We start from the raw sequence: 55,218 nt of genomic DNA, 5'->3' as shown, positions 1-55,218 counted from the left end.
GGTGAACGGGCCTATCCAAGACGGCTCCGACGCCGTGATCACACCAGACACAGCAAGATCATCTCACCCGTGACCAGCAGTTACGGGACAACCCTTAGGAAGGACAGTCTCATGTCCACCACGCGATAGGGGGACAATTCATGTCGCCAGAAGGACAACCCCTGGGCCGGCAGGGCGGGGGACGGCAGTCCGGGGGCGAACGGCCCGCGGCCGAGGTGGTCGCCGCGGTGGGGGTCGGCGAGTCCGCCGTGGTCGTCGGGAGCTTCGCGATGGGCGACGGGCAGTGGTACTCCTGGCATCGGCACGATCACCACCAACTCGCCTGGGCGGAAAGGGGAGTTCTGGCCGTACGGACCGCGGGGAACACCTGGGTGCTGCCGCCGTCGATGGCCCTGTGGATCCCGGCCGGTACCGAGCACACCATGGGGGCCGTGGCCCCGTCCCTCTCCAGGAGCCTGTACTACCTTCCGGAGCGCTGCCCGGTCGGCTGGCCGGTCCCCACCGTCGTCGGCGTCTCGCCCCTGCTGCGCGAGCTGATCTCGTACCTGGCGGACGCCGGCCTGGACGCGGCGGCCCGCGAACGGGCCGAGGCCGTGGTGCTGGATCAGCTGCGCCCGGTATCGGTCGCCACCGTGCTGGCCCCCATGCCGCGGGACCCCCGGGCGCGGCGGGTCGCGGCGGCGCTACGGGCCGATCCGGCGGACGGGCGGACGCTGGCGGAGTGGGGGGCGCGGGTGGGGGCGAGCGGCCGGACGCTGGCCCGCGCGTTCCTCGCGGACACCGGGATGCCGTACGGGCGGTGGCGCACCCGGCTCCGGCTCCAGGCCGCGATGCCGCTGCTGGCGGGTGGTGCGACGGTCGCGGCGGTGGCCGCCCGGGTCGGGTACGCCTCGCCCAGCGCCTTCGTCGCCGCGTTCCGGCGCGCGGTCGGGGTACCGCCCGGAACGTACTTCGCCCCGTTGGAGAAGCCACAGGGGAAGGAGTGGCGGGAGGTCCCCTAGCCTTCGGCCTCGGGCCCCGTCCCGCAGGCCATCGGCCCAGGCCCCGCTCCCCGTACCGCCCGGCCCGTTCCCTCACATAGCCGAATGCCTCAACCGTGCCCGGTCGGCGGCGGCCGTGCCCTGGTGCCAGCCGTCCGCGTCGTGGATGCCGCGCAGCCGGACGGGGGCGGTGTCCGGGAAGAGGGCGCCGGTGGTTTCCTCGACGGCCAGTTCGCGGGCGGCCAGCACCGGCAGCAGATCGGGGGCGGTGGCGGCGGCCTCGGCGGTGGCGGCGGCCGTGGCGGTCTCGGTGGCGGCGGCGAGGCGGTCGCGGATGCGGTCGGCGTACGCGACGAGGAAGGTCTGGCGGAAGTCCCGGGTGCGGCGGGAGCGGCCGCGGGCGTGGTGGTCGTCACCCGCGCGGTTCATCGCGGTGGTGGCCTGGAGCAGCAGTGAGGTGTAGAGCAACTCGGCCGCCTCCAGGTCGGGTGCGAAGCCGACGACGGTGGAGAAGCCGACGTCCGCCGCCCAGACGGCCTGGCAGCGGTTCGCGGCCGCGACGGCGTCGAGGAGCAGCGCCTTGGCCTGTTCGTACGGTCCCTCGATGCCGATGCGGACCGCCGTCGGGCCGCCGGCCGTGCCGCCCGGGGAGCCGTCCGCGCCGGCCGCGCTGTCCAGAAGAGCCTCGTCGATGCTGTGGCGGGCCATCAGCTCCTGCGCCTTGGCGGACAGCGCCTCCGCCTCCTGGGCGAAGTCGGTCGCCTCGGCCTTGGCCAGCAGGCCGCGGATGCGTCCCAGGGCGCGGGCCGCCCCCGCGCCGCCGGACGGGCGGGCGGGTGCCGGGGCGGCGGCCGGGAGCGGGGTGATGCGCGGCAGCCTGGCGAGGGTGCGCAGCGCCGCCAGCACGGCGTACGCGGTCTCGAAGCGGGAGGTGCGGCGGCGCCGGGCCAGCGCGTCGAGATAGCCGCTGTCGGACTCCCACCAGACCTCGGCGCCGAGCCCGCGCAGCTGATCGGCCCAGCGGGTGTCGCGCGCGGACTTGGCCGCCGGCGGGCGGGCCGCCTCGGCAGCGATGGCGTCGACGGTCAGCGCGACGATCGTCGGGTCGGCCGCCTCGCGCCGTACGATCCGCGCCAGGTCGGCGGGGTGCCAGCCGCCCGACCAGCACTGCCGGACGGCCTCCGCGGCGGCCGCGACGACGGCCGCGCTGACCGCCTCCCAGCCCGCCGGGGCCGCGGCCAGCCGGGACGCGCCCGCCTCGATGGCGTCCTCGGCCGGTGTGCCGTCCGGTGCGTAGCGGACGGCGCCGAGCACGTCGGCGATCAGTTCGTCCAGTTCACGCGACTCATGTGCGTCATGCGGTTCGTCGGCGGCCGATGGCGGGCGTCCGCCCCGGCCGCGCCGACTGGTCTTTCCGTGCTCGCTCACCCGTTCACTGTACGGAGAGCCGCCGCGGGGCCGTGTCCGGAGGCTCCGGCCACGCCCTGCGGCACGCACTTCCGGTGGTCCGTTCCTCGCGGCGTCTGCCCAGTGGCTCGCGCCGCCGTTACCGGGCCGTCCGCGGCGCCTGCGCCGGGGTGGCCGAACGCCACCGCCGGGCCGTGCCCGCTCGGCGCCGCACCCCACCTGTGCTCAGATCCGCACCTGATAGATGCCGAGGCCGCTCTCGGCGCGGTAGCCGAGCGCCGCGTTGACCGCCAGCATCGGCGCGTTCCCCTCCGCGACCGTGGTCATGATCTCCCGGACGCCCGGCCGCCGCGCGCGCAGATACGCCAGCATCCGCAGTTTGACCGCCCGGCCCAGGCCACGGCCGCGGTGCTCGGGGATGACGGCGGTGTCGTACTGCAGGGCCCGTACGGAATCCGGTGTGGGCAGCACGAGTTCGGTGTACCCGGCGACCGTGCCGCCCGCCTCGGCGATCGCCGCCACGGTGAGCATCATCCCGCCGCGGTCGAGGATGACGCGGGTCGTGGCGCGCACCCGGTCGGCGTCCCAGGGATCGTGCTGCTCGTCCAGATCGCCGATCGGGGCGTCCTGCATGGCGTTGTGGGCGCGGGCGTGCGTGGCGGCGTGTTCATCGGGGACGAGCCCGCTCCAGGCGGCGAAGCGGTAGCCGTCGGGCAGGAGGCGCGAACCCTCCGCATCCTCCGTACCCTCCGAGCCCTTCGGCTCCCCCGGCTCCCCCGTCACATCCGAACCCGGCGTACCCGAGATACCCGCCGCACCCGCCACACCCGGCATGTCCACCGCACCCGCCACCGTCTGCACATATGCCACCAACGGCAGCGCGCACTCCGCGCCGCACCCGGTGGCGAACCGTTCGCCCGCGCCGCCCCGATGGACGAGGCTGGTGAGCGACGTACGGCCCTCCGCGACGAGCAGGGCGCGCACCTGGGACCAGAGCGCGCCGCCCACCCCTCGGCCGCGCCGCCCGGGGTGGACGGTCAGGGTGTCGAGGAAGGCGGTCGCGGCGTTCTCCTCGGAGTCGAAGAGGCGGACCAGGGCTATCCCGGCGTAGCCGACGGCGGTCCCGGCGACGGCCCCGGGGTCCGGCAGCGCGAAGGCAACCGAGCGGCTGCGCAGCGCGGGGACGTACAGCCGGCCGGCCTCGGCGTCCCGCTCGGGGGCGGGGGTGTTCGGCCGGTCGTGGCGGTGGGCGGCGGCCAGGACGTCGTACCAGGCGTCGGCGTCGATCTCCGTCACGGACAGCGGGCCCACATGTCCGTACCGGCCCGCCCTGACCGGTTCTTTTCCGGGAAGTCCGGGAAGTTTCTCCATCCGCGCACCGTACGCAGCACCGACGCCCGGCGCGCCGCAAATATCGGCACCACCGGGCGTCGGTCACCTCGGGTCACAGCGGGTCGCGGTGGGTCACCGCGCGGCCGGGACGGGGCGGGTCACTTCAGGGCGCTGCCCGCGACCCACTCGGACCAGTTCATGTTCCAGCCGTTGAGGCCGTTGTCCGGCTTGATGGTCCGGTCCGGGGAGTTGATCATCTGGACGACATCGCCGAGCTGCGAGTTGGCGAAGAACCACGCGCCGTCCGTACCGGGGTCACCGGCCCCCTTGGCGTCCGCCAGGCCGATGCAGCCATGGCTGGTGTTGGAGTTGCCGAAGATGCCCTTGCCCCAGTAGTTGCCGTGGATGAAGGTGCCGGAGTTCGACAGGCGCATGGCGTGCGGCACATCGGGGATGTCGTACTCGCCGCCGAAGCCGACCGTCGAGCCGTTCATCCTGGTCTGCTGGTACTTCTCGGAGATGACCATCTTGCCGTTGTAGGTCGGGTGCTCCGCGCTGCCGGCCGAGATCGGGATGGTCTTGATCGTCTTGCCGTCGCGGACCACGGTCATCTGGTGCGTCTTGGCGTCGACGGTGCTGATCTGCGAGTGGCCGACGGTGAAGGTGACGGTCTTGTGCTGCACGCCCTGGACACCGGGCGACGCCTGGACGCCGTCGAGGCCGAGCTCCATGGTGACCTTGGAGTTCGCCTTCCAGTACTCCTCGGGGCGGAAGTCCAGCCGCTGGTCGCCGAACCAGTGGCCGACGACCTTCTGGTTGCTGCTCGACGCGACCTTGATCGCGGACTCGACGGCCTTCTTGTCCTGCACCGGCTTGTCGAAGTTGACCGACACCGGCATGCCGACGCCGACGGTCGAACCGTCCTCCGGCGTGAAGGTGCCTATGAAGCTGTGCGCCGGGGAGACGGTGGTGAAGGTGGCGTTCTCCACCGCCTTGCGGCCCTGGGCGTCCGTCGCATGGGCGCTGACCGTGTACTTCGTCGAGCGGTCCAGGGACTTCTTGGGCTGCCAGGAGGTGCCGTCGGCGGAGAGCGTGCCCTCGACGGCCTTCTTGGACTCGACGGCCGTCATGGTGACCTCGGTGAGCTTGCCACCGCTGACGGTCACCTTGGCGTCGCTGTTGATGCCCGCGTCGGCGGTGCCGTCCTTGGGCGTGATCTTTATCTTCGCGTCGGACGTGGCCTTCGCCGCCGCCGCGTCGACCTGCTTGGTCTTTGCCTGTGCGGCCTCGCTGCTGCCGCCGCCGCACGCCGAGAGCGTGAGTACGCCCCCGAGCAGCGCGGCGGTGGCTATCAGCCCGTTGCGGCGCTTGCTGTCCCTCATCACGCTCTTCTCCATCACTACCGATCCCCACGGTCGCCGGGTCCACGACCGAACACAGACGGTCCGGACCGACGCCTTATCAACGTCTGTTCCGTTTCGTCCGTTCCACACCTGCACAGAGTGTGGGGAAGGACACTTATCGGGCGTTCACCCCCATCACCGGGCATGCACATGCAATCGCCCCCCGTACGGCGGGACAGCCGCGCGGGGGGCATGGGGGTGGGGATGGAGGGACGTACGGGGCGTGGGGGTGTGCTGCGGGTGCCGGTGCGGTCAGCGCGTACGGTGCGGGCCGACCACCCCCGCGCCCGCCGCGTCCCCGGCGGCCGCCGTCTCGTCGGCGTCGTCGGCCTTGTCGGCCTCGTCCGCATCCACCGCCTCGTCCGCGAGGCCCCACTCCGCGGCGTCCCACTCGGTGTCCGGGTCGTAGTCGGTCATCTCCTCGCTGCTCCAGGAAGCCTGTGCGAGTTCGGTGCCCGGCACGGTGGTGACGAGATGGACCGGGTCGAGGAGGTGGGCCAGCGCCTCCGCCGGGTCCTCCCGGACCGTCACCCGCGACTGCGCGCGTTCCTCCTCGGGCAGGGTCGGGTCGCCGTCGAGGTGGTCGAGGGCGGCGCCGGTCAGCCGGCCGGTGTCGGTGATCTCCACGACCAGATCGATGTGAAGCCGCACAAAACGTGATGTCTCACCATTGCTCATGGCCAGGAGCGTAGGCATGTACGGTCCCGACTTCCGCGCGACCCGCGGCGGTCACTAACATCTGCGGTCAACGGCCAAATCGCCGAACCCACAAGGGAGATCGCTCTGTGACCGCACGACGACCATTGCTGACCGCCGCTGCCGCGGGATCGGTACTGCTCGCCTTGTGGTTCGTACCGTCCGCGAATGCGAACGTGGACGCCCCCGAATCGGGCGTTTCCGGGCCCCGCGCGAGCGCGGCGGCGGAGCAGGGCCGGGCGACCACCGGCCTGGAGCGCTCCGCCACCGGGTCCGCCGAGACGCGGTCCGCACCCGCGGGACCGGCCGCCGCGGCGACCGACGACGGCACCGCGGACACCCGCGAACAACTCCTCGCCGACACGGGCGGCCCCGACACCACGCCCTATGTGGTCGGCGGCGCCGTCTGCCTCGCCGTCGGCGCCGGACTGGTCGGCTACTCGGTCCGCCGCACCCGCGACGGCTGCGCCTGAGACAGCGGCGCCCGAGCCCGCCGGCGTACGGTTACGGGCCGGGCGCAGCGCACCCGGCCCGTAAAGCGACGCCCCGTCAGGCCAGGTGCCCCGTGACGGACTCCGCCGCCTCGACGAGCTTCCCGTCCCGTACGAACGCGTACGCGGCCTCCAGGTCCGGCGCCAGGAAGCGGTCCGCGCCGGGGCCCTCGATGCCCGCGGCGCGCACCGCGGCCAGTACCGCGCGGGTGGCGGGCGCCGGTGTCAGACCGTCGCGCAGCTCCACCGCGCGGGTCGCGGCGTAGAGCTCGACGGCCAGGACGCGGGTCAGGTTGTCGACCGCGGTACGCAGCTTGCGCGCCGCCGACCAGCCCATCGAGACATGGTCCTCCTGCATCGCGGAGGACGGGATGGAGTCCACCGACGCGGGCGCGGCCAGCCGCTTCAGCTCGCTGACCAGCGCGGCCTGGGTGTACTGGGCGATCATCAGGCCCGAGTCGACGCCCGGGTCGCCGGCCAGGAAGGCGGGCAGGCCGTGCGAGCGGTTCTTGTCCAGGAGGCGGTCCGTACGGCGCTCCGCGATGGAGCCGAGGTCGGCCGCGGCGACGGCGAGGAAGTCCAGGACGTAGGCGACCGGCGCGCCGTGGAAGTTGCCGTTGGACTCGACCCGGCCGTCCGGCAGCACCACCGGGTTGTCGACGGCGGCGGCCAGTTCGCGGTCGGCGACCAGGCGGGCGTGGTCGAGGGTGTCCCGGCCGGCGCCCGCGACCTGGGGGGCGCAGCGGATGGAGTAGGCGTCCTGTACGCGCGGCGCGTCGTCCTGGTGGTGGCCGGTGAAGCCCGAACCGGCCAGCACCTTCAGCATGTTGGCGGCCGCGGTGGCCTGGCCGGGGTGCGGGCGGATGGCGTGCAGCTCGGGCGCGAGGACGCTGTCGGTGCCGAGCAGCGCCTCCAGGGAGAGGGCCGCGGTGATGTCCGCGGAGGTGAACAGCCGGGCGAGGTCGGCGCAGGCCATCACGAGCATGCCGAGCATGCCGTCGGTGCCGTTGAGGAGGGCCAGCCCCTCCTTCTCGCGCAGTTCGACGGGGGCGATGCCGTGCGCGGCGAGGAGTTCACCGGCGGGCCGTACGACGCCGTCGGGGCCCTCCGCGTCGCCCTCGCCGAGCAGGGTCAGGGCGCAGTGCGAGAGCGGGGCGAGATCGCCGGAGCAGCCCAGCGAACCGTATTCGTGCACGACCGGGGTGATGCCGGCGTTGAGCAGGGCGGCCATCGTCTCGACGACCAGCGGGCGGACGCCGGTGCGCCCCGACGCCAGGGTCTTCAGGCGCAGGAACATCAGGGCGCGGACGACCTCGCGCTCGACCCGCGGTCCCATACCGGCGGCGTGCGAGCGCACGATGTTGCGCTGCAACTGCGCCCGCAGTTCGGGGCTGATGTGGCGTACGGCCAGCGCCCCGAAGCCCGTCGAGACGCCGTAGACGGGGTCCGGCTTGGCGGCGAGGTCGTCGATGAAGGCGCGGGAGGCGGCGACGGCCGCGAGGGCCTCCTGGGACAGCTCGATCCGGGCCGCGCCGCGGGCCACCGCGATGACGTCCTGTGCGGTCGTGCCGGACGTCCCCAGCACCACAGTGTGCATATCCATATTCAGGACCCTAGAGACTGAATCGTCAGATGTCACCACCGAGTTTCGGGACCACCCCTTACTCGGACCGTGACCTGCGCGGACGGGCCCGCCCGCCCGGTCCACCATCGCCTCACCTCCGGAACTTCCGCCGCTCCGTCGCGGGCTGCCGCTCCGGCGCGTCCGCGAGCCGTACGACCGGGTCCTCGGGGCCGCCCTCCCGGCCGGCGACGACCGGCTGCCCGGCCCGCGCCGCCTTGGCCCGGTACTGCGCGGCGTCCGCGAGCCGGAAGAGCCGGCGGGCGGTGTACACCGGGCCGATCGGGTCACCGGTCGAGGCGACGCCCACCGCGACCCCCTCGCCGAGGCCCAACTCCGCGGCGCGGTCGCAGAGTTCACCGGCCACCTTGACCACCTCGTCGGCCGCCGGGCCGACCGCGAGCAGACAGAACTCGTCGCCGCCGAGCCGGGCGGCGAGGGTGCCGGGCAGTATCGCGCCGCAGAGCGAGAGCACCGAGCCGAATCGTTCCAGCAGCCGGTCGCCGACCGCATGGCCGCGCGAGTCGTTGACCCGCTTCAGCCCGTTGAGATCGCACACCACCAGGCTGACCACCGCACCGTCCCGGCGGTGCAGCTCCAGCGCCTCGTCCAGCCGCATGTCCACGGCGCGGCGGTTGGCGAGCCCGGTCAGCGCGTCGGTGAAGGCGAGCCGGCGGGCCTCCGCGAGCCGCTCGGTCTGCGCGATCCCGGCGGCCGTCACGGCGGCGAGCACGGTGGCGAAATCCGCGTCCGCCCGGCCGAAGACCGGCTCCCCGGCGCGGCGCGCGACATACAGCTCGCCCCACGCCCGGCCGTGCAGCACGATCGGCGCGACCACACAGCAGCCACGGCCCCGGCGGCGCAGCACGGCCACCCGCCGGTGGTTGCCGGGGCCGTCCGCGCGCTCCCCGTCCGCGGTCTCCACCCAGGCGTCGGGCCCGCCGCCGCCCGCCCACCGCTCGTGCAGAAAGCCGACGATCTCCGGGAACTCGTGCACCGGGTACGACTCGTCGTCCGGGAACTCCCGCTCCCCTTCGGCGAGTTCGCCGACATTGACCAGCACCCGCAGCTTCCCCAGCTCGCGCTCCCATTTCGAGATCGCCGCGAAGGAACCTCCCAGCGCCTGCCGCACCCCCTGCGCCGCGGCATGCGCCGACTCGCGCGGGGTGTGCGCGGCCGCCATCGCCTGCGCCAGCTCCACCACGGCCCGCAGCCTCGCGTCGCCCGCACCCGCACCCTCGTCCGTCACCGGACCCTCACATTCCGTCACCGTGAGCACATCCTGCTACTACAGCGTAGGAATGTTTAACCCCATTCGCCCCTTTCCGCGCGCCTTCGACACCAGGCGTCTTCGCGGGGGCGGCTTCCTCGGGACGTCTTCCCTGCGGCGGCTGGCCATGGGGCGGTTACGTGATCCTTCTGAGCTCGGTGCGGTCGATCCGTGGGGGGCTTGCTTTGGGGGGTGATTGTTGCTTCGCGCGGTCGCATCCCGGGGCATCCGGAGCCCTTGGCGCCCCCTCCCGGCGCGGTCACTCCTTCGCCGTGCGCGGCCCGGGGCGCCCGCCATCGGGCGCCCCGGCCGGGACCGCCGTCCGGGTCACTCCCCCGGCCACTCCGGGTCCCGCTTCTCGTTGAAGGCCGCCACGCCCTCCGCCCGGTCCCCGGAGAAGGCCACACTGCGCCAGGCGCCGTCCTCCAACTCCAGACCGGCACGGAGATCCAGTCCGTGGCCGAGCCGCATGGCGCGCTTGGCGGCGCGCAGCCCCACGGGCGAGTTGCGGGCGATCCGGGCGGCCAGCGCGAGGGCCTCCGTGCGGTCCTCCCCGTCCGCCACCAGCTCGTCGACCAGGCCCAGCCGCGCGGCCTCGGCCGCCGGCACCCGGCGCGCGGTGAAGACCAGCTCGGCCGCCCTGGCCGCGCCCACCCGGCGCGGCAGCAGCTGCGTACCGCCGCCGCCGGGGATGACGCCCACCGACACCTCCGGCAGCCCGACCACCGCCGTACCGTCCGCCACGATCAGATCGCAGGCCAGCGCCAGCTCGAACCCGCCGCCGAGCGCGAAGCCGTGCACCGCCGCGATGGTCGGCATCGGCAGGTCCAGGACGCCCGTGTAGGCGGCGCGGGTGCGCGGGCGCTGCCGCCGCAGGTCCGCGTCCGAGAAGGAGTTGCGCTCCTTGAGGTCGGCGCCGACGCAGAACGCGCGCGCATGGGTGGAGCTGACGACCACCGCCCGTACGGAGCCGTCGGCGGCCAGCGCGGCGCACGCCTGCGCCAGGCCGTCGGCCATCGCCGTCGACACCGCGTTCATGGCCTTCGGGCGGTCCATGACGAGTTCCGCCACAAAACCGTGCCGGTCCACGCCGACCCATTCACCGAACCGTTCCATACAGCCCTCCCGGTTAACGACCGTTGCCCCTTGCGTTGCCCGGGATCATGCCAGGTGGCCCGCGCGGTACGGCAGGTGGCCCACGCGGCGGGATGCGGGCGCCGCGCAAGCCCCCCAGATGTCAGCCGCGGCGGCTCAGCAGCCACGGTTCGACGACGCCGAGGCCGCGCACCGGGCGCTGCCACATCGGCTGCAACGCGAACCGGTAGGAGGGCGGCGGCGTTCCGTCGGCCCCCTCCTTCGCCGCCTTCTCCGCCGCCGCGGCGTCCGCCTCGGAGACCGGCGCGTCGCCGGTACGGCCCAGTTCCTCCGCGAACGCCTCGTCCACCAGCACCGTGTCCTTCGGCGCTATCGACGTGAGGCGGCTGGCGAGATTGACGGTGGTGCCGAAGACATCGCCCATCCGGGTCGTGACCGTGCCGAAGGCGATGCCGACGCGCAGCTCCGGCATCGTCTCGTCGTGCGTCATCGTCTCGATCAGGCGCAGTCCGATCTCGGCGGCGGTGCCGGCGTCATCGGCGGAGAAGAGGACCTCGTCGCCGAGCGTCTTGATGAGCCGGCCGCCGTGCGCGGCCACCAGGTCGGCGGCCGTGGTCTCGAACGCCTCGACCAGCTCGCCCAGTTCCTCTTCCTCCAGACGACGGGTCAGCCGGGTGAAGCCCACCAGGTCGGCGAAGCCGACGGCGAGCCGGCGGTCGATCATCTCCGCGTCGTCCTGGGCCTGGACGACCCGGCCGGTGGCCGCGGCGAGCTGCCGCCGCCAGACGTAGACCAGGAACTCCTCCAGTTCGGGCAGGAGCAGTTCGACGAGCGGGTAGGTGATCTCGGTGCGCGTCAGGCCGGTGTCCTGAGGCTCGGTCAGGCCCTCCAGGAAGGAGTCGATCTGCCAGTCGGCGAGGCGGGCGGTGGTCTGGCCGGTGGAGCGGGCGACCTGTACGGCCATCGCCTCGCTCAGCAGGCCCGCCTCGACCAGGCCGGCGAGGCGGCGCAGGGCCAGTACGTCGGCCTCGGTGAGCGCCTTGACCTGCCCGATGTCGGCGAAGCCCATGGCGCGCCAGAAGCGGGCGGCCAGGTCCATGGAGACGCCGGCGCTGCGGGCGGCCTGGAAGGGGGTGTAGCGGCGGTCGGCGCCCAGGATGAGCTGTTCCAGGCGGATGGCGATGGTGTCGTCGTCGGGGTTGTCCGTGGTGGCGGGGGCGTCGTGGGCCGCGGCGTGGGTGCCCGTGCCGCCGCTCTTGACGTGGTCGCCGCTGGTGTCGCCCGCGGCGGTGTCCGTGGTGTCCGTATCGCGTGGGGCGGCGCCCGAGTCGTCGGTGGTCACCGCCCGCTCCCTGTCCGATCCCTGCGCACTGCCCTTCCGATCACTGCTCGCCCGTCGTCCGCTCCCCGGCGGACGCCCCAACGATACGGCAGGTGTGCTCTGGCTCACTCTCCTGTGCCGCCGCTGTCGCTCGTCGGGTCGGTTGGTTACGCCTGGTAAGAGGGGTGGAGGGCGGCTCGCGTTGCGTGGGACGGCGGTCCCGGGGCGCACGGAAGGGGCCGGAGGGGCGCACCGGCGCCGCCCCTCCGGCCGCTCCGTCCGCTCCGTCCGCCGGGTCAGTCCGCCGGGCGGAGATGGACGATGTCGCCGGCCGCGACCGGCTGCTGGACGCCGTCGGGGGTCGCCAGGATGAGGCGGCCGTCGCCGTCCAGGGCCACGGCCTCGCCGACGATCGCGGTGTCGCCGGGGAGTTCGGCGCGCACGGTGCGGCCCAGGGTGGCGCAGTCCGCCGCGTACGCCTCCTGGAGGCCGCTGGCCACCGGGTCGCCGTCGGCCGTCTGCCACCGGGTGTACCAGTCCTCCAGGGAGCGCAGGACGGCGCGTAGGAGTGTGTCGCGGTCGGTGGTGTGGGCGCCGGCCAGGGCCAGCGAGCCCGCGGTGGGTACGGGCAGTTCGGCGGTGTCCAGGGTGACGTTGAGGCCGATGCCGATGACGACGCCGTCGCCGGCGCGTTCGGCGAGGATGCCGCCGGTCTTGCGTTCGGCGCCGTCCACCGTGACGAGGAGGTCGTTGGGCCACTTGAGGGCGGTGTCGACGCCGGCGGTGCGGGTCAGCGCGGTGGCGGTGGCGACGCCGGCCAGCAGCGGCAGCCAGCCCCAGCGGGTCAGCGGTACCCGGGGGGCGAGGTAGACGGAGCAGAACAGGCCCGAGCGGGGCGGCGCCGACCAGCGGCGGTCCAGCCGGCCGCGGGCCGCCGACTGGGCCTCGGCGACCAGTACGGTGCCCTCGGCCAGGCCCTCGGCGGCCCGTGCGGTGAGGTCGGTGTTGGTGGAGCCGGTCGAGGCGACGACGTCGAGTCCGGTCCACAGGCTGCCGGGGCGCAGCAGGGCGCGGCGGAGCGCCCGGGTGTTCAGGGGCGGGCGGGCCAGGTCGGTCCAGCGGGAGTCCCGGTCGTCGGCGGATGCGCCGTCACGGTCGTCTTTGTCCCGGTTTTCCGGTGGTGGGGGCGTCATGGGGCCAGCGTAGGTGTGGTCAACGACGCACTGCCGCGGGGCAGTCCCGCCGATACGCTACGAGGCGGTAGCCCACCCCACGTACCACTCTCCGTACGAGCACCAGTCCAGGACGAGCAGGAGCCGCATCCCGATGTCCGAACCGCAAGCACACCTCCACACGACCGCGGACAAACTGGCAGATCTGCGGCGGCGGACCGACGAAGCCACGCATGCCGGTTCCGCCCGCGCCGTGGAAAAGCAGCATGCGAAGGGCAAGTTGACGGCACGGGAGCGCATCGGGCTGCTGCTCGACGAGGGCTCCTTCGTCGAGTTGGACGAGTTCGCGCGACACCGTTCCACGAGCTTCGGGATCGAGCGGAACCGTCCGTACGGCGACGGTGTCGTGACCGGTTACGGCACGGTCGACGGACGCACGGTCTGTGTCTATTCGCAGGACTTCACGGTCTTCGGCGGGTCGCTGGGCGAGGTCTACGGCGAGAAGATCGTCAAGGTCATGGACTTCGCGCTGAAGAACGGCTGTCCGGTCGTCGGGATCAACGACGGGGGCGGCGCGCGCATCCAGGAGGGGGTGGCCGCGCTCGGGCTGTTCGCGGAGATCTTCCGGCGGAATGTGCACGCGTCGGGGGTGGTACCGCAGATCTCGCTGATCGTGGGGCCCTGCGCGGGCGGCGCGGTGTACTCGCCGGCGATCACGGACTTCACGGTGATGGTCGACCAGACCTCGCACATGTTCATCACGGGCCCGGATGTGATCAAGACCGTCACGGGCGAGGACGTGGGCTTCGAGGAGCTGGGCGGGGCCCGGACGCACAACACCACGTCGGGTGTGGCGCACCACATGGCGGGTGACGAGAAGGACGCCATCGAGTACGTCAAGGCGCTGCTGTCGTATCTGCCGTCCAACAACCTGTCCGAGCCGCCGGCCTTCCCGGAGGAGGCCGATCTGGCGGTCTCGGACACCGACCGCGAGCTGGACACGCTGATCCCGGACTCGGCGAACCAGCCCTACGACATGCACTCCGTCGTCGAGCACGTTCTGGACGACAACGAGTTCCTGGAGACCCAGGCGCTCTTCGCGCCGAACATCCTGACCGGCTTCGGGCGCGTCGAGGGCCATCCGGTGGGCATCGTCGCCAACCAGCCCATGCAGTGCGCGGGCTGTCTGGACATCAACGCGAGCGAGAAGGCCGCGCGGTTCGTGCGCACCTGCGACGCGTTCAACATCCCGGTGCTGACGTTCGTGGACGTGCCTGGTTTCCTGCCCGGTACGGACCAGGAGTGGGACGGCATCATCCGGCGCGGCGCCAAGCTGATCTACGCGTACGCCGAGGCGACGGTGCCGCTGATCACGGTCATCACCCGCAAGGCGTTCGGCGGCGCGTACGACGTCATGGGCTCCAAGCACCTGGGCGCGGACCTCAACCTGGCCTGGCCGACCGCGCAGATCGCGGTGATGGGCGCGCAGGGCGCGGTGAACATCCTGCACCGCCGTGCGCTCGCCGCGATCGAGGACCCGGCGGCGCAGGACCGCAGGCGCCAGGAGCTGATCCAGGAGTACGAGTACGCCCTGCTCAATCCGTATGTGGCGGCCGAGCGCGGTTACGTCGACGCGGTGATCATGCCGTCCGAGACCCGTCGGCACATCGTCCGCGGGCTGCGCACCCTGCGCAACAAGCGGGAGGCGCTGCCGCCGAAGAAGCACGGCAACATCCCGCTCTGAGCCCGCGTCCGGCTGCGGTCCGGCGACAACCATCCAAGGAGGCGTTCCCGATGATCAAGGTCGTACGGGGCAATCCGACCCCTGAGGAACTGGCCGCCGCTCTCGCGGTGGTCCGGGCCCGCGCGTCGGCGGCGGCGGCCGCGGCCGCCGTGGTGCCGGGACCGGACCCCGGCGACGAGTGGTCCGATCCGGCGGCCAGGATTCCGGCGCGCCGGCTGCCGCACCCGGGCCCGCGGGCCTGGCGTACGAGCTACTGGCCGCGCTGAGGTCCGGGGGCTGAGCGCCGGGGGCCACCTACGGAAATCCGGAGGTGCCCCGGCGGGCGGAGCGCGGGGGCGGACCGGTCGGTGCATAGTGCACCGACTAGTCCTTCGCGCCCTTCCGTCTGAGTACGCGTACTCAGGCGCGGCCGCCGGAGACGGGCGCAGGATCGATGGCATGCTGTGGTCCGATCCGCCCGATGAACCCCCCGAGGAGCTGCGTGACGCGCAGATCAAGCTCCGCCGGCTGGGGATCGTGCTGGCGGTGGCGGCGGTGCTGCTGATGGTCCTGCTCGTCTGGTAGCGGCCCGGTATTCCGGCGGAAGCGGCCGGGCGTTTCGGCGGGAGTGGCCCGGTGTTCCCGCCGGGCGGGAGGCAACCCTCACATTCCGCCACCGCAACCATGTGCCGCTGAAACTCATCTTTCTCTCTCGAAGAACGCAAATCCGGCCATGTGTCCTCGCTGACCGCATGTCCGCGTGTGGAGTGGGAGAGCGATGAACCGGCCGCTGAGGCGTATTGCCGTTTTCTGCGGGGTCCTGGTGCTGGCCCTGCTGGTGCGCGTGACCTGGGTCCAGTTCGTCCAGAGCGATTCCCTCGCGAACGACACGAACAACCGCCGGGTCAAGATCGAGGCGTACTCCTACCCGCGCGGCAACATCATCGTCGGCGGCAATCCGATCACCGGCTCCGTGGCGACCAAGGGCGACTACAAGTACAAGCGGACGTTCAAGGACGGTCCGATGTACGCCCCCATCACCGGCTACGCCTCGCAGAGCCAGGGCCCCAACTTCCTGGAGGGCGTCTACGAGAAGGTCCTCAACGGCAAGGACAGCCGGCTCTTCTTCAACCGGGCCCAGGACATCCTCACCGGTAAGAAGCCGCGCGGCGGCGATGTGATCACCACCATCGACGAGAAGGCGCAGAAGGCCGCCTACCAGGGGCTGACCAGCCTCAAGGGCGCCAAGGGCGCGGTGGTCGCCATCGACCCGCGCAGCGGCAAGATCCTCGCGATGGCCAGTTCGCCCTCGTACGACCCGTCCGTCTTCGCCGGGAACACGACCGCGGAGAGCGAGAAGTTCCTGGCGCTGGACAAGGACAAGAGCAAGCCGATGAGCAACCGCGCGCTGCGCGAGACCTACGCCCCCGGCTCGACCTTCAAGATCCTCACGGCGGCGGCGGCCCTGGAGAGCGGTGCGGTCACCGACATCAACGCCCCCTCCGGCGCGCCCGCCCCGTACACCCTCCCGCAGACCCATACCCAGGTCGGCAACGACGTCGACAACTCGCTGTGCGACAAGGTCTCCATGAAGACCGGTATGCAGTGGTCCTGCAACAACGTCTTCCTGGACGCCGCGCACAAGGTCGGCACGGACAAGATGCGCGAGACGGCGGAGAAGTTCGGCTTCAACAAGGAGCAGTTCACGCCCGTCCGCTCGGCGGAGAGCCTGTACCCCGCCAAGCTCGACCAGCCGCAGACCGCGCTGACCGGTATGGGCCAGGGCAGCCTGACCAGCACCCCGCTCCAGATGGCCATGGTCACCGCCGGGCTCGCCAACAACGGCAAGCTGATGAAGCCGTACATGGTCGAGGAGCTGCGCGGCCCCGACCTGTCCGCGATCGAGAAGTTCGAGCCGACCCCGCTGAACCCGAAGGACCCGCAGGCCGTCTCCGAGGGCACCGCGAAGAAGGTGCAGGAGATGATGGAGTACACCGTCTCGGACGGCACCGCGAAGAAGGCGAAGATCGACGGCGTCACGGTCGGCGGCAAGACCGGCACCGCCCAGCACGGCGCCGACGTCAAGGACGAGCGCCCCTACGCCTGGTTCGTCTCCTACGCCAAGGACAAGGACGGCGGCTCCCCGGTCGCGGTCGCCGTCTTCGTGGACCCCAAGGACATGGACATCCCGCGCTCGGAGATCATGGGCGGCGCCCTCGGCGGCCCGATCGCCAAGTCGGTCATGGAAGCCGTGCTGAAGAAGTAGCGGGAGAGGAAGTGGGGGGTGCGGCCGGCCGGGCGGCGCGGGCGGCTCCGTACGATGGCGGCATGACCGAAGAGCCCCGCCCCCGCCGTCTCGTTCTCGCCTCCCAGTCCCCCGCCCGGCTGGGTCTGCTGCGGCAGGCCGGGCTGGCGCCGGAGGTCGTCGTCAGCGGCGTGGACGAGGACGCGCTCACCGCTCCGACGCCGGGCGAGCTGGCCCGCGTCCTGGCCGAGGCCAAGGCGGTCGCGGTCGCCGCCCGCCCGGAGGCCGGCGGCGCCCTCGTCGTCGGCTGCGACTCGGTGCTGGAGCTGGACGGCCAGGCGCTCGGCAAGCCCGTGGACGCCGAGGACGCGACCGCCCGCTGGAAGTCGATGCGCGGCCGCTCGGGGGTGCTGCAGACCGGCCACTGCGTCATCGACACCGCGACCGGCCGCCGGGTCTCCGCCACCGCCTCGACCACCGTCCGCTTCGGCGAGCCCACCGACGCCGAGATCACCGCCTATGTCGCCAGCGGTGAACCCCTCTCCGTGGCGGGCGCCTTCACCCTCGACGGCCGCTCCGCCCCCTTCATCGACGGTATCGACGGCGACCCGGGCAATGTCATCGGCCTGTCCCTGCCGCTGCTGCGCCGGCTGCTCGCCGATCTGGACATCGCGATCACCGATCTGTGGAGCTGAGCGGCGGGGCCGACGGCCTGCCCGGTCTCCTGCCGGTACGCGCCGACGACCGGCGGCGTACCGCGCGCCTCGTGGCCCGACGTGCGGCGGTCGCCCGGCGGCAGCCGGGTCCGGGCGAGCGGCCGGGCCGGCTCGGCGAGCCCGTCGGGCAGTTCCCCGGGCCGAGCGGGGCGGGACGCCCGGTGCGGTCGTAGCGGCGGCTCGCCGGCCCGGTGCTCGCCGCCAGGCCGGGGCGGCCCGTCGACCGGTACGGGGACCGGTAGCGCCATGGCCCCGTCCAAGAACTCCCGTACCGCCGACAGAAGTTCCTCCGCCGAGACCGGTCGGAAGACGCCCGGGGGGACCGGGGCGCGTCAGCCCGCCGTGGCCGGGATCGGTGCGAGCATCCCCTTGGCGAACAGGCCGCGGCAGGCGAATGCCCCGAGGGCGGTGACCAGTGACGCACCGACGGCGGCCGCGAACACACCGTGCGGACCCAGCGGCTCGACCAGCAGGCCGCCCAGTTGCTGCCCCACCGCCTGGCCCGCGACGGTCGCCAGCGACGCCCAGGTGAACGCCTCGGTCAGCAGCCGGCTGTCGTTCAGGGTGCTGACCAGGACCATTTCGCTCACCGAGATCAGCGCGACGGGCGCGCCGCCGACCGCGAGCGCGAGGCCCAGGGTGCATTCCGAGGTGGCCAGCAGCGGCAGCGCGGTGCCGGCCGCGTACGTCAGCAGCAGCCAGGGGAACCGCCGGTGCACCGGCCACTCCGCCTGGGAGCGCCCCAGCCACACGGCGCCCAGTGCGCTGCCGATGCCCCAGCAGGCGCACACGACACCGGTATGTCCGGGGGTGCCGTGCCGGTCGACGAAGGCCGGGATGGCCAGCGTCATCAGGCCGATCGGCACGGCCGCGACCACCATCACCCCGGTCAGCGCGCGTATGGGGGGTTCGCGCAGCGGCCCCAGCACGCTGGGCGGGGCACCGGGCTCCGTACGCGCCGGGTGGCCCTTCTCCCCCGCCTCCCCGGGGAGCGGGGTGAGCGCGAGACCGAGCGCCCCGGTGCCGCCCAGCGCGGCGATGGTGGTGAGGGCCGTGCCCGCCGAGTCGGTGGCCATGAGCACGGCGAGGATCAACGGGGCGCCGATGGCCAGCAGTTCGGTGATCAGCGCCTCCCACAGGTAGGCGGTCTCCCGCTCCTCCTCGTGGAGCGGGAGGCGCGCCCACAGGGAGCGCATGCACGGGTTGGCGGGCGGCAGCGCGGCACCCGCGACGACCGCCAGCACGAGCTGGCCGGGGGTGCCGGGACCGGTCCCCCAGACGAGGACGGCGAGCGCCGGCGGGTAGACCAGACCGGTGGCGAGCAGGACGCCGCGCCGCCCGTCCCGGTCGGCGCGGCGGGCCAGGAACGGACTGCCCAGGGCCATGCCCACGGTGTAGAGCGCGGACACCAGCCCGGCCTGGGCATAGCTGCCGCCCTGCTCCCGTACCACCAGCACCGTGGCCAGCGACATGAGGTAGACGGGCAGTCGGGAGACCACGCTCCACCAGGCGGGCCCCGCCACATGCCGACGGGTCAGCAATCGCCGGAACCGCCGGAACATCCCGATCATCGCTGTTCAGCGCTCCGTTCCTGGTTCGGTACTCGTTGTCCGTCACTCGCCGCCCGCCACGGACGGGGCCGGCCGTCGCGTCTTCACCTCCCGCGTTCAGGGGGACAGCGCCACCGCACCCTCCGCATCCGCCACTACCTCGATACGGAACCGCGCCAGCACCCCGCGCATACGCGTCTCCACCTCGGCCGCCGTATCGCCCTCGATATGGACGTATCCGGACGAGCTGTGCGAGGCGCGGCGGGCGGTGACCCGGTCGCCCGGGGCGATCCGCAGTACGGCGTCGAGGACCCCCGGCAGCCGCAGCAGCTCCTCCCGCGAGGTGATCCCCTTGACGGTTCCGGTGGCCGGCAGCGGCAGCAGCAGATCGCCCACGCACCGCCGCTCGCCGTACTCCAGCGCGGGCCGCCGGCCGGTGTAGACGTCGAGGATGGCGCCGAAGATGTCGAATCCGTAGGCGTGACCGTGGTTGGCGGCGATCTCGCACCCGGCCGGCCGGAGTCCGACCTCGCCCGCGTACGCCTGGCCGTCGATCTCGAAGAACTCCATGTGCAGATAGCCGTGATCGATCCGCATCCCGCCGACGACACGTTGGACCAGCGTCGCCACATCCGTCACCGGCCCCGGCCCGCTGCCGACGCTGATGTGGGCGTTCATCGCGCCGTCGACGGTGTCCAGCGGCCGGCACGGCAGCGCGCTCGGCCAGACGTCCGGCACCGCGCCGTTGTGGACCAGCGCGCACACCTCCCACTCCGTACCGCACAGGTACTGCTCCACCATCCAGCGGCGGGCGGCCAGGTCCACCTCCCGCAGGTCCTCGGGGCCGTGCAGCAGGAAGGTGTCGATACAGGCGAAGGAGTCGACGGGCTTGAGCACCAGGGGCCATCCGTGGGCGGCCGCGAAGCGCCGCACCTGGGTGTCCGTGCGGACCCGTTGGTACGCGGCGGTGCGCAGGCCCAGGGCCCGGAACCGGTCCTTCATCGCGGCCTTGTCCCGCACCCAGAGAACTTGACGTTCCGTCAAGTGCGGGAGCCCGACGAACCGCGCGAAGCGCTGGGCGATGTCCTGGCGGGGCTCGGAGGGGTTGCAGAACCGCGTCGGCCGGGCGGACCGCCCCTCGATCCACGACAGATAGCGCGCCGCCTCCGTTTCGAGCGGTACGTCCTGCCGGATCCAGAAAGCGGGCAGATGGGCGGTCTCGCGCAGGTAGTCGGTCGGCAGCTCGCCGGACGCGTCCTCGAACCGCAGCAGCACCAGCTCTTCGGGGCCGCGCCGGGCCGCGTAGCGGCCGAAGGCGCAGGGGCGGTCGTCCGCCAGCAGCAGGACGGGGCCCGGCGCCGCGTCCACAGCCTCTCCGGCGCCGACCGGACATACAGGCGGGGGCTCGTCGGTGATATCCGGCCGGGTGGTGCGGGCGGCCGGAATCCGGCCGGTCTCGGCATTCGTGTGGGGCATCAGTTCTCCGGTCCAAGCGAACTCGACGGCAGACTCGATGACGGGATCGATGACGGGATCGATGACGGGATCGACGGCGGACGTGATGGCACAGGCGTGATGGCGGAATCGGCGGCGAACTCGGCGACAGGCTCAACGGCGGTGGATTCGGCAACGGATTCGGCAGCGGACAGTCGTGACGAACGAACTTCGTGAAGGTTCCGGGTGACCGAGAGGTCCGGGAAATCCGGCGGAATCGGCGGACCGGCGAATCAGGGGATCGACGGAATCAGGGGCCCGCTCAGAACGTCGTCGGCGCCAGGGCGAGTTGACGTACGCGCCTGGCGACCCGTTGCGCGCCCCGCAGATCGTCCGCGGCCGCGTCCACCGCGCTCCACGGCGACCGCGTCCCCTGCCCGTACGGCGGCCACAGGCCCGGTTCCGCGGGGTCCCCGACCGTGCCGACCGGCACCACCTGACCCGTACGGCGGGCCAGGTCCTCCTGACCGGGCCCCAGCGCCGGCAGGAAGGTCAGCGGGGCGCGGCGCGCCTGCGCCAGCGAGACGGCGGTGAGCGTCGGCGACGCGAGGAACACCTCGGCCGCGGCGTGCAGCGCGTCGGCGTCCACCTCCCGGGCCAGGTGCACCCGCACCCCCTCGACCGGGGCGAGCGCCTCCCGCACCCCCTCGGCCCCGGTGTCGTACACCACATCGCACCGTCCGGTACGCCGTACCGCCTCCTCGGCCAGCGGCCGGAGCGTCAGCTCCGCGTACACCTCGGCCGCACCGCCGCTCACGCCGTACGCCGAGAAGAGGAGCAGGCTCCCGGAGCGCTTCCGGTCCCGTCCGAGGCGGCCGGGCGCCAGTACCCCGGTGGGCTGGGCGCCCTCCCGGCTCACCGGCTTCGGCCCCGGCAGCCAGGCCGGTACGTGCACCTGCCGGATCGCCGCCGTGGTGACCGGCAGCTCCGCCGCGGTGTGGCCGGAGTGCAGGTACACCACCGGCACCTCCCGTTCGGCCAGTTCCCGGGCGGCGCCGGGCACATCGCAGACCAGCGCGGCATGCGGGCACGGGCCCTCCGGCGCCGCCCCCTCCTCCCCGTGGACGAGTTCCAGCTCCGCCAGGTGGGCGGCGACCCGGCGCCGGGCGGTCAGCGAGTCGAGCTGCCGGGCATCGTCCACCAGCAGGACGCGTTGCCGGACCGGTCCGTTGGGGGACGGCACGCTCAGTACTGCCATGGCGGTACGGCCCCCAGTCCGGCCACGTCGTCGCGGTATCGGGCGGCCGCGCGGGGCCCGCGCGGACCGTCGCCGGCCCGGGGCGGCAGCTCGGCGAAATCCGTCGGCGAAAAGCGGAACGTATCGCGGGAGAGCGCGAATTCACCCATGAAGCAATCCGCGTTAGAGGCTTCCAGAATACGGATGAACAGATATCTCTGACGTTCCTTCATGCGGGTTTCCGGTCTGTCGTAGCGGGGTGTCCTTAGACGACGTCTTGGTGCGAGAGCCGGTACGTGGTCGGCGCCCCGGGCCGCCCGGCGGTGACCGCTTCGCCGCGCACGACCTGCGCGACGGCCGCCCGGCCACCGGCGGCGATGCCGTACCACCGGTCGGTACCGCGCTCCGCCGGCGGGGTGCGGACCGGCCGGGGCGCCGGCCCGGCGCACCGCGGCGGCCCCGGGGAACGGTCACGCAACGCAGCGATGACGGCGCTCGGCTCTCCGGTGCCGCCCCGGCCTGAGCCGGCGCCCGCGAGGGCGGCCGTCCCGGCGATTTCGGTGGAATCCGTCTCCATGAATGACTCGAACCCCTCCGTGAGGTACGGCCGAAAGGGCCGTCCGCCAGCCGGATGCAAATGGGCGAGACACTATGGTCATTGACCGACGAAGTGGGACGCAAGACCACCTAACGACACTATCCAGCCATTCGCTGCAACTGCACGCACATGCGAAAAATCGCTCAGCCGCCGAACGGCCGGACGGTCCCCGGCGCCGCTCGCCCCACCGTCGCCAGCAGGGCGGCGAGCGCGTTGCGCAGCAGCAGCGCGTGGACCAGATGCCCGTCCGGCGTCGGCACGCAGCGCCAGGACAGCGGCCAGGTCCAGCCGTACAGGGCGGGCACGAGGACGTAACTCACCCGCCCCGGCCCGCCGGTGAGCCGCTCGGCCTCCCGCGGCCAGGGCCGGTGGCCCGTACTCCCGGGCGGTACGAGGAAGTACGTCGACCGCCGGCCGTTCGCCTCCGCGATCACCGGACCGGGCCGCCCGCCCGTCAGCCGCTCCATCAGGTCGGCCAGATCCCGCCCGGTCTCCCCGTCAACCCGTACGGCGTCGAAGTGGACGCCCGCCATGCGCAGTTGGTGCCCGCTGGCGGGCACCCAGCCGAGATTCGCCCGGTCACTTTCCGTATTCATGGCGCAAGTGTCAGTGGCCGGGGCTAGCGTTTTCCATAACGGAGCGTGCATCCGCGAACACGGTGCGCTGGGTGCGGGCTGCCGTCGAACCGAGTTGAGCCCACTGGAATCAAGGCGGTGACCGCGATGGCGCGGGCAGAGAACAAGAAGGCGGCCCCCACGGCCACTCGACTGGCAGCGGATATCGCCCGCATCCTGCGCCAGCACGCCAAGCTGACCCAGGAAAACCTGGGCAAGAAGATCGGGTACACCGGGTCCGCGATCAGCGCGATGGAAACGGGCGCGCAACCGCCGAGCGAGGAGATGCTGCTGGGACTGGAGGAGGTTCTGGGGCAGGGGTTGGGGATCTTCAGGGAGGCTGTGAAGTACATCCAGTTGGACAGGTATCCACGGCAGTTCGCGGACTTCGCGCTGATCGAGATGACGGCGCTGACCTTGTGCTCGTACCAAACGATGGTGGTCCACGGGATGTTCCAGACTGAGGAGTACGCCCGTGCGCTGATTGACGGCGGGTTCCCTCCGCTGATCGAGAGCCGGGTGGACGAGCTGGTTGAAGCCCGGATGGCCCGCAAGGCGCTGTTGGACCGCGAGCCGACTGCACTGATCGAGTTGGTCCTTGACGAGGCCGTACTCCGCCGGGACATCGGCAACCCCGGCATCATGCACAGGCAGATGCGTGCGCTCAGCGAATACGCGGATCGGCGGAACGTGACCATCCAGGTCCTGCCACTGAATTGCGGCTTGCGCGGGGAACACGCAGGGGATCGAGGACCGTTGACGCTATTGGAGACCGTAGATCATGAACATCTGACCTACCTGGAGCCACAGGACGAAGGCATGCTGATCAGTGACCCTGCAAAGGTGAGCACGTACTCACACCGGTATGCGAAGATCCGCGCGCAGGCCCTCGGGCCGGATGAATCCATGGCCCTAATCCACCAATTGGCGGGAGAACTATGAGCGGCGCCCTGCGATGGTTCAAGTCGAGCCACAGCAGTTCAAGCGGCGGCGAGTGCATTGAAGTCGCCTACGACTGGCACAAATCCAGCTACAGCAATGACAGCGGCGGCCAGTGCATCGAGATCGCCTACGACTGGAGCAAGTCCAGCCACAGCCATGACAGCGGCGGCGACTGCGTCGAAGTTGCCTACGGCTGGAGCAAGTCCAGTTACAGCAGCGCCAGCGGTGGCGAGTGCGTCGAGGTAGCCGCCCCCGGCGCCGCCGTCCACATTCGTGATTCCAAGAACCCCGGCGGGGCGATACTCACCGTCGCGCCCGGCGCCTGGGCGGCCTTCGTCGCCCACGCCACGCGCTGACACGCCGCGCGAGGCCACGCCACCGGCCGTGACCGGGCGTTTTCCGGCCGGTCCGGAAAACGCCCGCGCGATTTCCGGACCGGCGCCGGGTGACCCGCATCATGGCGGCACCGCTCGATCCCGTCGCGACCGCGAGGAGTGCGCATATGCCCAAGATTCTGATCATCGCCGGGGACGCCACCGAGGACCTGGAGTTCTTCTACCCCTACCAGCGGTTGCTGGAGGAGGGGTACGAGGTGCGAGTGGCGGCCCCGTCCAGGAAGAAGCTGCGGTTCGTCGTCCATGACTTCGTCGAGGGCTACGACACGTTCGTGGAGCGCGAGGGGCACTCCTGGCCGTCCGATCTCGCGCTGTCCGAGGTCGATCCGGCCGCGTACGCCGCCGTGGTGATCCCCGGCGGCCGGGGGCCCGAGTACCTGCGCAACGATCCCGACTTCCGGCGCGTGATCACGCACTTCTTCGACACCGGCAAGCCCGTCGCGCACATCTGCCACGCGGCGATCGCGCTCGCCCCGCTCGGCCTGCTCAAGGGGCGCCGCACCGCCGCCTGGAACGCCTGCGCGCCGGACGTGGAGATGGGCGGCGGCACCTTCGTGGACGCGTCCGCGGTGGTGGACGGCAATATCGTCTCGGCCCGCGCCTGGAACGACCACCCCGACTGGATGCGCGCCTTCATGCGCGTCCTGCGCAAGGAGGCGCCGGTGGAGTCCGCCGAGGGCTGAGCATTCCGAGGATGCCTCGGGGGTGTGTGAGGCTGGTGGGTCGTACCGCCCGCGGACGCCCGTCCGCACACCCCGAGGGAGCCGTCATGCCGCAGTCCGTCGACCGGGCGCTGGACCTGCTCGACGCGGTCGCCGAGGCGCCCGGCCCGGTCACCGCCAAGGCGCTGGCCCGCCGGCTGGACTGCGGCCTGTCCACCGTCTACGCGCTGCTCGGCGCGCTCACCGACCGCGGCCATCTGGCCCGTACGCCCGCCGGGTACACCCTCGGCTACCGCCTGCCGTCCCTGCACCGCGCCTTCCAGCGGCAGTTGCGGATCGACGAGCGGGTGCACGAGGTGCTGCTGCGGCTGCGCCGGGTCTCCGGCGCGGACGTCTTCTTCAGTACCTACCGGGATGGGGAGATCGCGGTGGTGGACGGCGTGACGGCGCCCGCCGGCTCGGCCTTCTCGGTCGGCCGGGACCCCGACGCGCACGCCACCGCGCACGGCAAGGCCCTGCTCGCCGCGCTCCCCGGCGCGGCCCGCCGCCAGTACCTCGCGGCCACCGGAATGGCCCCGCGCACCACCCGCACCCTCACCTCGCCGGAACTCCTGGAGCGCGAGCTACGGCAGGTCCGGCGGACGGGCATCGCCGTCGAACAGGAGGAGGCGGCGTCCGGGATGGCCTGCGTCGCGGTTCCGGTACGCACCGCTGACGGCGCCCTGACGGCGGTGTCCGCCGCCCTCCCGGTGACCGACTTCGCCCGGCTGCGCGACCCACTCACCGAGGCCCTCCGACGAGAGACAGCGGCACTGCGCTGACGGCCGTACGCCCCCGGAGCCGACGCCCCCGGCCCCGAATCTGACGCCCTTCCGACCCCGGCCCCACCACGCCCGCGCCCCTCCCCCCGTCCGCCCGTCCCCCATCAAGCCGACGTAGGCGCAGCAGGCGGCCCCCCGGCCGCCCCCGGCCCGCCGTCGCCCTCCGCGCGCACGCCGCCCGTACCCGCCCCGTCCGCCGCGCCCCGTGGCGCGCCGTACGCCACCAGCGTCAGTACCAGCAGCCCCAGCACGGCCATCAGCACCACGAACGCGAGCCAGCCGACCAGGGCCGAGGCGACCGCGCCGAGCAGCCCGTTGACGACCGCGCAGCTGATCAGCAGGGCGCGGGCGAAGCGGCCGGGGGCGCGGTCGCGCAGTGCGGCGCGGAGCGGGACGACGGCGCAGCAGAGGAGGTAGAGGCCGAAGAGCAGACCGGCCAGCCAGGCTCCGGCGGACATCGCGTGCGGTTCCAGCCCAGCCAGCGACATCTGCTGCCGGTCCACGACGATGCTCAGGACCCAGTTGAGGAGCACGGTCCCGAGCGCCTCCAGGACCAGTACCGCCGCCGTCACCAAGGCCACCGGCCTGCGCGCCGCCACCCCGCCCACCCACTTCCGCCGTCGTGGGGCCCGCGCGCCCCGTAGCCGCGTGCCACCCCCTGCCCGCCCCCGCCCGCCCCTGTTACCGCGAGTACGGAAGACATCCCGCACGCTACTAACGGGTAATGGCCGGGGCAAGGGTCTGCGCGGGGTGCGTCCGGCCGTCGTCGGGCGCGCCGTCCCCGCCACGGCCGCCCGCAAAGATTCCTTCGCCCATTCGTAGGGACTCCACAAAGAATTGACGAACCGCTGAACGGCCACACCCCGAGACCTAGGCCACACCACAGCCTCGTCCGGAACCGCGAAATCCGGGCCTACCCTGGGATATCAGGGAACTACGGCCCTCCAGTAACGCTCTCCGGACGCTCCGTGTGGGCAAGGTCACCCCGGGGAGCGGGTCGGCACGCGGTGTCGCCAGTCCCTAAACTCGGCTTGTTTCAAGGGAGGAGCCATCGTGCGCAAGGTGCTCATCGCCAACCGTGGCGAAATCGCTGTCCGCGTTGCCCGTGCATGCCGGGATGCCGGGATCGGGAGCGTAGCCGTCTATGCCGACCCTGACCGGGACGCCCTGCACGTCCGCGCGGCAGACGAGGCGTACGCCCTGGGCGGTGACACACCTGCCACCAGCTACCTGGACATCGCCAAAGTCCTTGCGGCCGCCGCCGATTCCGGCGCGGACGCCATTCACCCGGGTTACGGCTTCCTCTCCGAGAACGCCGAGTTCGCGCAGGCCGTCCTCGACGCGGGCCTGACCTGGATCGGCCCGCCCCCGCAGGCCATCCGGGACCTCGGCGACAAGGTCGCCGCCCGGCACATCGCCCAGCGCGCCGGTGCGCCGCTGGTCGCCGGCACCCCCGACCCGGTCTCCGGCGCGGACGAGGTCGTCGCCTTCGCCAGCGAGCACGGCCTGCCGATCGCCATCAAGGCGGCCTTCGGCGGCGGCGGCCGCGGCCTGAAGGTCGCCCGCACCCTCGAAGAGGTCCCGGAGCTGTACGACTCCGCGGTCCGCGAGGCGGTCGCCGCCTTCGGCCGCGGCGAGTGCTTCGTCGAGCGCTACCTCGACCGCCCCCGGCACGTCGAGACCCAGTGCCTGGCCGACCAGCACGGCAACGTCGTCATCGTCTCGACCCGGGACTGCTCGCTCCAGCGCCGCCACCAAAAGCTGGTGGAGGAGGCCCCCGCGCCGTTCCTGTCGGACGCGCAGAACGCCGAGCTGTACCGCGCCTCCAAGGCCATCCTCAAGGAGGCCGGCTACGTCGGCGCCGGGACCTGCGAATTCCTCGTCGGCCAGGACGGCACCATCTCCTTCCTGGAGGTCAACACCCGTCTCCAGGTGGAGCACCCGGTCACCGAAGAGGTCGCCGGCATCGACCTGGTCCGCGAGATGTTCCGGATCGCGGACGGCGAGGAGCTCGGCTACGACGACCCCGCGGGGCGCGGCCACTCCTTCGAGTTCCGCATCAACGGCGAGGACCCGGGCCGCGGCTTCCTGCCCGCCCCCGGCACCGTCACCCGCTTCGACGGCCCCACCGGTCCCGGTGTGCGCCTGGACGCGGGCGTGGAGTCCGGCAGCGTCATCGGCCCCGCCTGGGACTCGCTGCTCGCCAAGCTGATCGTCACCGGCGCCACCCGCGAGGAGGCGCTCCAGCGCGCGGCCCGTGCGCTGGACGAGTTCACCGTCGAGGGCATGGCCACCGCCATCCCCTTCCACCGCACGGTCGTCAGGGACCCGGCGTTCGCGCCCGAACTGACCGGTTCCGCCGACCCGTTCACGGTCCACACCCGGTGGATCGAGACCGAGTTCAAGAACGAGATCCCGGCGTTCACCGCGCCCGGTACGGACGAGGCCGAGGCGGACAGCCGCGAGACGGTCGTCGTCGAGGTCGGCGGCAAGCGCCTGGAGGTCTCGCTGCCCTCCTCGCTCGGGATGCCGCTGGCCCGCGCCGCGGTCGCCGGTGGCGCCAAGCCCAAGCGCAAGGCCGCCCGGAAGTCCGGCAGCGCCGCCTCCGGCGATGCGCTCGCCTCCCCGATGCAGGGCACCATCGTCAAGGTCGCCGTCGAGGAGGGCCAGCAGGTCGCCGAGGGCGAACTGGTCGTCGTCCTGGAGGCGATGAAGATGGAGCAGCCGCTCAACGCGCACCGGGCCGGCACCATCAAGGGGCTGACCGCCGAGGTCGGCGCGTCCCTCAGCTCCGGCGCCGTGATCTGCGAGATCAAGGACTGACGTAGCGAGAGTCTTCGCGCGTGGGGCGCCCGGCGGATTTCCGCCGGGCGCCCCACGCGTTCGCTCCCCGTCCGGCGTGGCCGCTACGAGGTTCCGACGACGTCCTCCGGGAAGGTCAGCGATTTGCCCATCCACTGGAGCGCCGCGGGCAGTTCGCGCCGCCAGGTGGCGAAGTTGTGGCTGCCGTGGTCGAGGACGATGGAGTCCGCCCGCATCGGGGCCTTGACCGCGCCCAGGAACGCCTGGGCGGCCGGATAGTTCTTCTCCCCCGAGCTGCTGGTGCCCACCAGGACGTTCACCTGCGGGGCGGGCAGCTCCCTGAGCCGCCACATCAGGTCGTGCTCCTGCCTGCGGCGTATCCGGTCCTTGCCGTCGCCGAAGAGATTGCCGGTGGTGGCGTCGTTGGCGACCTTGTAGTCGGGCGAGAGGGCCACCGCCGAGGGGTACGTCCGGGGGTGGCGCATGGCCAGCTGGAGGGCGCAGCTGCCGCCCGAGGAGTAGCCGAGCACGCCCCAGCCGCCCGGGTCGCGGCCGACGCGGTAGTGCGACTTCAGGGCGTCCGGCACATCGCGCACGAAGAACGTCTCGGCCTGCGGCCCGCCCGGCACGTCGACGCACTGGGTGTCGCGCGGCGGCGCGATGGTGGGCCGCAGCATCACGATGACGGTCGGCTGCATCTTCCCGTCCCGGATCAGCCCGGCGGCGGTCTGCGGCAGCCGCAGATGCTGCCCCAGCAGGAACGTGCCGCCCGGATAGCCGCTCAGCGCGACGACGACGGGGAACCGCTGCCGGGCGTACTGCGGCTGGAAGTACTGCGGCGGCAGATAGACGTACGCGGGGTTCACGACCCGGGTCCGCTTGCCGACGATCCGTACGGTCTCCACCTTGCCGGCCGTCTGCGGCGGGCCCGTCGGCAGCCCGTGCACCTTGTCCAGACCGTCCGGCCCCGACGCCTGGACGAGGCCCTTCGACGGGTCCCCGGCGGGCCCGGCCAGCCCCGCGTCACCCCATTTGCCGGCAGCGGCCGGGGCGTCGTCGTACAGGCCGAGCAGTTCCTTCCAGGAGGCGTAGAACTGGAAGTTGGTGTTCACCGCGAGGCCGAGCGCGGCGACGATGGCCAGCTGGGTGGCGACCAGCATGCCGAGCCGCCCGCACACCGCCCGCGGCCCGCGCCGGGCGAACCGGGGCCACTGCCAGACCGTGAGCCCCACACAGACCACGGCGACCACCACCATGGTGTACAACAGCGTTCGGCTGGTCAGTCCCATGATGTTTCCCCAGTGTCCCGGCGCCGGGTACGGCGTTCTCCAGCGGTCCCGGACGCGTCCGGAAGACCTCATTGCGCCAGGTTTGATGGCTCTTGGGACGGCGGCGTTGCGACCTCGCCGAGGTGTTCGGGCACCCGCCCACCGCGGTACGCCGGTGCTTCATCCGCCGGCCGCCGCCCCGCAACCGGTCCCGCGGGGAGCGGGGGTGCCCGCGGGGCGCCGCGGTCCGGCCACGGACACGGGGGCGCCGCCCCGAGCGGCGGCGGCGGCCGAGCGCGCAGTGGCATCCTGGACCCACCGGGCCGGGACCGGCCGGGTCGAGGGAGGACGGCGATGGCGACCGACACGGCAGGGCAGCGGCAAACCGGGCAGCGCCCCGCGACAGAGGCGTCGGTGGCGCACGCGCCGCCGGGGGCGGGAGCGGGGACGCCCGCCGCCACCGGGACCCCGGCACACGCCGTACGCCCCATGCGGGCCGACGCCCGCCGCAACTACGAGCGGCTGCTGACCGTGGCCCGTACCGCCTTCACCGAGCACGGCACGGACACGTCGCTGGAGGACATCGCGCGCCGCGCGGGCGTCGGCATCGGCACGCTCTACCGGCACTTCCCCCACCGCACGGCCCTGATGGGCGCGGTCTTCCAGGGGGAGGTGGACGCGCTGCTGGCGCAGGCCCGGGAGCTGGCGGACGCGCCGCAGCCGTGTGCGGCGCTGGTCGAATGGCTGCGCGCGATCATCACGCACGCCACCACCTACCGCGGTCTGTCGCGCGCGCTGATGTCCGCGTCGGTGGACGACAGTTCGGGGATGGCGCGGTGCAGCGTGCCGATGCGCGAAGCGGGCGGCGCACTGCTGACCCGCGCCCAGCGGGCCGGCGCCGTACGCCCCGATGTGAACATCGGCGATCTGATGCAGCTGACGAACGGCATCGCGCTGGCCGCCGAGGAGTCGCCGGACGACCCGGAGCTGGCCGACCGGCTGCTGACCCTCACCCTCAGCGGTCTCAAGGGCCGCTGAGGGGGCCGTGCGCCACGGCCCCGCAGCGCAAGGCCGCCCGTACCCGTCCGGTCCCTCAGCGCCGCCGCGGAGCCAGATCGGCGACCCGGCCGCCCGACGCCTCCGACAGCGGGGTGGCCGAGCGCAGCTGGGGCGCCGGGCCGCCGCCGCCCGGCGGGTGGTTGCGCCGCTGGCCCGGCAGCGGCACATCCCGCCGCGGGCCCCGGCGGTCCCCCGCGGCGCTCTCCTGCCCCGGCCGGCCCGGCCCCTGCCCGGCTCCCGAACCGCCGCCGCCGGCGGTGACGGCGATCTGCACGCCCTGGTCGGCCAGGGCCTGCAACTCGGTCGCGGCCCGGTCGTCGTGACACGGCGGCTCGTCGGTGACCAGCCGCGTGATCACGTCCGTCGGCACCGTCTGGAACATCGTGTCGGAGCCGAGCTTGGTGTGGTCGGCGAGCACCACCACCTCCCCCGCCGCCTGCACCAGCGCCCGGTCGACGCTGGCGGAGAGCATGTTGGAGGTGGACAGGCCGCGCTCGGCGGTCAGCCCACTGCCGGACAGGAAGGCGCGGGACACCCGCAGGCCCTGGAGGGACTGCTCGGCACCGCTGCCGACCAGCGCGTAGTTGGAACCGCGCAGGGTGCCGCCGGTCATCACGACTTCGACGCGGTTGGCGTGGGCCAACGCCTGGGCGACCAGCAGGGAGTTGGTGACCACGGTCAGACCGGGCACCCGCGCGAGCCGGCGGGCCAGCTCCTGGGTGGTGGTCCCGGCGCCGACGACGATGGCCTCGCCCTCGTCGACGAAGCTGGCGGCGAGGTCGGCGATGGCCGTCTTCTCCGCGGTCGCTAGATGGGATTTCTGCGGGAACCCGGATTCCCGGGTGAACCCTCCCGGCAAGACCGCACCGCCGTGCCGGCGGTCGAGCAGCCCTTCTGCCTCCAACGCACGCACGTCTCGCCGTACGGTGACTTCGGAGGTCTGGACGACACGGGCGAGCTCCCGGAGCGAGACGGCTCCGTTCGCGCGCACCATTTCAAGGATCAATTGGCGACGTTCTGCAGCGAACACGAAACTGACAGTAACGCCAACGTCCGTCTGGTTTCAGCAGGTTGCACCAATTAACGGAAGTTGTTCACGGCGCGCCCGGCAAAGTGGTATGCATGCCGCATATGTCGAACGCCCGGCCGATCCGGCCCGTTCGGTGTCATCTCCCGGCTCTCCCGGTTCCCCCGGTCCGTCCGGCCCGCGCCCCGTCCGCCACTACGCGTCGGCGCCCTTCCGGGTGTGCAGCTGCCGCGCGACCTCGGCGATCGAGCCGGAGAGGGACGGGTAGACGGTGAAGGCGCTGGCGATCTGCTCGACCGTCAGGTTGTTGTCGACCGCGATGGAGATGGGGTGGATCAGCTCGCTGGCGCGCGGCGAGACGACCACACCGCCGACGACGATGCCGGTACCGGGACGGCAGAAGAGCTTCACGAAACCGTCGCGGATGCCCTGCATCTTCGCGCGCGGGTTGCGCAGCAGGGGGAGCTTGACGACCCGGGCGTCGATCCGGCCGTTGTCGACGTCGGCCTGGGAGTAGCCGACGGTGGCGATCTCCGGGTCGGTGAAGACGTTCGCGGAGACGGCCTTGAGGTTCAGCGGCGTGACCGCGTCGCCCAGGAAGTGGTACATCGCGATCCGGCCCTGCATCGCGGCGACGGACGCCAGCGCGAGGACACCGGTGCAGTCGCCGGCCGCGTACACGCCGGGGGCGGTGGTGCGGGAGACCTTGTCGGTCCAGATGTGGCCGGACTCCTTGACCCGGACGCCGGCCTCGGCCAGGCCGATGTCCACGGTGTTCGGGATGGAGCCGACCGCCATCAGACAGTGGGTGCCGGAGATCGTCCGGCCGTCGGCCAGCGTCACCTCGACGCGGTCGCCGACGCGCTTGACCGCGGCGGCGCGGGAGCGGGCCATGACGTTCATCCCGCGGCGCCGGAAGACGTCCTCCAGGACGGCGGCGGCGTCCGGGTCCTCGCCGGGCAGCACCCGGTCGCGGGAGGAGACGAGGGTGACGCGCGAGCCCAGCGCCTGGTAGGCACCGGCGAACTCGGCGCCGGTGACACCGGAGCCGACCACGATGAGCTCCTCGGGGAGCTCGTCCAGGTCGTAGACCTGCGTCCAGTTCAGGATGCGCTCGCCGTCCGGCAGCGCGTCCGGGATCTCGCGGGGGTGCGCGCCGGTGGCGATCAGCACCGCGTCCGCGATCAGCGTCTCCTCGGCGCCGTCGGCGGCGGTCACCGTCACCCGGCGCGAGCCGTCCGGCGACTGGCCGGGCTCCAGCCGGCCGCGGCCGCGCAGGACCCGGCCGCCGGCCCGGGTCACCGATGCGGTGATGTCGTGCGACTGGGCGAGCGCGAGGCGCTTGACCCGCCGGTTGACCTTGCCGAGGTCCACGCCGACGACCCGCGCGGACCGGTCCGCGCCGGACGCGCCGTCCTCGACGATGATGCCCAGCTCGTCGTACGAGGAGTCGAAGGTCGTCATCACCTCGGCCGTCGCGATAAGAGTCTTCGACGGTACGCAGTCGGTGAGTACCGACGCCCCGCCCAGACCGTCGCAGTCGACGACGGTCACCTCCGCGCCGAGAGAGGCGCCCACCAGGGCCGCCTCGTATCCGCCGGGTCCGCCACCGATGATCACGATCCGAGTCACGTACTCCATTGTCCCGCACGTCTGTGCGCCGCTCTCCCCGGGGGCCGGTGTGCCGCCTTTCCGGACGCCGCCGGCCGCTCCTCTGCTCCGTTGTACGAATCTCCCGTACCACGGGCCCAGCGGATAACCTCCCGTACCCTCGGAGCCATGTCGCTCTACGCCGCGTACGCCGGCAACCTCGACGCGCGGCTGATGTCCCGCCGCGCACCGCACTCGCCGCTGCGCGGCACCGGCTGGCTCAACGGCTGGCGGCTCACCTTCGGCGGTGAGCAGATGGGCTGGGAAGGCGCGCTGGCGACGATCGTCGAGGCCCCCCGCTCCCAGCTCTTCGTCGCCCTCTACGACATCGCGCCCATGGACGAGGACTCCATGGACCGCTGGGAGGGCGTGGGCCTGGACGTCTACCGCCGGATGCGGGTGCGGGTGCACACGCTGGACGGCGACGAGGCGGCCTGGACCTACGTCCTCAACGGCTACGAGGGCGGTCTGCCGTCGGCCCGCTATCTGGGCGAGATCGCGGACGCCGCGGAGTCGGCGGGCGCGCCGCACGACTATGTGATGGAGCTGCGCAAGCGGCCCTGCTGACGGCGGGAGGCCCGGCGGGGCCCGGTCCGTACGGCGCCGCCCCGGGCGTGTCGGGGCGGGTGTCGCGACACGCCCGGGGCGGCGGTCCGCCGAAAAACACCGGAGACCGGTCCCGGCGCCGCGCGCGGTGACATCTACGCGCGTAGGCAATTACCGGCTACCCTCGTCCGCGTGAACGCATCAGTTACTTCGGACATCGCGCGCGACCCGCAGGGCGCCGCCGACGCCGCCGCCGCACGCCTGCGCGAGCTCACCGGCGCCGAGACCCACGACGTCGCCCTGGTGATGGGCTCCGGCTGGGCCCCGGCCGCCGAGGCGCTGGGCGCGCCCGAGCACGAGTTCCCGGTCACCGAGCTGCCCGGCTTCCCGGCCCCGGCCGTCGCCGGACACGGCGGCACGATCCGCTCGTACCGGGTCGGCGAGAAGCGCGCGCTGGTCTTCCTGGGCCGTACGCACTACTACGAGGGCCGCGGGGTCGCCGCCGTCGCGCACGGCGTCCGTACCGCCGTCGCCGCCGGCTGCAAGACCGTCGTGCTCACCAACGGGTGCGGTGGTCTGCGCGAGGGCATGCGCCCCGGCCAGCCGGTCCTCATCAGCGACCACCTCAACCTCACCGCCACCTCCCCGATCGTCGGCGCGAACTTCGTCGACCTGACGGACCTGTACTCGCCGCGGCTGCGCGCGCTGTGCAAGGAGGTGGACGCGAGCCTGGAGGAGGGCGTCTACGCGCAGTTCCCCGGCCCGCACTACGAGACCCCGGCCGAGATCAAGATGGTCCGGACCCTGGGCGCGGACCTGGTCGGTATGTCCACCGTCCTGGAGGCCATCGCCGCGCGCGAGGCCGGCGCCGAGGTGCTGGGCCTGTCGCTGGTGACGAACCTCGCCGCCGGTATGACGGGCGAACCGCTCAACCACGAGGAGGTGCTCCAGGCCGGCCGCGACTCCGCGACCCGGATGGGCAGCCTGCTCGCCCAGGTGCTCGGCAAGCTCTGAGCCGTTCGGGGCGGTGAAGACGTCTGGGAGGCGGGAAGCCGGGGCGGCTTCCGGAGGCCGGGTCGGCTTCCGAAAGCCGACCGCTTCCGGTGGCCGGACTGCATCCCCCGTGTTCGGGCGCGGCGGCGGTAGGCTCCCGCCCCGCCGCCGCGCCCGGCGGACCGGCCCCGCCATCCGCCCCGTGTTCCGTCCGCGCGGCCCCGGCCCCGGTCGTCCGGCGCCCGCTCCCCCACCCGCAGACCACCGTCAGACCGTCAGGCACCCGCATCCACCGTCAGGAGCATCACGTGGCTACCGATCCCGCGGAGCTGATCAGCCGGGCCAGGGCATGGCTGGCCGAGGACCCCGACCCGGAGACCCGGGAGGAACTGTCCGCGCTCATCGGCTCGGAGGACCTCCCCGAGCTGGCCGCCCGGTTCGCCGGCACCCTCCAGTTCGGCACCGCCGGGCTGCGCGGGGAGCTGGGCGCGGGCCCGATGCGGATGAACCGCTCGGTGGTCATCCGCGCGGCGGCCGGTCTCGCCGCGTATCTGAAGGCCCACGGCGCCGGTACGGGACTGGTCGTCATCGGCTACGACGCGCGCCACAAGAGCGCCGACTTCGCCCGCGACACCGCGGCCGTGATGGTCGGCGCCGGGCTCCGGGCCTCGGTGCTGCCCCGCCCGCTGCCCACCCCCGTCCTGGCCTTCGCCATACGGCACCTGGGCGCGGTCGCCGGAGTCGAGGTCACCGCCAGCCACAACCCGCCGCGGGACAACGGCTACAAGGTCTATCTGGGCGACGGCTCGCAGATCGTGCCGCCCGCGGACGGTGAGATCGCCGCCGAGATCGCCGCGGTCCGCTCGCTGGCCGACGTACCGCGGCCGGAGTCCGGCTGGCAGACCCTCGGTGACGACGTCCTGGCCGCCTATCTGGCGCGTACGGACGCCGTGCTGACCCAGGGTTCCCCCCGGGACGCGCGGGTCGTCTACACGCCGATGCACGGCGTCGGCCGGGACACCCTCGTCGCCGCCTTCGCGCGGGCCGGTTTCCCGGCCCCGGTGGTCGTCGCGGAACAGGCCGAGCCGGACCCGGACTTCCCCACCGTCGCCTTCCCCAACCCGGAAGAGCCCGGTGCGATGGACCTCGCGTTCGCCACCGCCAGGGCCCTGTCCCCGGGCAGCGTGGACATCGTGATCGCCAACGACCCGGACGCGGACCGCTGCGCCGTCGCCGTACCGGACCCCGCCACCGCGGACGGCTGGCGGATGCTGCGCGGCGACGAGGTCGGCGCGCTGCTCGCCGCCCATCTCACCGGCAAGCTGCGCACCGGCGAGGAGACGGGGGACGGCGGGCGACGGGGCACCTTCGCCACCACGATCGTGTCGTCCTCCCTGCTGTCGCGGATCGCGGCCGCCGACGGCCTCCCGTACGAGGAGACGCTGACCGGCTTCAAGTGGCTGGCCCGGGTGGACGGTCTGCGATACGCGTACGAGGAGGCGCTCGGCTACTGCGTCGATCCGGCGGGCGTCCGCGACAAGGACGGCATCACCGCCGCCCTGCTGATCGCGGAGCTGGCCGCCGGGCTCAAGCGGTCCGGCCGCACCCTCAGCGACCTGCTCGACGACCTGGCGCTGAAGTTCGGGCTGCACGCCACCGACCAGCTCTCGGTCCGGGTCGAGGACCTGTCGCTGATCGCCGACGCCATGCGCAGGCTGCGCGAGCAGCCGCCGACGGTGCTGGCCGGTCTGGCGGTCACCGGTGCCGAGGACCTCTCCCGGGGCACCGCGGCGCTGCCGCCGACCGACGGGCTGCGCTACCACCTGTCCGGTTCGCCGGAGTCGGGGGTGACGGCCGGCCGGGTGGTGGTCCGGCCCAGCGGCACCGAGCCCAAGCTGAAGTGCTATCTGGAGGTCGTCGTCCCGGTGGCCTCGGCGCAGTCGCTGCCCGCGGCCCGCGCACAGGCCGCCGCGGCGCTGGCCGCGGTCAAGGCGGACCTGTCGGCGGCGGCCGGCATCTGACCCTCCGGGGCGCGCCGCCCCGTCGTACGTGAAGCGGGCCCCGGTCTTCCGGGGCCCGCTTCATGTAACAGGACGGTGGCCGCCCGCCGCCTACAGCGCCATCATCACGATCAGTCCGACCGCGCCGACCACGCACGGGGCGATGATCCCGTACGCCCAGCGCACCACCGGCTCGCCCTTGGCGCTCTCGCGGTGCGCGGCCCGCTCCTTGATCTCGCGCAGCTCGTCCATGGTCTGGTCGGCCATCGCGCGCGGCGCCGGGCCCGCGTCGGCCTGCGGGCCGAAGCGGCCGCGCGGGTTCGCGCCGCGCGCCGCCTGCCGGTTGGCCTTCTTGCGCTGGCGCAGCGACACCGGCACGGCCCACAGCTGGTACTTCCCGCCGCTGGTGAAGACCTCGGCGGAGAACCCCGCCCGCAGATCGTCCACGGCGCCCCAGGGCAGCGTGATGGTACGGAACGGATTACGCACCAGCAGCCGGTCCTCGCCCGCCCGCACCAGGGGCCGCAGGGTGTACGCGGCCACCAGCGGCACGCCGAGGATCAGGGCGAACGCCGCCATGATCTTGGTCTGGGGCACGCCCCGCAGCAGCGCGTCGCCACCGAGCCAGAGTCCGAGCAGGATCAGCAGTCCGCCGCCGGCCAGGGCCGCGGGCGAGCGGTAGCTGCGCTCCGCGTACTGCTGCTGGGGCGGGGTGGACTGTTCGCTCGTCATGCTGCCGATTCTGCCTGACCGTCCGGATGCCGGACATTGCGTTACGGCATCATTCGGGCGGGCGTCCGGCGCCGGACGCCGTTGCAGGAGATGCCACGTGGGGGATGCGCCCCGCCGTGGGCCACCCGCCGCGCGCCGCTACGGCGTCAGATCGGCGTACACGATGATGTTGTCCGGCCGGTGGCCGTCGACGAGGGCGCCGCCGCAGGTGATCAGCCGCAGCTCGGGGCGGTCGGTGTCGCCGTAGACCCGCTGGGTGGGGAAGCTCTCCTTGTCCACCTGCTGGAGCTCGCGGACCGTGAAGACCGCCGTCGTACCGTCCGCGCGGTCCACCGAGATCCGGTCGCCGGGCCTGATCCGGCCGACGTCGCGGAGCACGGCGGGGCCGTTGACGGTGTCGTAGTGACCGATGAGGACGGCGGGGCCCGGTTCGCCGGGTGTGACGCCCTTGTCGTACCAGCCGATCCGGTCGGCCTGCGCGACGGTGGGCACCTCGACCGTCCCGTCCGCGGCCAGCCCCAGGCGCGGCACCGGCCCGGTGTTCACCTCCGCGGCGGGGATGCGGACCCGCACCGGCGGCGAGGCCGGCAACGGGGCCGCCGTGGCGTGCTGCGGGGCGAGGACGGGCGGCGGGACGGCGGCCGCCCGCACCTGGACCGGCGGCGCCCCGTCCGAGGCGCCGCGGTCCATGAGCCCCCAGGCGATCAGCGCACTGCCCAGGACGAGGAGGAGCAGACCGGCCGCCGCCGGCCCGCGGACCGCCGTACGCCCCGCGAGGCGGCGGCTCAACTCCGCGATCCCTCCGGGCGGCGGTTGCGCCGCACCGCGTACGCGATGCCCGCGGCGCCGACCGCGGCGACGGCCCCGCCCGCCGCGATCAGCGGGGTGCTGTCGGGCGTCCCGACCCCCTCGGCCCCGGCCGCGACGCCGCCCTTGGGCACCACCGTGGTCCGGCCGCCGGCGGGCTTGGCCGGTGCGGCGGCGTCCGTGGCCTTGCCCGTGCTCCCGGCCGTGCCGCTGTTGCCGGCGCCGTGCTGTCCGGTGGTGCCGCAGTCCTTGGCGAGCGAGGGGAAGGCGAGGGTGCCGGCCGGGTAGCCGCCGCCCTGCATCCGGTACCGGAACGTGGGGTGCGCGCCGTACGGGTCGATGATCTTCGCGCCGAACCGGGGCAGGGTGGGGTGCGCGCGGTCCAGGAGGACGCCGGGGAGCGGCGTACCGTCCGCGTCCGCGAACGTCACCTTGGGGCCCTGCGGTCCCATGGTCAGGATGGCCATGGTGCCGGCGCCGATGTCGTGGCGCAGGGTGGCGGTGCAACCGGTGTGCGCGGCCACGGTCTTGCCGCCCGTCGTGTGCGCGGCCTTGCCGGCGTCGTGCCGGGTGCCGGTCCGCTCGCCGCCGGTGGCCGGGGCGGTGGCGGGCGGCACCGGGTAGCTCCGGTGGCCGCCGGTGCCGCCGCCGACCCGCAGCTGCGGAGCCTTGCCCTTGCCCACCGTGTCCACCAGCCGGACGGACACGCCGTTGAACTGTTCGGCGGGGTGCGTGCGGTTCAGCAGTCCGAGCACCTTGACCAGGTACACGTCCCCCGGCTTCCACTGCGGGCCGACGTAGCGGATCCACGCCTCGGGACCGCCGGTGACGGGGTCGCGGCGCAGTACGGCCACCATGCCGTCGCCGATGTAGACCGGTGTGCCCGCGTAGCGCTGGGCGCCGTCGGCGGCCGCCGGAACGGCGGTGACGGTCCGCGGCGCGGACGGGGCGGCGGGGGTGGCGGCGAAGGTGCTGGAGACGGGGGCGAGGACGGCCACCGCCACCGCGGCGGCAGCGGCGCCGGCGCGCAGGGCGAGGGTGGCGCCCTTACGGCGCGGTGACGGACGGTGGTGGAGCTGAGCGGACATGTGTGACCCCCGGGGCGTTCCGGTCGTGGTGAGACGGAACCGCAGGGCACCTCCCGCTGCGTGGGGACCGGGAACCGGTCGGTGTGGCGCGGTGCAGTGTGGCGCGGTGCGGCAAGGCAGAAACTATGGGGCTCCTGTGATGACGGCTCCGCCGCTGTGTAACAGCTACCGCACAGAAATCCATCACTCCCTTTACGCGCATATCGGTCCTTGGTGCGGCACCCGGGGGGTGGCATGCCGCTACGCGCGTAGATATGCTCCCCTCGTGACCATGCCCATCACTGTTCCCGCATACGGCAAGGAAGCCGCGGGGCGTCTGGCGTCGATGGCGGACATGACCGCCGACGACGGTGCGCTGCGCCGCTTCCTGCACGGCCTGCCGGGCGTCGACGCGGTCGGCCTCCAGGCCCGCGCCGCCACCCTCGGCACCCGCTCGATCAAGACGACGGCGAAGGCGTACGCCATCGATCTCGCCATCTCGATGATCGACCTGACGACCCTCGAAGGCGCGGACACCCCGGGCAAGGTCCGGGCGCTGTGCGCCAAGGCCCTCCTCCCGGACCCCACCGACCGCACCGCCCCCCGGGTCGCCGCGGTCTGCGTCTACCCCGACATGGTCGCGACGGCCAAGGAGGCGCTCGGCGGCTCCGGCATCCAGGTCGCCTCCGTCGCCACCGCCTTCCCGGCCGGCCGCGTCGCGCTGCCGGTCAAGCTTGCCGATACGCGTGACGCGGTCGCGGCGGGCGCCGACGAGATCGACATGGTGATCGACCGGGGCGCCTTCCTCTCGGGCCGCTATATGGCGGTCTTCGAGGAGATCAAGGCCGTCAAGGAGGCGTGCGTACGGGCTGGGGGCACCTCCCAGTCGGAGACTGGGGGAGGCAGCGCCGCGCACCTCAAGGTCATCTTCGAGACCGGTGAGCTCCAGACGTACGACAACGTCCGCCGCGCCTCCTGGCTGGCGATGCTCGCGGGAGCCGACTTCATCAAGACCTCGACCGGCAAGGTGGCCGTCAACGCCACCCCGCCCGTCACCCTCCTCATGCTGGAGGCCGTCCGCGACTTCCACGAGAGCACCGGGGTCCAGGTCGGGGTGAAGCCGGCCGGCGGCATCCGGACGACCAAGGACGCCGTCAAGTACCTGGTGATGGTCAACGAGACGCTGGGCGAGCGCTGGCTGACCGCCGACTGGTTCCGCTTCGGCGCCTCCAGCCTCCTGAACGACCTGCTGATGCAGCGCCAGAAGCTCAGCACCGGCCGGTACTCCGGCCCCGACTACGTCACGGTGGACTGACCATGGCATTCGCGTACGCACCGGCTCCCGAGTCCCGCGCGGTCGTCGACCTCGCGCCGAGCTACGGGCTGTTCATCGACGGCGAGTTCGCCGAGGGCGCGGGCGGGGAACTCCGCAAGACCGTCTCGCCCGCCACCGAAGAGGTGCTGGCCGAGTACACCCAGGCCACCGCCGACGACGTCGACCGCGCCGTCCGGGCGGCCCGCAAGGCGTTCGGGACGTGGTCCGCGCTGCCCGGCGCCGAGCGCGCCAAGTACCTCTTCCGGATCGCCCGGATCATCCAGGAGCGCTCGCGCGAGCTGGCCGTCCTGGAGACGCTCGACAACGGCAAGCCGATCCGCGAGTCGCGCGACGCCGACCTCCCGCTGGTCGCCGCGCACTTCTTCTACTACGCGGGCTGGGCCGACAAGCTCGACCACGCGGGCTATGGCGCCGATCCGCGCCCGCTGGGCGTCGCGGGCCAGGTCATCCCCTGGAACTTCCCGCTGCTGATGCTCGCGTGGAAGATCGCCCCGGCGCTGGCGACGGGCAACACCGTCGTACTCAAGCCCGCCGAGACCACCCCGCTCTCCGCGCTCTTCTTCGCGGACATCTGCCGCCAGGCGGGCCTGCCCAAGGGCGTCGTCAACATCCTCACCGGCGACGGCACCACGGGCGCGGCGCTGGTCGCGCACCCGGACGTCAACAAGATCGCCTTCACCGGCTCCACCGAGGTCGGCAAGGCCATCGCCCGGACGGTCGCCGGCACGGACAAGCGGGTGACGCTCGAACTGGGCGGCAAGGCGGCGAACATCGTCTACGACGACGCCCCGCTCGACCAGGCCGTCGAGGGCATCGTCAACGGCATCTTCTTCAACCAGGGGCACGTCTGCTGCGCGGGCTCGCGCCTCCTGGTCCAGGAGTCGGTCGCCGAGGAGCTGCTGGCCTCCCTCAAGCGCCGGATGGGGACCCTGCGGGTCGGCGACCCGCTGGACAAGAACACCGACATCGGCGCCGTCAACTCCGCCGAGCAGCTGGCCCGGATCACCGCACTGGCCGACGCGGGCGAGGCGGAGGGCGCCGAGCGCTGGGCCCCGGCCTGCGAACTGCCCACCACCGGCTACTGGTTCGCGCCGACCCTCTTCACCGGCGTCACCCAGGCGCACCGCATCGCGCGCGAGGAGATCTTCGGCCCGGTGCTGTCCGTCCTGACCTTCCGCACCCCCGCGGAGGCCGTGGAGAAGGCCAACAACACGCCCTACGGCCTCTCTGCGGGCATCTGGACCGAGAAGGGCTCGCGGATGCTGTGGACGGCGAGCAAGCTGCGCGCCGGGATCGTCTGGTCCAACACGTTCAACAAGTTCGACCCGGCCTCGCCCTTCGGCGGCTACAAGGAGTCGGGCTACGGCCGCGAGGGCGGCCGGCACGGTCTGGCGGCGTACCTCGCCGGAGCCGAGGGGCCGACGAGCGAGCGCGGCGCACGAGATGGGGAGCGCGACCGATGAACCAGTCCGACCGCTTGAGCGTGCTCAAGACCTACAAGCTGTACCTCGGGGGCGCGTTCCCCCGCTCCGAGAGCGGACGGGTGTACGAGGTGACCGACTCCAAGAACCGCTGGCTCGCCAACGCCCCGCTCGCCTCCCGCAAGGACGCCAGGGACGCGGTCGTCGCGGCCCGCAAGGCGTTCGGCGGCTGGTCCGGCGCCACCGCCTACAACCGCGGCCAGATCCTCTACCGCGTCGCCGAGATGCTGGAGGGCCGCCGCGACCAGTTCACCGCGGAGGTCGCCGCCGCGGAGGGGCTCTCGAAGGCCAAGGCCGCGGCGGTCGTCGAGGCCGCCGTCGACCGCTGGGTCTGGTACGCGGGCTGGTCCGACAAGGTCGCCCAGATCGCCGGGTCCGCCAACCCGGTCGCGGGTCCGTACTTCAACCTCTCGTCCCCCGAACCGACCGGTGTCGTGGCGGTCCTGGCCCCCCAGGACTCGTCCTTCCTCGGCCTGGTCTCGGTGCTCGCGCCCGTCATCGTCACCGGTAACACGGCGGTCGTGGTGGCCGCCGAGGACGCCCCGCTGCCCGCGCTCTCGCTGGCCGAGGTGCTCGCCACCTCCGACCTCCCGGGCGGCGTCGTCAACATCCTCTCGGGCCGCACCGCGGAGCTCGCCACCCCGCTCGCCGCCCACCAGGACGTCAACGCGATCGACCTGACCGGCGCCGGCGCCGAGCTCGCCACCGACCTGGAGCGGGCCGCGGCGGACAACCTCAAGCGCGTCCGGCGCCCCGGCCCGGCCGACTGGGCGGCCGACCCGGGCACCGACCGCCTGCTGGCCTTCCTGGAGACGAAGACGGTCTGGCACCCGATGGGCGTCTGACGCCTCCCGGCGGACCGGACCGGCAACGAAGCGGGGCCCCACCTCTTGAGGTGGGGCCCCGCTTCGCTGCCCGGTGGCCGGGCACCGTCACCCCGGCAGCAGGCCCACCACCTGCCCCACCAGCGGCAGGTCCTTGAGCCCGCCGCCGTTCGACAGGGCACCGGTCAGCAGCGTCGTGCTCACCGGCTTGAAGTCGGCGACCCGGGTGCCGACCGCGTTGTTGAGCGGATCGGCGGCGCTGTTGGCCAGCGGGTCCAGCTGGAGGCTCTTGACCGGCCCGACGCCGCTCGCCACGGCCTGCACCAGCGGGCCGGTCAGCGTCGAGACCGGCCCGGGGGCGCTCGCCGGGGCGGGCACGGGCGCCGCGTGCGCCGCGGCGCCGCCCGCCGCGAGCGCGGCACCGGCCGCGGAGACCGCCAGCCCGGCGCGGAGCAGACCGCGCGGGACGCGGCGGAGCTTGGGACGTGCGTGTGAGGCCATATGCCACCTGCCTGTGGGTCGGAAGGCATCCACGGGAAGGAGACCTTCTGCGGGAAGAGCCCGGGAGCCGGGCGGTCGATCGGCCATTCCGGCTACCGGTAATCGATTGACTGCGTAGCGTAGTTGACGCCGGCCCGTCGATCCACCTCGCACGCCCCGGGTACCCCCCACGGCTCAATGCCCGACAATGGGTGCCCGTGAGCTCCCAGTCCCCCGCCCGGCCGCCCGCCGCCCGCGTCGTCCTGCTGACCGGCCCCTCGGGTTCCGGCAAGACGTCCCTGGCCGCCCGTACCGGTCTGCCCGTCCTCAATCTCGACGACTTCTACAAGGAGGGCACGGATCCGACGCTGCCACAGCTGCCGGACGGCGGCGGCGCCGACTGGGACTCCCCGCTCTCCTGGGACGCCGGCGCGGCCGTCGCCGCGATCGACGCGCTGTGCCGTACGGGCCGTACCGCCGTCCCCGTGTACGACATCTCCGTCAGCGCCCGCGTCGGCGAGGCCGGACTGGACCTCGGCGGGGCCGCGCTGTTCATCGCGGAGGGCATCTTCGCGGCCGATGTCATCGCCCGCTGCCGCACCGCGGGGCTGCTGGCCGACGCGCTGTGCCTGCGCGGCCGCCCCACCACCACCTTCCGCCGGCGGCTGGCCCGGGATCTGCGCGAGGGCCGCAAATCGGCCCCCTATCTGGTGCGCCGCGGGCTGCGGCTGCTGCGCGGCGAGCGGACGATCGTCGCCCGGCACACCGCCCTCGGCGCGCACCCCTGCGCCACGCCGGAGGCGCTGGCCCGGATAGCGGCCGCGCGGACGGCCGACATGACGGGCGCGACCGGCGCGGCCGTCCGCTCCTGAGCCCGGCGGCCGGGCTCCCGGCACACACGAAGGAGCGGGTCCGGACGCCCCCGGCCGTCCGAACCCGCTCCGCTTCCCCCGTACGCCCCCGTACGTTCCCCCGTGTCCCCCCGGGGTTCTCCCCGCCTTCAGGCCACCAGCTCGCCGAAGGACTCCTCTTCGTCCCGGCCGAAGCTCAGCGCCTGGTCCTCGCGCAGCCGGCGCAGGGAGCGCCAGATGCTGGACTTCACCGTGCCGACGCTGATGTCGAGGATGTCCGCGATCTCCGGGTCGGTGCGGCCCTCGTAGTAGCGCAGCACCAGCATCGTGCGCTGGTTCTCGGGCAGCCGCGCCAGCGCCTGCCACAGCACGGCGCGCAGCTCGGTGCCGCGCATCGCGTCCACGTCGGCCGCCGTCTCCGGCAGCTCCTCGGTCGGGTACTCGTTGAGCTTGCGCCGGCGCCAGGCGCTGATGTGCAGATTGGTCATCGTGCGCCGCAGATATCCCCCGAGCGCCGCCTTGTCGCTGATCCGGTGCCACGCCCGGAAGGTCGAGAACAGCGCGCTCTGGAGCAGGTCCTCGGCCTCGTGGCGGTCGCCGGTCAGGTGGTAGGCGGTGGCGTACAGGGAGGCGCGGCGCTCCTGGACGTAGGCGGTGAAGGCCGCTTCGGCCTCCGCCTCCCGCGCCGCGGTACCGCCGTCCCCCGTGCCCTCCCCGTACTGCGCTTCCCCGTGGATCCCCCCGTGGGTCTCCCGCTGGGCCGGGATTCCCCCGTCGGCCCCGTCCGCTCCCCCTGCCGGCGCGTCGATCGCCCGCAGGAAGGGCAGCCGCTGACGCCCGGCGTTACGAGCGCAGCCGCGCCCGCCCCCGAGCTCCCGGCCCCGCTCCAGCAGGGAGGCGCCCGCGCCGGCACCGGACTTCTTCTCACCGGCCCGTGCGCCGTCGTGGAGACGCGTGATAACTGCGCTGGTGGTGGTGCTGTGCAGTGTGTTCATCTCGCGCCCCCCGTCGGTTGAGCCGGCTCGTTCGGTGTGTCGCCGGGCGGTGATCTCTCCCGGTGACCAAAAGAGTGCCAACGCAGTTTCATCGCGTTGTCCGCCGACTGTCACAGCCGTGTCACAGGGGTGCCGGGGGCACGGCGCGGGGGCACCGCGGGTGGGGGCCTTGTGTGGGAGAGCGCCGTCGGTCGATCTCCCGGTGTCCATGGGCCAGAATGGCCGGGTGCCTTTCCTGTTGCTGATCGAGGACGACGACGCCATCCGCACGGCCCTCGAACTCTCGCTCTCCCGCCAGGGTCACCGTGTGGTGACCGCGGCGACGGGCGAGGACGGCCTGAAGCTGCTGCGCGAGCAGCGTCCGGATCTGATCGTGCTGGATGTGATGCTGCCGGGCATCGACGGCTTCGAGGTGTGCCGGCGGATCCGGCGGACGGACCAGCTGCCCATCATTCTGCTCACCGCGCGCAACGACGACATCGACGTCGTGGTGGGGCTGGAGTCCGGGGCGGACGACTATGTCGTCAAGCCGGTCCAGGGGCGGGTGCTGGACGCCCGGATCAGGGCGGTGCTGCGCCGCGGGGAGCGCGAGTCCAGCGATTCGGCGACGTTCGGTTCGCTGGTGATCGACCGGTCGGCGATGACCGTCACCAAGAACGGCGAGGACCTCCAGCTGACCCCCACCGAGCTGCGGTTGCTGCTGGAGCTGAGCCGCCGGCCCGGACAGGCGCTGTCCCGGCAGCAGTTGCTGCGGCTGGTGTGGGAGCACGACTACCTCGGCGATTCGCGTCTGGTGGACGCCTGTGTGCAGCGGCTGCGCGCGAAGGTGGAGGACGTACCGTCCTCGCCGACCCTGATCCGTACGGTCCGCGGCGTCGGCTACCGGCTGGACACCCCGCAGTGACGGGACGCGTCACGCCCGGCGGGAGCGACGACAGGACAGCGGAGGCGCGGGGTACGGATACGGACGGGACGGCGGGCACGGCTGGGACTGAGGGGCGCGCGGCCGGCTCCGGCGGTGGCCGCAGGGGGGCGGCGGCCGGCCGGCGACTGGTGCGGTGGCTGCGGCGGGCGTCCGGGCTGCTGCGCTGGACGAGCCTGCGGCTGCGGCTGGTCGTCGTCTTCGCGCTGGTCGCGCTGACCGCCGCGGTCTCCGCGTCCGGTATCGCGTACTGGCTCAACCGCAACACCGTCCTGGACCGCACCCAGAACGCCGTGCTCAAGGACTTCCGCAAGTCGCTGGAGGACAGCACCCGATCGCTGCCGCTGCGGCCCCGGTGCGCCGAACTCCGGGACGCGGCACGGCAGATGGCGGGTGGGCCGCAGAACTACGCGGTGCTGCTGATCGGAGTGGACAGCGCGGGCAAGGACTGCGTGGTCACCACCAACGAGGACCTGCTGACGCCCACGAGCGTGCCCGCCTCGCTGCGGACCGCCGTCAACGCGGTGCGCCCGGTCGACGAATCGAACAGCTATCCGCACCATCTGTACTGGCAGCGCACGGTGATCGGGGACACCCCCTATCTCCTCGCCGGGGCGAAGGTGATCGGCGGCGGCCCGACCGGTTACCTGATGAAGTCGCTGGCCACCGAGCGGCAGGACCTCAACTCGCTGGCCTGGTCGCTGGGGATCGCGACCGCGCTGGCGCTGGTCGGCTCGGCGCTGCTGGCGCAGGCCGCCGCGACGACCGTGCTGCGGCCCGTACAGCGGCTCGGCCACGCGGCGCGGCAGCTCGGCGAGGGCCGCCTCGACACCCGGCTGCGGGTGACCGGCACGGACGAGCTGGCCGATCTGTCCCGGACGTTCAACCGCACGGCGGAGCGGCTCGAACAGCGGGTGGAGGAGCTGAGCGCGCGCGAGGCGTCCTCGCGGCGGTTCGTCGCCGATATGTCGCACGAGCTGCGGACGCCGCTGACGGCGATCACCGCGGTCTCGGAGGTGCTGGAGGAGGAGGCCGACTCCCTCGATCCGATGATCGCGCCCGCCGTGCAGCTGGTGGTCAGCGAGACCCGGCGGCTGAACGACCTGGTGGAGAACCTGATGGAGGTCACCCGCTTCGACGCGGGGACGGCCCGGCTGGTGCTGGACGATGTCGATGTCGCGGACCAGGTGACCGCCTGTATCGACGCGCGGGCCTGGCTGGACGCGGTCCATCTGGACGCGGACCGCGGCATCGTGGCCCGCCTCGACCCGCGCCGCCTCGATGTCATCCTGGCGAATCTGATCGGCAACGCCCTCAAGCACGGCGGCTCGCCGGTACGGGTCTCCGTCCACACCGAGGACGTGCCGGACGGCGGCACGGGCGTCCGCACGGACGGCCCCGACGACGGGGCGGCTCCGGACGGGACCGGTGCGGACGGCGGGCCCGGCGAGCCGGACGTCCCGGTCGGCGGGAGCCCGGCGGAGGGCCCGAGCCGGGCCGGCGGCGGCGATCTGGTGATCCGGGTACGGGACCACGGCCCCGGCATCCCGCAGGAGGTCCTGCCGCACGTCTTCGACCGCTTCTACAAGGCGAGCGCGTCCCGGCCCCGGTCGGAGGGCAGCGGTCTGGGCCTGTCGATCGCGCTGGAGAACGCGCATATCCACGGCGGCGAGATCACCGCCGCCAATCTGCCGGAGGGCGGCGCGGTCTTCACCCTGCGGCTGCCGATGGACGCCTCCCTGCTGGTCCAGGACGGCCGGCGGGACGGCGGCGTCACCCGGGGCCGCGAGGGCGGCCGGGGCGCCTCCCGCGCGGCCGACGAGGGCACGGAGGACGACCGATGACACGGCCCCCGCACAGCCGGCGCGCCACCCGCGCGCCGCGGACCGGTCCGGGCGGGCCGCCCATACGCGCGTGGCGGCGCGCCGTCGCCCTGGCGGCCCTCGCGCTCGCAGCCGCGGGCTGCGGCGTCCGGGGCACGTCCGTACCGGTCGACGCGGGCGGCGCGCCCGCGCGGGTGAGCTGCAAGGTCCCGGCGGGAGACACGGGGACCGCCGTTCCCGACGGCGCCCGGGTCACCGTCTATCTGGTGTGCAGTTCGGCGCTGGTCCAGGTGGAGCGGACCGTGGCCCGGTCCGAGGGCACTCCGGCCGAGGGGGCGCGCCTCCAGGAGGCCCGTGCGCTGCTGACCGAGCTCCAGAAGGAGCCCTCGGCCGCCGAGCAGGCGGCCGGGTTCAGCACCGCGGTGCCCCAGAACCTGCGGGTCGCGGGACCGCGCGCGGGCGACCCCGCGGACGCGCTGCGGCTGAGCATCCGGCCGGACGATCTGCCGTCCTTCGCGCTGGCGCAGCTGGCGTGCACGTACGGTGCGGGGGCGGCGCTGGGGCGGACGCACGCGGCCGTGCTGGGCGGGCCCGGCGACGACGCGCCGGAGCGCTACGCCTGCTCCGCCGAGGTGCGTACGCACCCCGACATCGCCCAGAACGCGGGCTGGGGCGATCCGCTGCCCCGGTAGCGCGCGGCACCCCCCAGGCAAGACGGGCCAAGACGGGCGCGGCGGAGCGGAACCGCGGCCCCCGCTACCGGCGTCCTGGCCTGTGTGCAGCGTCTTGGCCCCGGCGGCACCGTCGCCCCCCGTTTGCGCGTCACCTGCCTTCTCCTCCTGGTGGCGCATCTGCTGACCGTCGGCTGGCTGATGCTGCGGCCCCGGACGGTGCCCTGGGTGCCCGCGCCGAACCTCGAACCGCTGGCGTCGATCAGCGCCGAGCTGTCGCACGGTCCGTGGGAGGCCGTACGGGAGCTGGGCGGCGGGTTGCTGCTGCTGGCGCCGCTGGGGGTGCTGCTCCCGCTGGCGGCCGGGCGCCTGAACGTTTCCCCACTGGCGTCCCTGGCCCGTACCGTCTTCGCCGGCGCGATGATCTCGCTGACCGTCGAGCTGCTCCAGACCGCGGTGCCGGGCCAGGTTCCGGACGTCGACACGGTGCTGCTGAACACCGTGGGGGTAGCACTGGCGCACCTGGCCGTAGTCCCTGGGTTGCGGTCCCGGCTACGCCGCCGGGAGGAGCGCCGCGGCGGCAGGACCCCGAGGATCACCAGGGTCGGTCCGGCCCCGCAGGCCGATGTTCTCTCCGGCTCGCGAACCTACCTTTGAGACATCGGGGCACCCGCCCCACGGAGTCGAAAAGGAGTCGCCGCCATGGCCGCCGCACTGGTCCGCCCGCACCACAACCGAATGATCGCCGGGGTCTGCGCGGGCCTGGCCCGCCGCTTCGGTACGACCCCGGCCACGATGCGCGTGCTCTTCCTGCTCTCGTGCCTGCTCCCCGGCACACAGTGCCTCGTCTACCTGGCCCTGTGGATACTCCTCCCCTCCGAGGAGACCGCCGGCTCCACCGCCTGGTAGCCCGCCCCAGCGAACCCGCGGCCCGTCGGCGTCCCGCGCACGGCCGGCCTGCTCACGAACGACCGTCGGCGTACTCATGACCGTGCCCCGGTCCGTGCGCGAGAGGCGGCGCACGGCCGGGGCACGGCCGGGTGTCCCGTACGGAACCGGGAGCGGGGAGAACGGGGTGTCCCCTACGGAACGGGGGAGGTCGGCAGGTTCAGCCGCCGAGGTGCAGGCCCTTGGTGACCACGTTCGTGGGGAACCCGCCCAGCAGGCTGTTGCCCTTCTGGTTGAGGTTGCCCTGGACGCCGTCGTCGCCCGGCTGGGTCCGGGTGACCCCGGAGACGGTCTTGGCGGCCTGCGCGAGCGGCAGACCACCCAGCACCTTGGTGACGCCGGCCCCGTCGACCGACGGAGCGGCGGCGGCGGTGCCCGCCGCGGTGGCGGCGAAGGCGGCGCCGAGCACGGCGGCACCGAGAATCTTGATGGTTCCCTGCTTCATCGCATTACGTCCTCGTGATGGGGGCTTGACCGGCACAGCAACCTAGTGAGGCGGTCACCGCCACCGCAATCAGCCACGGCCGGGGAAAAACGGCCGGCAGAAGATCCCACCGGCCGTTCGAATTTCCCTGTCGCCGTCCGTCGATTCCCCTTACGCAGGGTCAGAACCACTGTTCACGGCAGGTGCTGTGGCGCTCTACCGGAACAGCCATTCGGCGCGCAGCTCCGCGTACCCGGGCTTGATCACGTCATTGATCATCGCCAGACGTTCATCGAAAGGAATGAAAGCTGATTTCATCGCATTGACTGTGAACCATTGCAGGTCATCGAGCGTGTATCGAAATGTCTTGACCAGGTGCTCGAATTCCCGGGACATGTCCGTGCCGCTCATCAGGCGGTTGTCGGTGTTCACGGTGAGCCTGAACTGCAAGCGGCGCAGCAGCCCGATCGGGTGCTCCGCGTAGGAGGCGGCGGCACCGGTCTGGAGGTTGGAGGTCGGGCACATCTCCAGCGGGATGCGCTTGTCCCGTACGTAGGAGGCGAGCCGGCCGAGGGTGACCGAGCCGTCGTCGGCGACCTCGATGTCGTCGATGATCCGGACGCCGTGGCCGAGCCGGTCGGCGCCGCACCACTGGAGCGCCTGCCAGATGGACGGGAGGCCGAAGGCTTCACCGGCGTGGATGGTGAAGTGGTTGTTCTCGCGCTTGAGGTACTCGAAGGCGTCGAGGTGGCGGGTGGGCGGGAAGCCGGCCTCGGCGCCCGCGATGTCGAAGCCGATGACGCCCGAGTCGCGGTAGCGGTTGGCGAGTTCGGCGATCTCCAGGGCGCGGGCGGCGTGCCGCATGGCGGTCAGCAGGGCGCCGACGCGGATGCGGTTGCCGTCGGCGCGGGCCCGCCGCTCGCCTTCCCGGAAGCCCTCGTTGACGGCCTCGACGACCTCTTCGAGGCTGAGCCCGCCCTCCAGGTGCTGCTCGGGGGCGTAGCGGACCTCGGCGTAGACGACGCCGTCGGCGGCCAGGTCCTCGGCGCATTCGGCCGCCACCCGGACCAGGGCCGCGCGGGTCTGCATGACGGCACAGGTGTGCGCGAAGGTCTCCAGATAGCGCTCCAGCGAACCGGAGTCGGCGGCCTCGCGGAACCAGACCCCGAGCTTGGCCGGGTCGGTTTCGGGGAGTCCGTCGTAACCCGTCTCGCGGGCCAGGTCGACGATGGTGCCGGGGCGCAGGCCGCCGTCGAGGTGATCGTGCAGCAGCACCTTGGGTGCGCGCCGGATGTGTTCACTGCTCGGGAGGTTGGTGGTCTCGCTCGTCATCTCGGCACTCTAACGCCTACGCGCGTAGATCTCCCCGAACGATATGTAACAGTGACCCGTCCACAGGGTGGCCCGCACCCCACCTTCTGCCATCGTTCTCGTCATGGCTCAGCAAGCGCTGCCGGTGCGCGATGCCCGGCTGGGAAAACCGCTGGGAACGGCCGGGTTGGACGGGGAGGTGAGCGGCGTCGCGCTCCTCCTGCCGGAGGGCGGACCGAACGGTGTACGGCGCCCGTCGCCGATCACGAAACTGGCGGTCCGTCCGCTCGCGGCCCGGCTGGCGAAGGCGGGCCGCCCCGAGGGGCTGACCGCCCACGTCCTGCACTACCGCTGCCGCGGCTGGAACGGATCGGCGGCGGACCCCGCACGGGACGCGGAGTGGGCCCTGGAGGAGGTGGTACGCCGCTACGGCGAAGTGCCGGTCTGCCTCGTCGGGACGGGTATGGGCGGCCGCGCCGCCCTGCACGCCGCGGGCCATCCGGCCGTCAACTCCGTGCTGGCGATCGCCCCTTGGCTGCCCGACCCGGGTGCGGACGGCGCCGCCCCCGATCCGGTGAAGCAGCTCATCGGCCGGCAGGTGCTGCTGGTCCACGGCACGAACGACGAGCGCACCGACCCCGATCTCTCCTACCGCTACGCCGAGCGCGCCAAGAAGGTCAACCGCGACACCTGCCGCTTCGAGGTGCACTCCGACGGCCACTCACTGCACCAGCACCGCTCCGAAGTCCTGTCCCTGGCGGCCGACTTCATGCTCGGCTCACTCTTCGCCCGGGACTACGCCCGGCCGGTGCGGGACGCGCTGGCCGCGCCGCCGCCGCTGGGCCTGCGGATGCCGCTGGCCGCCGGTTTCGGCGCGTCGCTGCGGCACTGACCGGAACGTGCCGGCGGACCGCCGGTCACCTCGGCAGCAGCAGCCCCCGCCGGCTCAGCAGGAACTTCTTGAACGCGGCCACCGGGGGCGTGTCCGGATGGCCGTCCAGCCAGGCCACGCCGATCTCGCGGACCGCGCGCGGGGCCGTCACGGTCAGTTCCGCGACGCCGGGCCGCGGCACCGCGGGCGGCGGCAGCAGCGCCACGCCCAGTCCGGCCGCGACCAGCCCGCGCAGCGTCTCGGCCTCCTCCCCCTCGAACGCCACCCGGGGGGTGAATCCGGCCTCCGCGCAGAGCGCGTCGGTGATCCGGCGCAGCCCGTAGCCCGGTTCGAGGGTGACGAAGAGTTCGGTGGCGGCCTCCGCGAGCCGGATGCGTTTACGGCCGGCCAGCCGGTGGTCGTCCGGTACGACCAGGCGGAGCTTCTGTTCGTCGAGGCGGCGGGCGACCAGGTCCGGGTAGTCCGGGACCGGCGAGGTCAGACAGAGGTCGAGGTCACCGGCGCGCAGCCGCTCGATCATCGCCTCGCCGTAGTTCTGGACGAGCTGGAAGCGGACGCGCGGGTGGTCGGCCCGGAAGGTGCGGATGAGGCCGGGCACGGTCTCCGAGCCGAGGGTGTGCAGAAAGCCGAAGGCGACCTTGCCGGCGGCGGGGTCGGCGTCGGCGCGGACGGATTCGGTGGCGCGCTCCAGGTCGGTGAGGGCGCGCTCGGCGGCGGCGAGGAAGGCGCGGCCCGCCGGGGTGAGCGAGAGGGTGCGGCCGTGCCGGGCGAAGAGGGCGACGCCGAGGTCGTCCTCCAGCCGGACGACGGCGCGGCTGAGGGTGGGCTGCGGCATACCGAGTTCATGGGCGGCGCGGGTGACGTGTTCGTGCCGGGCGACGGCGGTGAACTGGGCCAGCCGCGGGGCGAGCGTCAGCGCCCAGGAGTCCTCCCCCAGTTCGGCCGGCTCGGCCGCCTCCGCCGGCCCCCTGCCGTTACGTCGTGCCCCTGCCATGTCATTTCTGTTGCGAGCTTGCGACAGAGCAGCCCGTGAACTGGGATCATGTGTCACAGCATCGATTATGGCCTTTTTATGCATTGGACGCATAAAACGGGTGAGCCTACCTTCGAAGCATGCCTCCCGCTGATACGGGGGCGTCCGTCCTCACCCGCACGGCCGCCTCCCCCCAGTTCTCTTCCGATCCGGCCCCCGACTCCGCGCCGGCCACCGCCGCCGACCCCGAGTCGCGCAAACTGCACCCGGGCGGCCCCGGCTACCGCCGGATGAGCTTCGCCCTCTTCGCGGCCGGCATCGCCACCTTCGCCCTCCTCTACTCGACGCAGGCGCTGCTGCCGGCCATCTCCGGTGACCTGGGCGTCTCCCCCGACCAGGCGAGCTGGACCGTCTCGGCGGCCACCTTCGGGCTGGCGCTCGCGGTGATCCCGCTCAGCGCGCTCTCCGAGCGGCTCGGCCGGCGCACGATGATGACCGCCTCCCTCTCGGTGGCCGCGCTGATCGCCATGCTGGTGCCGTTCGCACCGTCGCTGGGCTGGCTGATCGCACTGCGCGCCGTCCAGGGTGTGGCGCTGGCCGGGCTGCCGGCCTCTGCGATGGCGTTCCTGGCGGAGGAGGTACGCGCCAAGGCACTGGTGGCGGCCATCGGCCTGTTCGTGGCGGGCAACAGTATCGGCGGTATGTCGGGCCGGATCGTGACCGGCTGGGTCGCCCAGGCGTGGGGCTGGCGGGCCGCGCTCGGTGCGGTGGGTGTGCTGGCGGTGGTGTGCGCGGTGGTCTTCCGGCTGCTGGTCCCCAAGGCCCGGCATTTCGCGGCGCGTCCGGTGGGCCCGCGGGTGCTCGCCCGCACCCTCGGCGGGCATCTGGCCGATCCGCTGCTGCGCCGGCTGTACGGCATCGGCGCGCTCTTCATGACGGTCTTCGGCGCGGTCTACACCGTCATCGGCTACCGCCTCGTCGCCGCCCCCTTCAACCTCCCCCAGGGTCTCGTCGGCTCGATCTTCCTGATCTACCTCGTCGGTACGGTCTCCTCGGCGGTGGCCGGCAAGCTGGTCGCAAGGATGGGCCGGCGCGGCGCCCTCTATCTGGCGGTCGGTACGACGGCGGCCGGTCTGCTGCTGTCCCTGGCCGACTCCGTCGCCGCGGTGCTGGCGGGCCTGATCCTGATCACCGCGGGCTTCTTCGCGGGCCACGCGGTCGCCTCGGCCGCGGTCAGCCGCACCGCCAAGACGGCCCGCGCCCAGGCGTCGGCCCTCTACCAGTGCGCGTACTACATCGGCAGCAGCCTGGGCGGCGCCCTCGGCGCCCTCGCCTTCCGCGCCGCCGGCTGGGAGGGCACCGTCCTGCTCGGCCTGTTCGCCATGGTCGGCGCCGCCGCGATCACGCTCTACGCGACCCGCAAGGCGGTGGCGGAGCGGCGGCTGGTGCGTTTGGGTAAGGCGGCGTAGGCCCCGCCCCCGTAACTCGAAGGGCCCGCCTCGCCACCTGTCCTCTTAGGTTCTAGTGGTCGTCGCAACACCCCAGTTCAGGGGATGCGATGGACTTTCAGATCCGGAGGGTTCGAAGCCCTCAGGGGCCGAAGAAGCTCTC

54 protein-coding genes are annotated in these 55,218 nt (G+C 72.9%); 27 read left to right on the top strand and 27 right to left on the bottom strand.

All coding sequences use genetic code 11. The annotated features are described in order from the left end of the window. The first annotated feature begins 140 nt into the window (after positions 1-140). A complete protein-coding gene (locus tag IH09_RS28375; protein WP_094791553.1) occupies positions 141-1,001 on the top strand; it encodes an AraC family transcriptional regulator in 861 nt (286 codons plus the stop codon). A 72-nt stretch (positions 1,002-1,073) separates the two neighbouring features. Here the strand turns inward: IH09_RS28375 and IH09_RS28370 are convergent, their stop codons facing one another. From IH09_RS28370 to IH09_RS39375, 4 genes are all read right to left on the bottom strand, one after another. Then, positions 1,074-2,294 carry a DUF2786 domain-containing protein gene (locus tag IH09_RS28370; RefSeq protein WP_052860360.1) on the bottom strand — a complete coding sequence of 407 codons (1,221 nt, stop codon included), beginning with the start codon at positions 2,292-2,294 and terminating at the stop codon, positions 1,074-1,076. Between the two features lie 318 nt (positions 2,295-2,612). After that, complete coding sequence (locus IH09_RS28365) at positions 2,613-3,758, bottom strand: GNAT family N-acetyltransferase (protein ID WP_110952637.1); 1,146 nt, start codon at positions 3,756-3,758, stop codon at positions 2,613-2,615. Positions 3,759-3,877: 119 nt separating this feature from the next. Continuing rightward, entirely contained in the window at positions 3,878-5,101 is a 1,224-nt protein-coding gene (locus tag IH09_RS28360) for a L,D-transpeptidase (RefSeq protein WP_110952639.1), read from the bottom strand. Positions 5,102-5,374: 273 nt separating this feature from the next. Further along, entirely contained in the window at positions 5,375-5,800 is a 426-nt protein-coding gene (locus IH09_RS39375) for a hypothetical protein (RefSeq protein WP_240150629.1), read from the bottom strand. A gap of 107 nt (positions 5,801-5,907) precedes the next feature. Between IH09_RS39375 and IH09_RS28350 the strand changes: the two genes are divergently transcribed. Then, complete coding sequence (locus tag IH09_RS28350; protein ID WP_052860347.1) at positions 5,908-6,291, top strand: LAETG motif-containing sortase-dependent surface protein; 384 nt, start codon at positions 5,908-5,910, stop codon at positions 6,289-6,291. Positions 6,292-6,367: 76 nt separating this feature from the next. Here the strand turns inward: IH09_RS28350 and hutH are convergent, their stop codons facing one another. From hutH to IH09_RS28325, 5 genes are all read right to left on the bottom strand, one after another. Next, positions 6,368-7,912: a histidine ammonia-lyase gene (gene hutH / locus IH09_RS28345; protein WP_052860346.1), complete on the bottom strand. Its 1,545-nt coding sequence runs from the start codon at positions 7,910-7,912 to the stop codon at positions 6,368-6,370. Positions 7,913-8,024: 112 nt separating this feature from the next. Beyond that, entirely contained in the window at positions 8,025-9,113 is a 1,089-nt protein-coding gene (locus IH09_RS28340; RefSeq protein ID WP_052860359.1) for a GGDEF domain-containing protein, read from the bottom strand. A gap of 414 nt (positions 9,114-9,527) precedes the next feature. After that, positions 9,528-10,316, bottom strand: a complete 789-nt coding sequence (locus tag IH09_RS28335; protein WP_052860345.1) for an enoyl-CoA hydratase/isomerase family protein — start codon at positions 10,314-10,316, stop codon at positions 9,528-9,530. 121 nt (positions 10,317-10,437) lie between these two features. Continuing rightward, positions 10,438-11,637, bottom strand: a complete 1,200-nt coding sequence (locus IH09_RS28330) for an adenylate/guanylate cyclase domain-containing protein (protein ID WP_052860344.1) — start codon at positions 11,635-11,637, stop codon at positions 10,438-10,440. 275 nt (positions 11,638-11,912) lie between these two features. Continuing rightward, positions 11,913-12,809, bottom strand: a complete 897-nt coding sequence (locus tag IH09_RS28325; RefSeq protein ID WP_052860343.1) for a biotin--[acetyl-CoA-carboxylase] ligase — start codon at positions 12,807-12,809, stop codon at positions 11,913-11,915. 133 nt (positions 12,810-12,942) lie between these two features. On the opposite strand from IH09_RS28325, the gene IH09_RS28320 reads away from it, so the two are divergent. From IH09_RS28320 to IH09_RS28305, 5 genes are all read left to right on the top strand, one after another. Then, positions 12,943-14,532: an acyl-CoA carboxylase subunit beta gene (locus IH09_RS28320; protein ID WP_052860342.1), complete on the top strand. Its 1,590-nt coding sequence runs from the start codon at positions 12,943-12,945 to the stop codon at positions 14,530-14,532. A gap of 50 nt (positions 14,533-14,582) precedes the next feature. After that, positions 14,583-14,798 carry an acyl-CoA carboxylase epsilon subunit gene (locus IH09_RS28315; RefSeq protein ID WP_052860341.1) on the top strand — a complete coding sequence of 72 codons (216 nt, stop codon included), beginning with the start codon at positions 14,583-14,585 and terminating at the stop codon, positions 14,796-14,798. Between the two features lie 172 nt (positions 14,799-14,970). Continuing rightward, positions 14,971-15,096: a morphogenic membrane protein MmpB gene (gene mmpB / locus IH09_RS40290; RefSeq protein WP_275126195.1), complete on the top strand. Its 126-nt coding sequence runs from the start codon at positions 14,971-14,973 to the stop codon at positions 15,094-15,096. A gap of 193 nt (positions 15,097-15,289) precedes the next feature. Next, positions 15,290-16,777, top strand: coding sequence for a peptidoglycan D,D-transpeptidase FtsI family protein (locus IH09_RS28310; RefSeq protein WP_052860340.1), 1,488 nt, complete (start codon positions 15,290-15,292; stop codon positions 16,775-16,777). A gap of 62 nt (positions 16,778-16,839) precedes the next feature. Beyond that, on the top strand, positions 16,840-17,451 hold the full coding sequence (locus IH09_RS28305; RefSeq protein ID WP_052860358.1) for a nucleoside triphosphate pyrophosphatase: 612 nt from the start codon (positions 16,840-16,842) through the stop codon (positions 17,449-17,451). Positions 17,452-17,804: 353 nt separating this feature from the next. Here IH09_RS28305 and IH09_RS28295 read toward each other — a convergent pair whose 3' ends face one another. From IH09_RS28295 to IH09_RS28275, 6 genes are all read right to left on the bottom strand, one after another. After that, a complete protein-coding gene (locus tag IH09_RS28295; protein WP_052860338.1) occupies positions 17,805-19,043 on the bottom strand; it encodes an MFS transporter in 1,239 nt (412 codons plus the stop codon). A gap of 96 nt (positions 19,044-19,139) precedes the next feature. Then, positions 19,140-20,498, bottom strand: coding sequence for an ATP-grasp domain-containing protein (locus IH09_RS28290; RefSeq protein WP_190233438.1), 1,359 nt, complete (start codon positions 20,496-20,498; stop codon positions 19,140-19,142). A gap of 280 nt (positions 20,499-20,778) precedes the next feature. Beyond that, on the bottom strand, positions 20,779-21,714 hold the full coding sequence (gene blsF / locus IH09_RS28285; protein WP_110952636.1) for a CGA synthase-related protein: 936 nt from the start codon (positions 21,712-21,714) through the stop codon (positions 20,779-20,781). Then, on the bottom strand, positions 21,702-21,926 hold the full coding sequence (locus tag IH09_RS40285) for a hypothetical protein (RefSeq protein ID WP_240150628.1): 225 nt from the start codon (positions 21,924-21,926) through the stop codon (positions 21,702-21,704). Before IH09_RS40285 ends, blsF begins: the two co-directional genes overlap by 13 nt. A 32-nt stretch (positions 21,927-21,958) precedes the next feature. Further along, the gene (locus IH09_RS28280) at positions 21,959-22,270 is read right to left on the bottom strand and encodes a hypothetical protein (protein WP_052860337.1); all 312 of its coding nucleotides are present in this window, start codon (positions 22,268-22,270) and stop codon (positions 21,959-21,961) included. A 164-nt stretch (positions 22,271-22,434) separates the two neighbouring features. Beyond that, positions 22,435-22,887 carry a hypothetical protein gene (locus IH09_RS28275; protein WP_052860336.1) on the bottom strand — a complete coding sequence of 151 codons (453 nt, stop codon included), beginning with the start codon at positions 22,885-22,887 and terminating at the stop codon, positions 22,435-22,437. A 126-nt stretch (positions 22,888-23,013) separates the two neighbouring features. On the opposite strand from IH09_RS28275, the gene IH09_RS28270 reads away from it, so the two are divergent. The 4 genes from IH09_RS28270 to IH09_RS28255 all read left to right on the top strand — a co-directional run bounded on the left by IH09_RS28270 (position 23,014) and on the right by IH09_RS28255 (position 25,725). Next, a complete protein-coding gene (locus IH09_RS28270; protein ID WP_052860355.1) occupies positions 23,014-23,847 on the top strand; it encodes a helix-turn-helix domain-containing protein in 834 nt (277 codons plus the stop codon). Then, the gene (locus IH09_RS28265; protein ID WP_110952635.1) at positions 23,844-24,203 is read left to right on the top strand and encodes a DUF397 domain-containing protein; all 360 of its coding nucleotides are present in this window, start codon (positions 23,844-23,846) and stop codon (positions 24,201-24,203) included. Before IH09_RS28270 ends, IH09_RS28265 begins: the two co-directional genes overlap by 4 nt. A gap of 146 nt (positions 24,204-24,349) precedes the next feature. Beyond that, positions 24,350-24,925 (top strand): DJ-1/PfpI family protein, encoded by a 576-nt coding sequence (locus tag IH09_RS28260; protein WP_052860335.1) that lies wholly within the window; start codon positions 24,350-24,352, stop codon positions 24,923-24,925. Positions 24,926-25,011: 86 nt separating this feature from the next. Continuing rightward, entirely contained in the window at positions 25,012-25,725 is a 714-nt protein-coding gene (locus IH09_RS28255; RefSeq protein ID WP_052860334.1) for an IclR family transcriptional regulator, read from the top strand. A gap of 104 nt (positions 25,726-25,829) precedes the next feature. Here IH09_RS28255 and IH09_RS28250 read toward each other — a convergent pair whose 3' ends face one another. Beyond that, positions 25,830-26,333, bottom strand: coding sequence for a hypothetical protein (locus IH09_RS28250; RefSeq protein ID WP_052860333.1), 504 nt, complete (start codon positions 26,331-26,333; stop codon positions 25,830-25,832). 445 nt (positions 26,334-26,778) lie between these two features. Between IH09_RS28250 and IH09_RS28245 the strand changes: the two genes are divergently transcribed. Next, a complete protein-coding gene (locus tag IH09_RS28245) occupies positions 26,779-28,548 on the top strand; it encodes an ATP-binding protein (protein ID WP_052860332.1) in 1,770 nt (589 codons plus the stop codon). Positions 28,549-28,631: 83 nt separating this feature from the next. Here IH09_RS28245 and IH09_RS28240 read toward each other — a convergent pair whose 3' ends face one another. Next, entirely contained in the window at positions 28,632-29,816 is a 1,185-nt protein-coding gene (locus tag IH09_RS28240; protein WP_052860331.1) for an alpha/beta hydrolase, read from the bottom strand. Positions 29,817-30,284: 468 nt separating this feature from the next. Here IH09_RS28240 and IH09_RS28235 point away from each other — a divergent pair, with 468 nt between their 5' ends. Continuing rightward, positions 30,285-30,833, top strand: coding sequence for a TetR/AcrR family transcriptional regulator (locus IH09_RS28235; protein WP_052860330.1), 549 nt, complete (start codon positions 30,285-30,287; stop codon positions 30,831-30,833). Positions 30,834-30,888: 55 nt separating this feature from the next. Here the strand turns inward: IH09_RS28235 and IH09_RS28230 are convergent, their stop codons facing one another. After that, complete coding sequence (locus tag IH09_RS28230; RefSeq protein ID WP_094791540.1) at positions 30,889-31,884, bottom strand: DeoR/GlpR family DNA-binding transcription regulator; 996 nt, start codon at positions 31,882-31,884, stop codon at positions 30,889-30,891. A gap of 192 nt (positions 31,885-32,076) precedes the next feature. Beyond that, positions 32,077-33,522 carry an NAD(P)H-quinone dehydrogenase gene (locus IH09_RS28225; RefSeq protein ID WP_052860328.1) on the bottom strand — a complete coding sequence of 482 codons (1,446 nt, stop codon included), beginning with the start codon at positions 33,520-33,522 and terminating at the stop codon, positions 32,077-32,079. Positions 33,523-33,660: 138 nt separating this feature from the next. Between IH09_RS28225 and IH09_RS28220 the strand changes: the two genes are divergently transcribed. The 3 genes from IH09_RS28220 (at position 33,661) to IH09_RS28210 (ending at position 37,091) form a co-directional block, all read left to right on the top strand. Then, positions 33,661-34,098 carry a gamma-glutamylcyclotransferase gene (locus IH09_RS28220; protein WP_052860327.1) on the top strand — a complete coding sequence of 146 codons (438 nt, stop codon included), beginning with the start codon at positions 33,661-33,663 and terminating at the stop codon, positions 34,096-34,098. Between the two features lie 171 nt (positions 34,099-34,269). Further along, the gene (locus tag IH09_RS28215; RefSeq protein WP_052860326.1) at positions 34,270-35,091 is read left to right on the top strand and encodes a purine-nucleoside phosphorylase; all 822 of its coding nucleotides are present in this window, start codon (positions 34,270-34,272) and stop codon (positions 35,089-35,091) included. A gap of 287 nt (positions 35,092-35,378) precedes the next feature. Further along, positions 35,379-37,091, top strand: a complete 1,713-nt coding sequence (locus IH09_RS28210; protein ID WP_052860325.1) for a phosphohexomutase domain-containing protein — start codon at positions 35,379-35,381, stop codon at positions 37,089-37,091. 90 nt (positions 37,092-37,181) lie between these two features. On the opposite strand, the gene IH09_RS28205 is transcribed toward IH09_RS28210, so the two are convergent. From IH09_RS28205 to IH09_RS28195, 3 genes are all read right to left on the bottom strand, one after another. Continuing rightward, the gene (locus tag IH09_RS28205) at positions 37,182-37,802 is read right to left on the bottom strand and encodes a PH domain-containing protein (RefSeq protein ID WP_052860324.1); all 621 of its coding nucleotides are present in this window, start codon (positions 37,800-37,802) and stop codon (positions 37,182-37,184) included. Between the two features lie 138 nt (positions 37,803-37,940). After that, complete coding sequence (locus tag IH09_RS28200) at positions 37,941-38,591, bottom strand: class F sortase (RefSeq protein ID WP_240150627.1); 651 nt, start codon at positions 38,589-38,591, stop codon at positions 37,941-37,943. Next, a complete protein-coding gene (locus IH09_RS28195; RefSeq protein ID WP_052860323.1) occupies positions 38,588-39,697 on the bottom strand; it encodes a hypothetical protein in 1,110 nt (369 codons plus the stop codon). The genes IH09_RS28200 and IH09_RS28195 overlap by 4 nt, the downstream gene beginning before the upstream one ends. Positions 39,698-39,968: 271 nt before the next feature. Between IH09_RS28195 and deoC the strand changes: the two genes are divergently transcribed. Genes deoC through IH09_RS28180 form a run of 3 tightly spaced genes read left to right on the top strand, consistent with a single transcriptional unit; the run spans position 39,969 to position 43,338 of the window. After that, positions 39,969-40,991, top strand: coding sequence for a deoxyribose-phosphate aldolase (deoC, locus tag IH09_RS28190; protein ID WP_172450843.1), 1,023 nt, complete (start codon positions 39,969-39,971; stop codon positions 40,989-40,991). A 2-nt stretch (positions 40,992-40,993) separates the two neighbouring features. Continuing rightward, the gene (locus tag IH09_RS28185; protein ID WP_052860321.1) at positions 40,994-42,475 is read left to right on the top strand and encodes an aldehyde dehydrogenase family protein; all 1,482 of its coding nucleotides are present in this window, start codon (positions 40,994-40,996) and stop codon (positions 42,473-42,475) included. Continuing rightward, positions 42,472-43,338: an aldehyde dehydrogenase family protein gene (locus IH09_RS28180; RefSeq protein ID WP_052860320.1), complete on the top strand. Its 867-nt coding sequence runs from the start codon at positions 42,472-42,474 to the stop codon at positions 43,336-43,338. Before IH09_RS28185 ends, IH09_RS28180 begins: the two co-directional genes overlap by 4 nt. A gap of 87 nt (positions 43,339-43,425) precedes the next feature. Here the strand turns inward: IH09_RS28180 and IH09_RS28175 are convergent, their stop codons facing one another. Beyond that, entirely contained in the window at positions 43,426-43,818 is a 393-nt protein-coding gene (locus IH09_RS28175) for a hypothetical protein (RefSeq protein WP_052860319.1), read from the bottom strand. Positions 43,819-44,015: 197 nt separating this feature from the next. Here IH09_RS28175 and IH09_RS28170 point away from each other — a divergent pair, with 197 nt between their 5' ends. Further along, complete coding sequence (locus IH09_RS28170) at positions 44,016-44,669, top strand: uridine kinase family protein (protein ID WP_052860318.1); 654 nt, start codon at positions 44,016-44,018, stop codon at positions 44,667-44,669. A gap of 128 nt (positions 44,670-44,797) precedes the next feature. Here the strand turns inward: IH09_RS28170 and IH09_RS28165 are convergent, their stop codons facing one another. Beyond that, positions 44,798-45,643: a SigE family RNA polymerase sigma factor gene (locus IH09_RS28165; RefSeq protein ID WP_052860317.1), complete on the bottom strand. Its 846-nt coding sequence runs from the start codon at positions 45,641-45,643 to the stop codon at positions 44,798-44,800. Positions 45,644-45,869: 226 nt separating this feature from the next. Here IH09_RS28165 and afsQ1 point away from each other — a divergent pair, with 226 nt between their 5' ends. The 5 genes from afsQ1 (at position 45,870) to IH09_RS28140 (ending at position 49,968) form a co-directional block, all read left to right on the top strand. Further along, positions 45,870-46,547 (top strand): two-component system response regulator AfsQ1, encoded by a 678-nt coding sequence (gene afsQ1 / locus IH09_RS28160; RefSeq protein WP_131124765.1) that lies wholly within the window; start codon positions 45,870-45,872, stop codon positions 46,545-46,547. Then, positions 46,445-48,409, top strand: a complete 1,965-nt coding sequence (locus IH09_RS28155; protein ID WP_172450841.1) for a sensor histidine kinase — start codon at positions 46,445-46,447, stop codon at positions 48,407-48,409. The genes afsQ1 and IH09_RS28155 overlap by 103 nt, the downstream gene beginning before the upstream one ends. After that, positions 48,406-49,080 carry a hypothetical protein gene (locus IH09_RS28150; protein ID WP_240150626.1) on the top strand — a complete coding sequence of 225 codons (675 nt, stop codon included), beginning with the start codon at positions 48,406-48,408 and terminating at the stop codon, positions 49,078-49,080. Before IH09_RS28155 ends, IH09_RS28150 begins: the two co-directional genes overlap by 4 nt. Before the next feature lie 84 nt (positions 49,081-49,164). Next, positions 49,165-49,716, top strand: a complete 552-nt coding sequence (locus IH09_RS28145; RefSeq protein WP_052860315.1) for a VanZ family protein — start codon at positions 49,165-49,167, stop codon at positions 49,714-49,716. A gap of 45 nt (positions 49,717-49,761) precedes the next feature. Further along, positions 49,762-49,968, top strand: a complete 207-nt coding sequence (locus IH09_RS28140) for a PspC domain-containing protein (protein WP_052860314.1) — start codon at positions 49,762-49,764, stop codon at positions 49,966-49,968. 199 nt (positions 49,969-50,167) lie between these two features. Here the strand turns inward: IH09_RS28140 and IH09_RS28135 are convergent, their stop codons facing one another. Next, entirely contained in the window at positions 50,168-50,452 is a 285-nt protein-coding gene (locus IH09_RS28135; protein WP_052860313.1) for a hypothetical protein, read from the bottom strand. Positions 50,453-50,647: 195 nt separating this feature from the next. Further along, positions 50,648-51,763, bottom strand: coding sequence for an adenosine deaminase (locus tag IH09_RS28130; RefSeq protein WP_052860312.1), 1,116 nt, complete (start codon positions 51,761-51,763; stop codon positions 50,648-50,650). A 103-nt stretch (positions 51,764-51,866) separates the two neighbouring features. Here IH09_RS28130 and IH09_RS28125 point away from each other — a divergent pair, with 103 nt between their 5' ends. Further along, the gene (locus IH09_RS28125) at positions 51,867-52,634 is read left to right on the top strand and encodes an alpha/beta fold hydrolase (RefSeq protein ID WP_094791534.1); all 768 of its coding nucleotides are present in this window, start codon (positions 51,867-51,869) and stop codon (positions 52,632-52,634) included. A gap of 25 nt (positions 52,635-52,659) precedes the next feature. Here IH09_RS28125 and IH09_RS28120 read toward each other — a convergent pair whose 3' ends face one another. After that, positions 52,660-53,628 carry a LysR family transcriptional regulator gene (locus tag IH09_RS28120; RefSeq protein WP_052860310.1) on the bottom strand — a complete coding sequence of 323 codons (969 nt, stop codon included), beginning with the start codon at positions 53,626-53,628 and terminating at the stop codon, positions 52,660-52,662. Between the two features lie 119 nt (positions 53,629-53,747). On the opposite strand from IH09_RS28120, the gene IH09_RS28115 reads away from it, so the two are divergent. Then, positions 53,748-55,076: an MFS transporter gene (locus tag IH09_RS28115; RefSeq protein ID WP_052860309.1), complete on the top strand. Its 1,329-nt coding sequence runs from the start codon at positions 53,748-53,750 to the stop codon at positions 55,074-55,076. Positions 55,077-55,218 lie beyond the last annotated feature (142 nt).

Source organism: Streptomyces celluloflavus (assembly GCA_000720995.1).
Classification (GTDB): domain Bacteria; phylum Actinomycetota; class Actinomycetes; order Streptomycetales; family Streptomycetaceae; genus Streptomyces; species Streptomyces celluloflavus.
Note: the sequence above shows the minus strand (reverse complement) of the source record. Positions and strands in the feature narration are given on the sequence as shown.

Excerpts from the sequence above, each read along its gene's own strand:
- IH09_RS28205 (WP_052860324.1), bottom strand. The coding sequence starts at position 37,802 with ATGACGAGCGAACAGTCCACCCCGCCCCAGCAGCAGTACGCGGAGCGC.
- IH09_RS28185 (WP_052860321.1), top strand. The coding sequence starts at position 40,994 with ATGGCATTCGCGTACGCACCGGCTCCCGAGTCCCGCGCGGTCGTCGAC.
- IH09_RS28135 (WP_052860313.1), bottom strand. The coding sequence starts at position 50,452 with ATGAAGCAGGGAACCATCAAGATTCTCGGTGCCGCCGTGCTCGGCGCC.
- IH09_RS28220 (WP_052860327.1), top strand. The coding sequence starts at position 33,661 with ATGTCGCTCTACGCCGCGTACGCCGGCAACCTCGACGCGCGGCTGATG.
- IH09_RS28240 (WP_052860331.1), bottom strand. The coding sequence starts at position 29,816 with ATGGGACTGACCAGCCGAACGCTGTTGTACACCATGGTGGTGGTCGCC.
- IH09_RS28320 (WP_052860342.1), top strand. The coding sequence starts at position 12,943 with ATGTCCGAACCGCAAGCACACCTCCACACGACCGCGGACAAACTGGCA.
- IH09_RS28225 (WP_052860328.1), bottom strand. The coding sequence starts at position 33,522 with ATGGAGTACGTGACTCGGATCGTGATCATCGGTGGCGGACCCGGCGGA.
- IH09_RS28360 (WP_110952639.1), bottom strand. The coding sequence starts at position 5,101 with ATGAGGGACAGCAAGCGCCGCAACGGGCTGATAGCCACCGCCGCGCTG.
- IH09_RS40285 (WP_240150628.1), bottom strand. The coding sequence starts at position 21,926 with ATGAAGGAACGTCAGAGATATCTGTTCATCCGTATTCTGGAAGCCTCT.
- IH09_RS28120 (WP_052860310.1), bottom strand. The coding sequence starts at position 53,628 with ATGGCAGGGGCACGACGTAACGGCAGGGGGCCGGCGGAGGCGGCCGAG.
- IH09_RS39375 (WP_240150629.1), bottom strand. The coding sequence starts at position 5,800 with ATGAGCAATGGTGAGACATCACGTTTTGTGCGGCTTCACATCGATCTG.
- IH09_RS28305 (WP_052860358.1), top strand. The coding sequence starts at position 16,840 with ATGACCGAAGAGCCCCGCCCCCGCCGTCTCGTTCTCGCCTCCCAGTCC.
- IH09_RS28365 (WP_110952637.1), bottom strand. The coding sequence starts at position 3,758 with ATGGAGAAACTTCCCGGACTTCCCGGAAAAGAACCGGTCAGGGCGGGC.
- IH09_RS28340 (WP_052860359.1), bottom strand. The coding sequence starts at position 9,113 with ATGGCGGCCGCGCACACCCCGCGCGAGTCGGCGCATGCCGCGGCGCAG.
- IH09_RS28290 (WP_190233438.1), bottom strand. The coding sequence starts at position 20,498 with ATGCCCCACACGAATGCCGAGACCGGCCGGATTCCGGCCGCCCGCACC.
- IH09_RS28265 (WP_110952635.1), top strand. The coding sequence starts at position 23,844 with ATGAGCGGCGCCCTGCGATGGTTCAAGTCGAGCCACAGCAGTTCAAGC.
- IH09_RS28130 (WP_052860312.1), bottom strand. The coding sequence starts at position 51,763 with ATGACGAGCGAGACCACCAACCTCCCGAGCAGTGAACACATCCGGCGC.
- IH09_RS28255 (WP_052860334.1), top strand. The coding sequence starts at position 25,012 with ATGCCGCAGTCCGTCGACCGGGCGCTGGACCTGCTCGACGCGGTCGCC.
- IH09_RS28165 (WP_052860317.1), bottom strand. The coding sequence starts at position 45,643 with ATGAACACACTGCACAGCACCACCACCAGCGCAGTTATCACGCGTCTC.
- deoC (WP_172450843.1), top strand. The coding sequence starts at position 39,969 with ATGCCCATCACTGTTCCCGCATACGGCAAGGAAGCCGCGGGGCGTCTG.
- IH09_RS28280 (WP_052860337.1), bottom strand. The coding sequence starts at position 22,270 with ATGGAGACGGATTCCACCGAAATCGCCGGGACGGCCGCCCTCGCGGGC.
- blsF (WP_110952636.1), bottom strand. The coding sequence starts at position 21,714 with ATGGCAGTACTGAGCGTGCCGTCCCCCAACGGACCGGTCCGGCAACGC.
- IH09_RS28235 (WP_052860330.1), top strand. The coding sequence starts at position 30,285 with ATGCGGGCCGACGCCCGCCGCAACTACGAGCGGCTGCTGACCGTGGCC.
- IH09_RS28270 (WP_052860355.1), top strand. The coding sequence starts at position 23,014 with ATGGCGCGGGCAGAGAACAAGAAGGCGGCCCCCACGGCCACTCGACTG.
- IH09_RS28180 (WP_052860320.1), top strand. The coding sequence starts at position 42,472 with ATGAACCAGTCCGACCGCTTGAGCGTGCTCAAGACCTACAAGCTGTAC.
- IH09_RS28315 (WP_052860341.1), top strand. The coding sequence starts at position 14,583 with ATGATCAAGGTCGTACGGGGCAATCCGACCCCTGAGGAACTGGCCGCC.
- hutH (WP_052860346.1), bottom strand. The coding sequence starts at position 7,912 with ATGGATATGCACACTGTGGTGCTGGGGACGTCCGGCACGACCGCACAG.
- IH09_RS28275 (WP_052860336.1), bottom strand. The coding sequence starts at position 22,887 with ATGAATACGGAAAGTGACCGGGCGAATCTCGGCTGGGTGCCCGCCAGC.
- IH09_RS28195 (WP_052860323.1), bottom strand. The coding sequence starts at position 39,697 with ATGTCCGCTCAGCTCCACCACCGTCCGTCACCGCGCCGTAAGGGCGCC.
- mmpB (WP_275126195.1), top strand. The coding sequence starts at position 14,971 with ATGCTGTGGTCCGATCCGCCCGATGAACCCCCCGAGGAGCTGCGTGAC.
- IH09_RS28260 (WP_052860335.1), top strand. The coding sequence starts at position 24,350 with ATGCCCAAGATTCTGATCATCGCCGGGGACGCCACCGAGGACCTGGAG.
- IH09_RS28295 (WP_052860338.1), bottom strand. The coding sequence starts at position 19,043 with ATGATCGGGATGTTCCGGCGGTTCCGGCGATTGCTGACCCGTCGGCAT.
- IH09_RS28125 (WP_094791534.1), top strand. The coding sequence starts at position 51,867 with ATGGCTCAGCAAGCGCTGCCGGTGCGCGATGCCCGGCTGGGAAAACCG.
- IH09_RS28175 (WP_052860319.1), bottom strand. The coding sequence starts at position 43,818 with ATGGCCTCACACGCACGTCCCAAGCTCCGCCGCGTCCCGCGCGGTCTG.
- IH09_RS28310 (WP_052860340.1), top strand. The coding sequence starts at position 15,290 with ATGAACCGGCCGCTGAGGCGTATTGCCGTTTTCTGCGGGGTCCTGGTG.
- IH09_RS28150 (WP_240150626.1), top strand. The coding sequence starts at position 48,406 with ATGACACGGCCCCCGCACAGCCGGCGCGCCACCCGCGCGCCGCGGACC.
- IH09_RS28375 (WP_094791553.1), top strand. The coding sequence starts at position 141 with ATGTCGCCAGAAGGACAACCCCTGGGCCGGCAGGGCGGGGGACGGCAG.
- IH09_RS28335 (WP_052860345.1), bottom strand. The coding sequence starts at position 10,316 with ATGGAACGGTTCGGTGAATGGGTCGGCGTGGACCGGCACGGTTTTGTG.
- IH09_RS28140 (WP_052860314.1), top strand. The coding sequence starts at position 49,762 with ATGGCCGCCGCACTGGTCCGCCCGCACCACAACCGAATGATCGCCGGG.
- IH09_RS28115 (WP_052860309.1), top strand. The coding sequence starts at position 53,748 with ATGCCTCCCGCTGATACGGGGGCGTCCGTCCTCACCCGCACGGCCGCC.
- IH09_RS28325 (WP_052860343.1), bottom strand. The coding sequence starts at position 12,809 with ATGACGCCCCCACCACCGGAAAACCGGGACAAAGACGACCGTGACGGC.